50 protein-coding genes (2 of these 50 running past the window's edge) are annotated in these 56542 nt (G+C 67.1%); 28 read left to right on the forward strand and 22 right to left on the reverse strand.

The annotated features are described in order from the left end of the window. The 3 genes from QQZ18_RS20325 to QQZ18_RS20335 all read right to left on the reverse strand — a co-directional run. On the reverse strand, positions 1-454 hold the 5' portion of the coding sequence (locus QQZ18_RS20325) for a TRAP transporter small permease (RefSeq protein WP_284542807.1). 56 nt of this gene lie to the left of the window's left edge; 454 of the gene's 510 nt are visible here — the first part of the coding sequence; it begins with the start codon at positions 452-454; its stop codon lies beyond the left edge, outside the window. Positions 455-574: 120 nt separating this feature from the next. Next, on the reverse strand, positions 575-1564 hold the full coding sequence (locus QQZ18_RS20330) for a TRAP transporter substrate-binding protein (protein ID WP_284542808.1): 990 nt from the start codon (positions 1562-1564) through the stop codon (positions 575-577). 71 nt (positions 1565-1635) lie between these two features. Further along, positions 1636-2490 carry a GntR family transcriptional regulator gene (locus tag QQZ18_RS20335; protein WP_284542809.1) on the reverse strand — a complete coding sequence of 285 codons (855 nt, stop codon included), beginning with the start codon at positions 2488-2490 and terminating at the stop codon, positions 1636-1638. Between the two features lie 380 nt (positions 2491-2870). Between QQZ18_RS20335 and ypfJ the strand changes: the two genes are divergently transcribed. Further along, positions 2871-3782: a KPN_02809 family neutral zinc metallopeptidase gene (gene ypfJ, locus QQZ18_RS20340; protein WP_284542810.1), complete on the forward strand. Its 912-nt coding sequence runs from the start codon at positions 2871-2873 to the stop codon at positions 3780-3782. An 18-nt stretch (positions 3783-3800) separates the two neighbouring features. On the opposite strand, the gene QQZ18_RS20345 is transcribed toward ypfJ, so the two are convergent. Next, positions 3801-4670, reverse strand: a complete 870-nt coding sequence (locus tag QQZ18_RS20345; RefSeq protein WP_284542811.1) for a MurR/RpiR family transcriptional regulator — start codon at positions 4668-4670, stop codon at positions 3801-3803. Between the two features lie 155 nt (positions 4671-4825). Here QQZ18_RS20345 and QQZ18_RS20350 point away from each other — a divergent pair, with 155 nt between their 5' ends. The 10 genes from QQZ18_RS20350 to QQZ18_RS20395 all read left to right on the forward strand — a co-directional run bounded on the left by QQZ18_RS20350 (position 4826) and on the right by QQZ18_RS20395 (position 13898). Next, positions 4826-5764 (forward strand): ABC transporter substrate-binding protein, encoded by a 939-nt coding sequence (locus tag QQZ18_RS20350; RefSeq protein ID WP_284542812.1) that lies wholly within the window; start codon positions 4826-4828, stop codon positions 5762-5764. 227 nt (positions 5765-5991) lie between these two features. Beyond that, on the forward strand, positions 5992-6882 hold the full coding sequence (locus QQZ18_RS20355) for a class II fructose-bisphosphate aldolase (protein ID WP_284542813.1): 891 nt from the start codon (positions 5992-5994) through the stop codon (positions 6880-6882). Continuing rightward, complete coding sequence (locus QQZ18_RS20360) at positions 6879-8393, forward strand: FGGY-family carbohydrate kinase (protein WP_284542814.1); 1515 nt, start codon at positions 6879-6881, stop codon at positions 8391-8393. The genes QQZ18_RS20355 and QQZ18_RS20360 overlap by 4 nt, the downstream gene beginning before the upstream one ends. Next, positions 8393-9922, forward strand: a complete 1530-nt coding sequence (locus QQZ18_RS20365; protein ID WP_284542815.1) for a sugar ABC transporter ATP-binding protein — start codon at positions 8393-8395, stop codon at positions 9920-9922. The genes QQZ18_RS20360 and QQZ18_RS20365 overlap by 1 nt, the downstream gene beginning before the upstream one ends. Next, complete coding sequence (locus QQZ18_RS20370) at positions 9922-10929, forward strand: ABC transporter permease subunit (RefSeq protein ID WP_284542816.1); 1008 nt, start codon at positions 9922-9924, stop codon at positions 10927-10929. The genes QQZ18_RS20365 and QQZ18_RS20370 overlap by 1 nt, the downstream gene beginning before the upstream one ends. Positions 10930-11035: 106 nt before the next feature. Continuing rightward, a complete protein-coding gene (locus tag QQZ18_RS20375) occupies positions 11036-11320 on the forward strand; it encodes a hypothetical protein (RefSeq protein WP_284542961.1) in 285 nt (94 codons plus the stop codon). Further along, the gene (locus tag QQZ18_RS20380; protein ID WP_284542817.1) at positions 11313-12542 is read left to right on the forward strand and encodes a TCR/Tet family MFS transporter; all 1230 of its coding nucleotides are present in this window, start codon (positions 11313-11315) and stop codon (positions 12540-12542) included. The genes QQZ18_RS20375 and QQZ18_RS20380 overlap by 8 nt, the downstream gene beginning before the upstream one ends. A 44-nt stretch (positions 12543-12586) precedes the next feature. Beyond that, complete coding sequence (locus tag QQZ18_RS20385) at positions 12587-12943, forward strand: TA system antitoxin ParD family protein (protein ID WP_284542818.1); 357 nt, start codon at positions 12587-12589, stop codon at positions 12941-12943. Next, positions 12940-13527, forward strand: coding sequence for a zeta toxin family protein (locus QQZ18_RS20390; RefSeq protein WP_284542819.1), 588 nt, complete (start codon positions 12940-12942; stop codon positions 13525-13527). Before QQZ18_RS20385 ends, QQZ18_RS20390 begins: the two co-directional genes overlap by 4 nt. A 62-nt stretch (positions 13528-13589) precedes the next feature. Continuing rightward, on the forward strand, positions 13590-13898 hold the full coding sequence (locus tag QQZ18_RS20395) for a HigA family addiction module antitoxin (protein WP_284542820.1): 309 nt from the start codon (positions 13590-13592) through the stop codon (positions 13896-13898). 72 nt (positions 13899-13970) lie between these two features. Here the strand turns inward: QQZ18_RS20395 and carA are convergent, their stop codons facing one another. Both carA and QQZ18_RS20405 read right to left on the reverse strand, forming a co-directional pair. Next, positions 13971-15170, reverse strand: a complete 1200-nt coding sequence (carA, locus tag QQZ18_RS20400; RefSeq protein ID WP_284542821.1) for a glutamine-hydrolyzing carbamoyl-phosphate synthase small subunit — start codon at positions 15168-15170, stop codon at positions 13971-13973. 134 nt (positions 15171-15304) lie between these two features. Then, complete coding sequence (locus QQZ18_RS20405; RefSeq protein WP_284542822.1) at positions 15305-16744, reverse strand: MFS transporter; 1440 nt, start codon at positions 16742-16744, stop codon at positions 15305-15307. 117 nt (positions 16745-16861) lie between these two features. On the opposite strand from QQZ18_RS20405, the gene QQZ18_RS20410 reads away from it, so the two are divergent. Both QQZ18_RS20410 and QQZ18_RS20415 read left to right on the forward strand, forming a co-directional pair. Further along, positions 16862-17323, forward strand: coding sequence for an Rrf2 family transcriptional regulator (locus tag QQZ18_RS20410; protein ID WP_284542823.1), 462 nt, complete (start codon positions 16862-16864; stop codon positions 17321-17323). Between the two features lie 98 nt (positions 17324-17421). Then, positions 17422-17829 carry a GFA family protein gene (locus tag QQZ18_RS20415; protein WP_284542824.1) on the forward strand — a complete coding sequence of 136 codons (408 nt, stop codon included), beginning with the start codon at positions 17422-17424 and terminating at the stop codon, positions 17827-17829. A 36-nt stretch (positions 17830-17865) separates the two neighbouring features. Here the strand turns inward: QQZ18_RS20415 and QQZ18_RS20420 are convergent, their stop codons facing one another. The 5 genes from QQZ18_RS20420 to QQZ18_RS20440 all read right to left on the reverse strand — a co-directional run bounded on the left by QQZ18_RS20420 (position 17866) and on the right by QQZ18_RS20440 (position 22379). After that, positions 17866-18837 (reverse strand): glycerophosphodiester phosphodiesterase family protein, encoded by a 972-nt coding sequence (locus tag QQZ18_RS20420; RefSeq protein ID WP_284542825.1) that lies wholly within the window; start codon positions 18835-18837, stop codon positions 17866-17868. Positions 18838-18923: 86 nt separating this feature from the next. Beyond that, positions 18924-19265: a YciI family protein gene (locus tag QQZ18_RS20425; RefSeq protein WP_284542826.1), complete on the reverse strand. Its 342-nt coding sequence runs from the start codon at positions 19263-19265 to the stop codon at positions 18924-18926. Positions 19266-19330: 65 nt separating this feature from the next. Then, positions 19331-20113, reverse strand: coding sequence for an ArsR/SmtB family transcription factor (locus tag QQZ18_RS20430; protein WP_284542827.1), 783 nt, complete (start codon positions 20111-20113; stop codon positions 19331-19333). A gap of 21 nt (positions 20114-20134) precedes the next feature. Further along, on the reverse strand, positions 20135-20893 hold the full coding sequence (locus QQZ18_RS20435) for a sulfite exporter TauE/SafE family protein (RefSeq protein WP_284542828.1): 759 nt from the start codon (positions 20891-20893) through the stop codon (positions 20135-20137). Positions 20894-21053: 160 nt separating this feature from the next. Further along, positions 21054-22379: a PQQ-dependent sugar dehydrogenase gene (locus tag QQZ18_RS20440; protein ID WP_284542829.1), complete on the reverse strand. Its 1326-nt coding sequence runs from the start codon at positions 22377-22379 to the stop codon at positions 21054-21056. A gap of 191 nt (positions 22380-22570) precedes the next feature. Between QQZ18_RS20440 and QQZ18_RS20445 the strand changes: the two genes are divergently transcribed. After that, on the forward strand, positions 22571-23677 hold the full coding sequence (locus QQZ18_RS20445) for a helix-turn-helix domain-containing protein (RefSeq protein WP_284542830.1): 1107 nt from the start codon (positions 22571-22573) through the stop codon (positions 23675-23677). On the opposite strand, the gene QQZ18_RS20450 is transcribed toward QQZ18_RS20445, so the two are convergent. The 3 genes from QQZ18_RS20450 to QQZ18_RS20460 all read right to left on the reverse strand — a co-directional run bounded on the left by QQZ18_RS20450 (position 23640) and on the right by QQZ18_RS20460 (position 25774). Continuing rightward, entirely contained in the window at positions 23640-24677 is a 1038-nt protein-coding gene (locus QQZ18_RS20450; RefSeq protein WP_284542831.1) for an alpha/beta hydrolase family protein, read from the reverse strand. The two genes, QQZ18_RS20445 and QQZ18_RS20450, sit on opposite strands and share 38 nt — an antisense overlap. 151 nt (positions 24678-24828) lie before the next feature. After that, positions 24829-25374 (reverse strand): glutathione peroxidase, encoded by a 546-nt coding sequence (locus tag QQZ18_RS20455; RefSeq protein ID WP_284542832.1) that lies wholly within the window; start codon positions 25372-25374, stop codon positions 24829-24831. Between the two features lie 19 nt (positions 25375-25393). Further along, positions 25394-25774, reverse strand: coding sequence for a hypothetical protein (locus tag QQZ18_RS20460; protein ID WP_284542833.1), 381 nt, complete (start codon positions 25772-25774; stop codon positions 25394-25396). A gap of 300 nt (positions 25775-26074) precedes the next feature. Here QQZ18_RS20460 and QQZ18_RS20465 point away from each other — a divergent pair, with 300 nt between their 5' ends. The 3 genes from QQZ18_RS20465 to rpoD all read left to right on the forward strand — a co-directional run bounded on the left by QQZ18_RS20465 (position 26075) and on the right by rpoD (position 32541). Further along, complete coding sequence (locus tag QQZ18_RS20465; RefSeq protein ID WP_284542834.1) at positions 26075-27544, forward strand: mannitol dehydrogenase family protein; 1470 nt, start codon at positions 26075-26077, stop codon at positions 27542-27544. A 95-nt stretch (positions 27545-27639) separates the two neighbouring features. Next, a complete protein-coding gene (gene dnaG / locus QQZ18_RS20470) occupies positions 27640-29646 on the forward strand; it encodes a DNA primase (protein WP_284542835.1) in 2007 nt (668 codons plus the stop codon). A gap of 867 nt (positions 29647-30513) precedes the next feature. Further along, complete coding sequence (rpoD, locus tag QQZ18_RS20475) at positions 30514-32541, forward strand: RNA polymerase sigma factor RpoD (RefSeq protein WP_284542836.1); 2028 nt, start codon at positions 30514-30516, stop codon at positions 32539-32541. Between the two features lie 67 nt (positions 32542-32608). On the opposite strand, the gene QQZ18_RS20480 is transcribed toward rpoD, so the two are convergent. Next, positions 32609-33805 (reverse strand): MFS transporter, encoded by a 1197-nt coding sequence (locus tag QQZ18_RS20480; RefSeq protein WP_284542837.1) that lies wholly within the window; start codon positions 33803-33805, stop codon positions 32609-32611. 100 nt (positions 33806-33905) lie between these two features. On the opposite strand from QQZ18_RS20480, the gene QQZ18_RS20485 reads away from it, so the two are divergent. After that, on the forward strand, positions 33906-34469 hold the full coding sequence (locus tag QQZ18_RS20485) for a TetR/AcrR family transcriptional regulator (RefSeq protein ID WP_284542838.1): 564 nt from the start codon (positions 33906-33908) through the stop codon (positions 34467-34469). A 406-nt stretch (positions 34470-34875) separates the two neighbouring features. Beyond that, positions 34876-37326, forward strand: a complete 2451-nt coding sequence (locus tag QQZ18_RS20490) for a putative bifunctional diguanylate cyclase/phosphodiesterase (RefSeq protein ID WP_284542839.1) — start codon at positions 34876-34878, stop codon at positions 37324-37326. Positions 37327-37356: 30 nt separating this feature from the next. Here QQZ18_RS20490 and QQZ18_RS20495 read toward each other — a convergent pair whose 3' ends face one another. Then, the gene (locus QQZ18_RS20495; RefSeq protein WP_284542840.1) at positions 37357-38133 is read right to left on the reverse strand and encodes a helix-turn-helix domain-containing protein; all 777 of its coding nucleotides are present in this window, start codon (positions 38131-38133) and stop codon (positions 37357-37359) included. A 126-nt stretch (positions 38134-38259) separates the two neighbouring features. Here QQZ18_RS20495 and QQZ18_RS20500 point away from each other — a divergent pair, with 126 nt between their 5' ends. Next, positions 38260-38664 (forward strand): hypothetical protein, encoded by a 405-nt coding sequence (locus QQZ18_RS20500; RefSeq protein ID WP_284542841.1) that lies wholly within the window; start codon positions 38260-38262, stop codon positions 38662-38664. A 79-nt stretch (positions 38665-38743) separates the two neighbouring features. Here the strand turns inward: QQZ18_RS20500 and QQZ18_RS20505 are convergent, their stop codons facing one another. Beyond that, positions 38744-39622 (reverse strand): AraC family transcriptional regulator, encoded by an 879-nt coding sequence (locus QQZ18_RS20505; protein WP_284542842.1) that lies wholly within the window; start codon positions 39620-39622, stop codon positions 38744-38746. A gap of 43 nt (positions 39623-39665) precedes the next feature. After that, on the reverse strand, positions 39666-40580 hold the full coding sequence (locus tag QQZ18_RS20510; protein WP_284542843.1) for a LysR family transcriptional regulator: 915 nt from the start codon (positions 40578-40580) through the stop codon (positions 39666-39668). 91 nt (positions 40581-40671) lie between these two features. Between QQZ18_RS20510 and QQZ18_RS20515 the strand changes: the two genes are divergently transcribed. Then, positions 40672-41673 carry an SDR family oxidoreductase gene (locus QQZ18_RS20515; protein WP_284542844.1) on the forward strand — a complete coding sequence of 334 codons (1002 nt, stop codon included), beginning with the start codon at positions 40672-40674 and terminating at the stop codon, positions 41671-41673. A 118-nt stretch (positions 41674-41791) separates the two neighbouring features. On the opposite strand, the gene QQZ18_RS20520 is transcribed toward QQZ18_RS20515, so the two are convergent. Then, positions 41792-42439, reverse strand: a complete 648-nt coding sequence (locus QQZ18_RS20520; protein WP_284542845.1) for an L-fuculose-phosphate aldolase — start codon at positions 42437-42439, stop codon at positions 41792-41794. A 402-nt stretch (positions 42440-42841) separates the two neighbouring features. On the opposite strand from QQZ18_RS20520, the gene QQZ18_RS20525 reads away from it, so the two are divergent. The 6 genes from QQZ18_RS20525 (at position 42842) to QQZ18_RS20550 (ending at position 49946) form a co-directional block, all read left to right on the forward strand. Further along, on the forward strand, positions 42842-43603 hold the full coding sequence (locus QQZ18_RS20525; protein WP_284542846.1) for a DeoR/GlpR family DNA-binding transcription regulator: 762 nt from the start codon (positions 42842-42844) through the stop codon (positions 43601-43603). A gap of 31 nt (positions 43604-43634) precedes the next feature. Continuing rightward, positions 43635-45134 (forward strand): L-fuculokinase, encoded by a 1500-nt coding sequence (fucK, locus tag QQZ18_RS20530; RefSeq protein WP_284542847.1) that lies wholly within the window; start codon positions 43635-43637, stop codon positions 45132-45134. A 192-nt stretch (positions 45135-45326) separates the two neighbouring features. Then, positions 45327-46316: a substrate-binding domain-containing protein gene (locus tag QQZ18_RS20535; RefSeq protein WP_284542848.1), complete on the forward strand. Its 990-nt coding sequence runs from the start codon at positions 45327-45329 to the stop codon at positions 46314-46316. A 144-nt stretch (positions 46317-46460) separates the two neighbouring features. Then, entirely contained in the window at positions 46461-47966 is a 1506-nt protein-coding gene (locus QQZ18_RS20540) for a sugar ABC transporter ATP-binding protein (RefSeq protein ID WP_446728690.1), read from the forward strand. Then, on the forward strand, positions 47959-48954 hold the full coding sequence (locus tag QQZ18_RS20545) for an ABC transporter permease (protein WP_284542850.1): 996 nt from the start codon (positions 47959-47961) through the stop codon (positions 48952-48954). The genes QQZ18_RS20540 and QQZ18_RS20545 overlap by 8 nt, the downstream gene beginning before the upstream one ends. Next, complete coding sequence (locus QQZ18_RS20550; protein ID WP_446728691.1) at positions 48951-49946, forward strand: ABC transporter permease; 996 nt, start codon at positions 48951-48953, stop codon at positions 49944-49946. Before QQZ18_RS20545 ends, QQZ18_RS20550 begins: the two co-directional genes overlap by 4 nt. 108 nt (positions 49947-50054) lie before the next feature. Here QQZ18_RS20550 and QQZ18_RS20555 read toward each other — a convergent pair whose 3' ends face one another. Further along, positions 50055-50942, reverse strand: a complete 888-nt coding sequence (locus QQZ18_RS20555; RefSeq protein WP_284542851.1) for a helix-turn-helix domain-containing protein — start codon at positions 50940-50942, stop codon at positions 50055-50057. 49 nt (positions 50943-50991) lie between these two features. On the opposite strand from QQZ18_RS20555, the gene QQZ18_RS20560 reads away from it, so the two are divergent. Further along, positions 50992-52137 carry a DUF4118 domain-containing protein gene (locus QQZ18_RS20560; protein WP_284542852.1) on the forward strand — a complete coding sequence of 382 codons (1146 nt, stop codon included), beginning with the start codon at positions 50992-50994 and terminating at the stop codon, positions 52135-52137. A 30-nt stretch (positions 52138-52167) separates the two neighbouring features. On the opposite strand, the gene QQZ18_RS20565 is transcribed toward QQZ18_RS20560, so the two are convergent. Together QQZ18_RS20565 and QQZ18_RS20570 are read right to left on the reverse strand one after the other, a co-directional pair. Next, complete coding sequence (locus QQZ18_RS20565; RefSeq protein WP_284542853.1) at positions 52168-55263, reverse strand: efflux RND transporter permease subunit; 3096 nt, start codon at positions 55261-55263, stop codon at positions 52168-52170. Beyond that, positions 55260-56542: the 3' portion of an efflux RND transporter periplasmic adaptor subunit gene (locus QQZ18_RS20570; protein WP_284542854.1), read on the reverse strand. Its footprint extends 85 nt past the window's final position; only the last 1283 of its 1368 coding nucleotides appear in the window; its start codon lies beyond the right edge, outside the window — the gene reads right to left on this strand; its stop codon occupies positions 55260-55262. Before QQZ18_RS20570 ends, QQZ18_RS20565 begins: the two co-directional genes overlap by 4 nt.

The following is a 56542-nucleotide window of genomic DNA, read 5'->3' on the forward strand; positions in this document are numbered from 1 at the left end:
CGGTGACGATGTTGTAGATGCAGTAGAAACTGGAGAAGACGCCGCAGATCGGCAGCGCCAGATAGATCTGTCCGGTGCTGAGGTAGGGAATGGCGGCGTTGGTCTGGCGCATGGTTCTGACGACGGCGTCCCACCCGCCCACCACCAGAATGGCGAGGCAGAAGATCAGGATCAGCACGCTGGTCAGGACCTGGAGCGAGATGTTCCACCTGACAGGCAGGGAGTCGCAGAGCAGGCCGATGTTCATGTGGCCCTTCTCGCCGAACAGCAGCGCCGCCGAGAACAGCGTCAGCCAGACGAACATGATCTTGGCCAGTTCCTCCGACTGGGCGCCGGGGCTGTTGAGGAGATAGCGGGCGGCCACCTGCCAGGTCACGACGACGGTGAGAAGCCCGCATAGGAGAATGCAGCAGAAGGCAAGGATCTGGTCGACCCTTCGCTTGATCGTTTCCATTGGTTTCTACCCTTGTCGTGGGACCGGTGGCCGCCCGGGGCGCGGGCGGTCCTGAGCTTGCGGGCAGCCCCCGGCCGCCGTCCGCCGGGACGGGCGGGACGGCCGGGGCCTTTCACGGGATCAGCGCAGCGCTTCGATCTTCTGATAGATCGTCTTGGTGACGTCGGTGGTCAGCTTGCTGTCGACCAGCGGCTTGACCGCCGCGCGGAAGGCATCCATGTCGACATCCTCGCTGAACTTGCCGCCGGCCTTTTCGGCATCGGCACGGGCCTTGGCGGCATCGGCCGCGAAGGCGTCGAACTCGAAGTCGAAGGCCTTGGCCAGCTCTTCGGTGACGATCGTCTTGATGTCGTCCGGCAGGCCGTTGAACAGGTCGACGTTCATCACGAGATAGTCGGGGATCATCAGGTGGCGCGTGTACGAGTAGTACGGGGCAACTTCGACGTGCTTCAGCGAGGAATAGACGATCTCGTTGTTCTCGCCACCGTCGAGCACGCCGGTCTGGATGGCGGTGTAGACCTCACCCTGGCCCATGGCGATGCCGACGCCGCCCATGTACTTCAGCATCTGGACGTTGGTGTCCGACTGCATGACGCGGATCTTCTCGCCGGCGAGGTCGGCCGGGGTCTTGACGAAGCGGTCCTTCAGGTAGACCGACCGCGCGCCGGCGGTGAAGGAGCCGAGCACGACCACGCCCTGATCGGACACGGACTTGTAGAGGTCGCCGACGATCTCGGGATTGTTGAGGACCTTCTTCTGCTCGTCGATGCTGTTGAACAGGTAAGGCAGGTTGAACACCGAGAAGTCCGGGTTCCAGCTTTCCAGCAGGCTGGCGGCGGCGACCGACATGGCGAGCGTGCCGGTCTGGACCATCTCGACGGTTTCCTTCTGGGCGCCGAGCAACTCGTTCGGGAACACCTCGGCGGTGTACTCGCCGTTGGTGCGCGCCTTCAGGCCGTCGGCGAACATCTGCAACGCCTTGAACTGCGGATGCGTGTCGGTCTGGTTGAAGGCGATCTCGAAGTTCACGGGGGCGGCCGACGCGGCGGGAATGACGGCGGACAGAGCGATGGCTCCGGCGACGATGGACAGATAGGAAGCGTATTTCATCAGTTTCCTCCGTTTGGTTTCACTTTGTTCCAAGGTTCGTCTGCCGGCCCGCGAACAGGCCTGACGGCGGTTCAAGCGCCTTCACGGCTCTTGATGTCCATGTGCTCTGTTTGGGGAGCGAGTTTCGATGTGTCGAGGTGGGGCTTCTTCGGCGTTGCCACGATGATGGCGGGCGCCCTGCGGGCCCAGCGGGTGTGTGCGTCTTCCAGGTTGCCCGAGAAGTAGTCGGGGCCGATGTCGCGGATCTTGGCCAGGCTGGCCCCGAGCCAGTCGAGGTGATCGCCGATGACCGTCGCCGCCTTGTCCGCGTTGCCGGCGGCGATGGCGTCGACCAGTTCGGTGTGTTCGGCCAGCGCCCGCTCCATCCGGTTGGCCTGCGGCAGCGTGAGCCGGCGGAACCGGTCGAGCTGAACCTTGATGCCTTCGACGAAGCGCCAGATGCCCGGCTGGCCGGCGGCGGCCATGATGGAACGGTGCAGCGCCTCGTCCTCGACGTGAAAGCCGTCGATGTCGTTCGACTTCAGCGCTTCCTTCTGCCGCTCGACGATGGCGCGCAACTTGAGGACGTCGCTCTTGGCGGCGAGCTCGGCGGCCATGCGCGCCGTCATCTGCTCGATGGCCTTGCGGGCCAGGATCGCCTCGGGCAACTCGTCGGCGGGAATGCGCGACACGATGGTGCCGGATTTGGCGGCGATGTCGATCAGGCCTTCCTCGGACAGGCGCAGCAGCGCCTCGCGGACGGGCGTGCGGCTGACCCCGTAGGCCTGCGTGATGTCCTTCTCGGCGATCGGCTCGCCCGGGCGGCGGCGCATGGAGATGATGTCGTCGCGAAGGTGGAAGTGGATGAGCTGGGCGGAGTTCATCACACGGGTAGGGCTGGCAGGCCGGCCAACTTCCCAGACGCTGGTGAGCACCCCCTCCGACATGCGGCTTCTTTCCCCTCAATACCCGGCCGCGATCGGCCTCTTCGCTTCTTGCATATCTTATATATCAGATATTCTTGCCGTCCCATCCGGTAGACTCCGGGCACGACTTAAGTCGAAGTCCAGCGGCACGGGAGCAAGAAACGGGCGGATCTCCGGCGAATCTCGGCTTCATGCGCGGGGTCGCTTCGGCCCTCGGCTGGCGGCCGGCACCGTCACCCGATGCCGCCCGAGGGGAGGGCGGGGGCGGCCAAGGCAGCGAGCGGAGGGGGTGAAGTCGGGCGCATCCACATGTGCCGACGGGGCATCAGCCCACGCCCATCGACTGGCTGGAACTCACCGCACACTCTGCTGTTATACTGCTGATAGTCGGAGGGCCGTACATGCTGTGGAAGGGACGCCGCCAGAGCGGCAACGTCGAGGATATGAGGGGCAGCGGCGGCGGCTTCTCCGGTGGCGGCATGCGCTTTCCGGGCGGTGGCTTTCCTGGGGGAGGGCGGCGCGGCGGTGGTGGCCTGTCCATCGGCGGGCTGATCGTCGTCGGTCTCGTGCTGTGGTTCCTCGGTATCAACCCGCTGGTGCTGCTCGACGGCGGCATGGGCGCGACCGGCACCGGCGGCTCGGCGGCCATCGAGCGTCCGAGTGGCGGCAAGCCCGACGAGATGCGCGACTTCGTCGCCACCGTGCTCGCCGACACCGAGGACACCTGGGCGGAGGTGTTCAAGGCGGACGGCAAGCGCTACAAGGCGACGCCGCTGGTGCTGTTTTCCGGCCAGATCCGCTCGGCCTGCGGCTTTGCCAGCGCGGCCAGCGGGCCGTTCTACTGCCCCGGCGACGGCAAGATCTACATCGACCTCGCCTTCTACGACGAGCTGCGCCAGACCTTCGGCGCGCCCGGCGACTTCGCCCAGGCCTATGTGATCGCCCACGAGGTCGGCCACCACGTGCAGGACCTCGTCGGCCTTCTGCCGGCCTTCAACGAACGGCGCCAACGCCTCGACGAGGCCGGCGCCAATGCGCTGTCCGTGCGGGTGGAGCTCCAGGCCGATTGCTACGCCGGCATCTGGGGCCATTACGCCGAGAAGAAGGGCATCCTTGAACGCGGCGACCTTGAGGAGGCGCTCAACGCCGCCACCCAGATCGGCGACGACGCCATCCAGAAGCGGACGCAGGGCTACGTGGTGCCGGAGAGCTTCAACCATGGCTCCTCGGCCGATCGCAAGCGCTGGTTCAAGATCGGCTTCGACACCGGCGACGCGGAGTCCTGCAACACGTTCTCCAACGACCGGCTGTAGGCTGGCGCTTCCGACCCCTCAGAAGCGATCTTCGTTGAAGGCGTCGTCGATGCGCACCGACGCCGCCAGCATGTCGGGGCGCCGGGCCGTGAGGCACTCGAAGACCACCTGGGCGAGGCCGATGGCGACGATGCGGTCCAGCACCTCGGCGCTGCCGGGCAACGGGCCGGTCGGCAGTTGCAGGAACAGGTCGGCCTTGCGGGCCAGCGGCGAGTTGGCGATGCCGCCGATCACCGCCAGGCGCGCGCCGTTGCCCTTGGCGATGGTGGCGGCGCGCGCGGTCGACTTGGTGCCGCCGGAGTGCGAGATGGCGATCGCCACGTCCTGCGGCCCCATCAGCGAGGCGTGCGTCACCTGCGTATGGTACTCGGCCGTGAACATGATCGGCAGGCCGAGACGGACGAGCCTCGCCTCGAAGGCGGCGCAGACGACCGCCGATTCGCCGGCGCCGAACATGTGAATGGCCCGCGCGGTGGTCAGCCATTCGACCAACTGGTCGAAGGCGTGCGATGCGGCGATCAGGCTCACCATCACGTCGGCGCGCGTCGACAGCGCCGCCATGACGCGGCGGGCGATGTCCTCGGTGGTGTTGCTCCGGCCCTCGCCGGCCGGCTGCGGTCCGTCCCGGTCGGCCTGCTCGAGCAGCATGGACCGGCGCATGTCCTTGAGGCCCTGGTAGCCGAGCTTGCGCGACAGGCGGTCGATGCTCGACCGGCTGGCGCCCGACTTTTCCGATAGGTCGGAGGAGGTCATCGCCCCGAGTTCGTAACTGGGGATGGCCAGCAGCAGTTCGACGATCCGCCGCTCGGTCGGGAAGAGGTTGACCGTGGTCGCCCTCAGCCGCAACGGCCGATGATCCTCAGATGTGCCATCCAAGTCAGTCACCATGATACCCCCTGCTTCTCATGACACGAAACACGTCGCCGAAAAAACAGAATCTACCCGCTTGCGCGACATTATGTCTCGTAGTATGAGTTGTTCCGTCGACGAAATGGCCGTCACCACCATAAATAAGGCCACGACATATTGGAGGAAACATCACCATGAAACGTTTTGTGTCAAGCCTTTTGGCTTGCGGCGTCGCTTTGTCACTTGTTCCGGCCGTGGCCACCGCCAAGGATCTCAAGCTGGTCGGCGTCACCGTCGTCGACCTCGGCAATCCGTTCTTCGGCGCCATTGCCAAGAGCATCGAGGCAAAGGTCAAGGAAGCCGGCGGCGCCGACGCCAAGACCCTGGTGATGTCGGGCGACTACGACCTCGGCAAGCAGTCGACGCAGTTCGACAACTTCATCCAGGCCGGCGTGGATCTGATCGTCGTGTCGGCCGTCGACTCCAAGGCCGTGGGCGCCGCCGTCAAGCGGGCGCAGGCGGCGGGCATTCCGGTGGTCGCCATCGACAACACCGCCGACAACGCGCAGGCGACCATCACCACCGACAACGTCACCGCCGGCAAGCAGGCCTGCCAGTACATCGCCGACAAGCTCGGCGGCAAGGGCAACCTGATCATCGTCAACGGGCCGCCGGTCTCCGGCGTGATCGACCGCGTCAACGGCTGCAAGGAGGTGATGGCCGCTCATCCGGACATCAAGATCCTGTCCGACAACCAGAATGGCATCGGCACGCGCGAAGGCGGCCTCAACGTCACCACCGCGCTCCTGACCGCGCACGACCAGGTCGACGCCATCTTCACCATCAACGACCCGTCGGCCATCGGCGCCGATCTCGCCGCCAAGCAGCTGAAGCGGACCGGTATCGTCATCACCACGGTGGACGGCTCCCCCGACATCGAGGCCGCCCTCAAGGAAAAGACGCAGATCGAGGCGTCGTCCGCCCAGCTGCCGTCGGAACTGGCGAACGCCGCCGTCGATGCCGGCGTGAAGCTCCTCAACGGCGAAACGCTCGCCGAGCCTTCGATCCTCGTCGCCCCGTCGCTCATCACCCGCGAGAACGTCGGCAGCTACAAGGGTTGGAACGCCCAATAAGGGCCTGACCGCAAGCGACAACAAGAGCCAGCACCCGATCGCCCCGGCCCTCGCGCCGGGGCGATCCCCCGGCCGCTCGCGGATTCCGCACCCTCCCAGCGGTTCGTGCGACATGCCGACTGACGTATCTCCTCACGCAGCCGGCCTTCTTCCCCCGGGCACGAACCTTCCGCGAGTGGCCGCTTCCCCCCTTTCAGCCTTCAAATCTCCCACACAAGGAACGCGCCATGCCGATCGTCCCGGTATCGAAACTTCTCAAACACGCCTCTGACCATCACTACGCGGTTGGCGCCTTCCTCTCGATGAACATCGAAGTGATGCAGGCCACCATTGCCGCCGCCGAGGCCAAGCGTTCGCCGGTGGTCATCCGCATCCACCCGACCGTCAGGGGCGCCACTCGTTTCGATACGCTGGGCATCGTCGCCCGCCATCTCGCCGCCGAGGCGACGGTGCCGGTCGGGCTCAGCCTCGACCACGGCGAGACGCTGGGCGATACCGTCGACGCGATCCGCGCCGGCTGCACGGCGGTGATGCTCGATGGCGCGGAGATGTCGCTCGACGACAACATCCGCGCGGTGCGCGAGGTGGTGGCCGCCGCCGAGCCGCTCGGCGTGATGGTCGAGGCGGCGATCGGCCACATGGAACACGGCGCCGTGCAGACCGCCGACGATCTCGCCAACGTCGCCGACTCCGTTCGCCTCGTCCGCGAGAGCGGCGCCACCATCCTGGCGCCGGCCATCGGCAACGTGCACGGCGTCGCCCACGGCGGCGGCGCCAAGGCCAAGCCCAACCTCGCCATCGAGCGCATCGCCGAACTGCGCAAGGCCACCGGCGTGCCGATCTGCATGCACGGCGGCTCGGGCACCCCGCCCGAGCAGATGAAGGCGGCAACCCGGGCCGGCGTGGCCATGGTGATCATGTTCACCGACATCGTCACCGCCTTCAACCGGGCGCTCAAGGCGGTGCTCAACGCCAACGCCGACGGCATCGACATCATCAACGCGCTGGTGCCGGCGCAGAAGGCGGCCCAGACAGTGATCGAAGGCAAGATGGACGATCTCGGCTCGGCCGGGCAGTCTGATGCCTTCCTCGACTGGTACAACGGAAAGACGTCATGACATCTGCCTCCGGCCCGGTTCTGATCGGTGTTGACATCGGCACCACCAATCTGAAGGTCGTCGCCATCCGGCCCGACGGCGCGCCCCTCAACGTCGTCCGCCGCGGCATGCGGATCGATCACCCCGGGCCGGGCGCGGCGGAATTCGATCTCGGCCAGCTGGAGGGCGATCTCGTCGCCCTGCTGGGCGAGACGGTCGAACGGCTAGCCGTGGCCGGCCACGGCCCGGCCGACATTGCGGCGATCGGCATTTGCAGCATCGGAGAAAGCTTCGTCGGTCTCGACGAGGCGGGGCGGCGCGTCACGCCCTGTCCGACCTGGTTCGACCGGCGGACCGCCAATCTCCGGGCCGAGTGGGGCCTTACGCCACGCGACTGGTTCGACCGGACCGGCATGGTCGACGACGACATCTACACGGTGCATCGCCTGGGCCACGCACGGCGGACCGGGGCCGGCTGGTTCGGCCGGGCCCGGCGCTGGGCCATGGTGGCCGACTACGCCGTCTGGTGCCTTACCGGCACTCTCGCGGCCAACCCGTCGCTGGCCGCCCGCAGCGGTCTTGCCGACCGGCGAACCGGCGCCTGGGATGCCGACCTCGTGCGCACGACCGGTCTCGACGCGGCGGCTCTGCCCGATCTGCGGCCGCAGGGCGAAGGGCGCGGGGCGCTGACCGCCGCCATCGCCGCGCTGACCGGCCTCGCGGCGGGCACGCCGGTGGTCAACGCCGGCCACGACCACCCCTGCGCCGGACTGGCCTGCCGGATGACCGAGCCCGGACCGGTGATCGATTCCACCGGCACGTCGGAAGCGCTGAAGACGGTGGTCGACCGGCCCCTCGGCTACGACGAGGTCGGCGGCGGGCTCTACGATTGCTACCCCTACGTCATCCCCGGCCGCTTCATCCTGTCCGGGCATATTCCGGCCTCGGGCGCGCTGCTCGACTGGCTCGAACGGCTGCTGGCCGGCCCGGACGGCGGGCGCCCGGCCATCGACCGGCTGTGGCAGGCGGCCGAACAGGCGCCGGCCGGCACCGGCGGCGTGCGCGTGCTGCCCTATCTCAGAGGCACCGGCGCGCCCTGGAACCAGCGCGGACGGCGGGCCGAGATCGTCGGTCTCGGCGAGGAGGCGTCGGCCGGAACGGTGCTGCGCGCCGCCGTCGAGGGCCTGTCCTCCTGGCTGCTGCTCAACCTCGACCGCTTCGCCGCCATCACCGGAGAGCGGCCGGACGAGCTGATCCTGGCCGGTGGCGGCGCCCGCAATGCCTTCGTCGACGCCGTCAAGGCGGCGCTCATCGATCGGCCGCTGGTCATGCCGGACGTCGAGGAGGCGGCCGGCATCGGCGCGGCGCTGGTGGGCGGATTGGCCGTCGGCCTGTTCGCCAGCCCTGCCGAAGCCGTTCGTCTCGAAGCGATCGGCAGCACCCGGATCGACGTCGATCCCGCATTGGCCGCCGTCTACGCGCCGCTGGTGCCGGACCTCGTGGGCCGGCTGACAAGCATCGGAGAGCCATGATGAGCGAGGCCGCCCCCATCCTTGAAATGCGCGGCATCAGCAAGACCTTTGGCGCCGTACGGGCGCTCCGGGGCGTCGACCTGACGGTCTGGCCCGGCGAGATCCATGCGCTGATGGGCGAGAATGGCGCCGGCAAGTCGACGCTGATGAAGATCCTGTCCGGCGCCTATCACGCCGATCCCGGCGGCCGGATGCTGGTCGACGGCCGCGAGGTGGCCATCGTCTCGCCGCTCGATGCCCTGCGGCTCGGCGTCGCGGTCATCTATCAGGAGCTGTCGCTCGCCCCCAATCTTTCGGTCCAGCAGAACGTCTGCCTCGGCCGCGAGGCGGCGCGGGCCGGCATTCTCGACAAGGCGACCATGCGCCGGCAATGCGCCGACATCCTGAAGCGGCTCGGCGCCGACTTCCGGCCGGAGACGCGGGTGTCGCGCCTGTCGCTGGCGCAACAGCAGATGGTGGAGATCGCCCGGGCGCTGTCGGTCGATGCCCGCATCCTGGTGATGGACGAGCCGACCGCCTCGCTGTCGTCGCGCGAGACCGACAAGCTGTTCGACCTCATTCGCACGCTGCGCGCCGACGGCCTCGCCATCATCTACATCTCGCACCGGATGGCCGAGGTCTACGAGCTGGCCGACCGCTGCTCGGTGCTGCGCGACGGCGGCTATGTCGGCACGCTCAAGCGCGAGGAGCTCAGCGAGGCGCGGCTCATTCAGATGATGGTCGGCCGCGACCTGTCGGATTTCTACAAGAAGGACAAGCGCGAGGGGCGCAGCTTCGGGGGCTCGGTGCTGGAGGTCGAGGGACTGGCCGACGGCTGCCGCATCGGCCCGGCCAGCTTCGACGTGCGGGCCGGCGAAGTGGTCGGCCTCGCCGGTCTGGTCGGGGCCGGCCGTACCGAGCTGGCGCGGATGATCTTCGGCGCCGAGCCGGCGCGGAAGGGGCGCATCCTGCTGGAGGGAAAGCCGCTTGTCGCGCGCCATCCGTCCGAGGCGATCGCCGCCGGCATCGTCTACCTGTCGGAAGACCGCAAGGGGCTCGGCCTGTTCTTCGACATGTCGATCGAGGACAACGTCAATCTGGCGGTCGCCGCCCAGGACGCCCATCCCCTTGGCATCCGGCGGCTGGCCCTTGCCGCCCGGCGCGGCGCGGAAGCCCTGCGAAGCCTGTCGATCCGGGCCAAGTCGGCCCAGTCGACCGTCCGGTCGCTGTCGGGCGGAAACCAGCAGAAAGTGCTGTTCGCCCGGCTGCTGGCGACGGCGCCCAAGCTCCTGATCCTGGACGAGCCGACCCGCGGCGTCGACATCGGCGCCAAGTCGGACATCTACAAGCTGATCGACAAGCTGGCCGAGTCCGGGGCCGCCATCCTGATCATCTCCAGCGAGCTGCCGGAAGTGATCGGCATCGCCGATCGGGTGTTCGTCATGCGCGATGGCCGGATCGCCGGCGTTCTCGCCGGTGCCGACATCACTCAGGAGCGGGTCATGGCCATTGCCACCGCAAACAACGACAAGACGGGGGGAGAGGTTTGATGTCCGGTACACCCACGAATGCGTCGCAGGTCGACGATCTGGCCTTGAGCGTCGGCCGGGCCGAGGCGACGAAGTCGCTCATCCGGGCGCTCGGCATGCTGCCGGTGCTCCTGGTGCTGTGCATCGCCTTCTCGCTCGCCACCGGCAAGTTCGCCACCGTGCAGAACATGATCATCATCGTTCAGCAGGCGTCGATCAACCTGGTGCTGGCCAGCGGCATGACCTTCGTCATCCTGACCGGTGGCATCGACCTGTCGATCGGCTCGATACTGGCGGCGGCGGCCATGGCGGCGCTGATCATGTCGCTCGACCCGACCTGGGCCATCATGGCGATACCGATCGCGCTCTTGGTCGGCCTGATCTTCGGCACCCTCAACGGCAGCCTGATCGCCCTGGTGCCGCTGCCGCCGTTCATCGTCACCCTCGGCGCGCTGACGGCCATTCGCGGCAGCGCCCGCCTGCTCGGCAACGACACCACGGTGTTCAACTCCAGTCTCGGTTATGCCGTCATCGGCGAGGGGGACCTGTTCGGCATTCCCTGGCTGACGGTGATCGCCCTCGGCGTCGTGGTGCTCTCCTGGTTCGTCCTGACCAAGACGGTGCTCGGCCTCTACATCTACGCCATTGGCGGCAATCCGGACGCCGCCCGGCTCACCGGCATCAAGGTCAAGCGCGTGCTGATCTTCGTCTATGCGCTGTCCGGCTTGACGGCCGGCCTCGGCGGCGTCATGGCGTCGGCCCGCCTCTATGCCGCCAACGGCCTTCAGCTCGGTCAGGCCTACGAGCTCGACGCCATCGCGGCGGTCATCCTCGGCGGCACATCGTTTCTTGGCGGCATCGGGTCCGTCTGGGGGACCGTCGTCGGCGCGCTGATGATCGCCGTCCTGTCGAACGGCCTGATCCTGACCGGCGTGCCGGACGTCTGGCAGTCGATCGTCAAGGGTCTGATCATCATCGGCGCCGTCGCCCTCGATCGCTTCCGGACCAATACCGAAAAGACGGCCTGAGGCCGACGGATCGACGCCGACTGCATTGGCGAGGGGGATTGATGGTCCCCCTCGCTTGCGTTTGACGCCGCCACCTCCATTTAGTACATGAGTACATGTGTACCAAATGGAGGTGGCGATGGCCGGCATGGTGGTGGAGCGGGTGCAGACGGGAATCCGCATCGAGAAGCGCATTCTGAAGGTGCTGAAGGCGCTGGCCGAGCATGGCGACATCACGCTGGGCGACCTCGTCGAGGGCATCGTGCTGCATGCCTTCGAAGGCAAGACGCCGTTCTCGCCGGCGACGCTGGAGGTGATCGCCCAACTGAAGGCCATCTACGGCCTCGATCTCGACGCCGGCGCCAGCCACAAGCTGACCGAACGCGGCGAGGGGGAGGGCGGCCGTGGCTGACGCGACGCTTGCCGGTCGGAGGGGCGGCTTTCCGTTCGTGCTGGCCACCGCCTTTCTCGACGCGGCAGGCTTCGGCATGGTGCTGCCGGTGCTGCCGGCGCTGATCGCCTCGCTCACCGGTGACGGCATGGGCGCGGCGGCCGTCGAGGGCGGCCGGCTGACCTTCGCCTACGCGGCGATGCTGTTCCTGGTCTCGCCGTTGATCGGTGGCCTGTCCGACCGCTTCGGGCGGCGGCCGCTTCTCATCCTCGCCATTGCCAGCTTCGCGCTCGACAACCTGATCTGCGCCCTGGCGCCGTCGCTCGCCTGGCTCTATCTCGGCCGCCTCTTGTCGGGCATCTCCGGCAGCACCGGCCCGGTGATCGGCGCCTATGTCGCCGACACCACGGCGCCCGACGAGCGCGCCGGCCGGTTCGGCCGCGTCGGCATGGCCTTCGGCGCCGGTTTCATGCTGGGGCCGGCGCTGGGCGGTCTCGTCGGCGAGTTGTCGCCGCGCGCGCCCTTCCTGGCCGCCGCGCTGCTCGCCCTCGTCAACGCCTGCGTCGGCTGGGCTTTCCTGAAGGAGAGCCTGCCGGTGGAAAGGCGGCGCCCATTGGACATCAAGCGGTCCAATCCCTTCGGCGCGCTGCGGTTCATTGCCGGCGTTGCCGGCATCGGCCTGCCGATCTTGGTGCTGGTGCTGATGCAGGTGGCGCACGACTCGCTGCCCGCCGTCTGGACCTTCTCGCTGAAGGAGCGCTTCGGCTGGGGCGAACGGGAGATCGGCCTGTCGCTGACGCTGGTCGGCGTGGTGATGACGGCGGTGACCGGCTTCGTCGTGGGGCCATCGGTGAAACGCTTCGGCGAACAGGGCGCGGCGATGGTCGGGCTGGCGGTGGCCGGCGTCGGCTTCCTGGGCTTCGCCTTTGCGACCTCGGGCGCGACGATCACGCCGTTCATCGCCGGCTTCGCCTTCATCGGCCTCGTCGGGCCGTCGCTCACAGCGGTGATGAGCCGTCGCGTTTCCGCCGACCGACAAGGCGAATTGCAAGGGGCGATCGGCGCGGTAAAGGGCATCACCATGGCACTGGCGCCGATCCCGATGACCGAGCTGTTCGGCTACTTCACCTCCGACGCCGCGCCGGTGCACTTTGCCGGCGCGCCCTTCCTATTGTCGGCGGTTCTGATGGGGGTGGCGCTGGTGGTGATCGGAATGGATCGAAGAGTGCGGCAAGCATCTTGAAGAGTGGGTGGCATTTTGCTACCTTTCGACCATGGGAGGCGGTAATGGCCCAGTCCGTGAAGCTTGCTGACGACATCATGGCCCTTGTCCGGCGCGAGGCCGATCTTCACAGCCGCTCCGTTGCCGGCCAGCTGACACACTGGATCAAGATAGGCCGAGCCATCGAACGCTCCGGCAACTTCAACTATGCGCGGATTACCGCCGCGCTCGAAGCCGGGCTCGATACGACGGAGCTGGGCGAAGAAGAAGAGGCCGCCTGGCTCGACGAGTTCACCGCCAAGATGGCGGAGCCATCGACGGCCGAGGCTGCGTTTTTCGAAAAGCGCAAGATGCTGGGCAAAGGCGTCGGTCTCGATGCGGGCGGCAATCTCGTCTACCAGAAAGGTGACGCGGTCGAATGAGGCCGAGCCTCGTTCTGCTTGCCGGACCCAACGGCGCCGGCAAGTCCACGCTCTACGAGACGCGTGTCGCGCCGCGTTTTGCCGGGCCTTTCATCAATGCCGACGTCATCCAGCGCGATGAGCTCAAGGACGTTTCTGTCGAGGCGTCCTACAAGGCAGCCGAGATCGCGGCGGCTCGTCGGCTGGAGATGCTGGCCGAGGGCAGGAGCTTCGCGACCGAGACGGTCTTCTCCCATCCCTCGAAACTTGATGTCATCGAGGTTGCCCGGCAGCGGGGATACATCGTCATCGTCATGCACGTCGGCATCGACAGTCCCGACCTTTCGGTTGCTCGCATTCGGGAACGTGTCTCCGAAGGCGGTCATGACGTGCCCGAGGACAAGGTCCGCGCCCGGTTCGATCGTGGAGGCCCCCTGATCCGTCAGGCCGTGCTGCGCGCCGATCGTGGCTTGGTCTATGACAACTCAAGGCTCAACGAGCCGCCGCGACAGGTCCTCGCTTTTGCAGACGGACGCCTGAGCCAAGTCGCTCCCGACTTGCCGCAATGGGCACTGTCGATTTACGCCGACGACCTCGTGATCTAGGCTGTTGTTCATTTCAACAGCTGTCCGCGTCGATTTCGAGCAGTATCACTGAGAGGTTCGACATGACCGAGTATATCGCCAAGCGGGGCGCCGATCGGTGTCCGAACCATCCGGGTGCGCTGTTGGATGAAATCATCCCCGCGACCGGCAAGTCCAAGGTGGAGATTGCCTCCCTGCTCGGGATTTCCCGGCAGCAGCTCTACGACATCATTGGTGAGCGCAAGCCCGTTTCGCCGCAGATGGCCGCTCGTCTGGGCAAGCTGTTCGGCGATGGCGCCGGCGTCTGGCTGCGCATGCAGGCTGCCCACGATGCCTGGAAGGCCGAACATGAGGTCGATGTTTCGGCCATCCCGACGCTCAAGGTGGCGTGAGGGCGTCCGCAGTCAGGCTAAAAAAGAAAACCGGCCCCTTCGGGCCGGCTCGTCGTTCGTCTATCGCTCGGCTCAGGCCCGCTCGGGCACCGGTGCCTCGCCCTTCTTCTCGCGGATCAGGTTGACGAAGCGCTTGAAGAGATAGTGGCTGTCCTGCGGGCCGGGTGACGCCTCGGGGTGGTATTGCACCGAGAAGGCCGGCTTGTCTTTCACGCGCAGGCCGCAGTTGGAGCCGTCGAACAGCGACACGTGCGTCTGCTCGACGTTGTCCGGCAGGCTGTCGGGGTCGACGGCGAAGCCGTGGTTCATCGAGGTGATCTCGACCTTGCCGGTGGTGTAGTCCTTCACCGGATGGTTGGCGCCGTGGTGGCCCTGGTGCATCTTCTTGGTTTTGGCGCCGAGGGCGAGGCCCATCATCTGGTGGCCGAGACAGATGCCGAAGGTGGGCACGCCCGACTCGATCACCGCCTTGATGGTGGGAACGGCATAGTCGCCGGTGGCGGCCGGGTCGCCGGGGCCATTCGACAGGAACACGCCGTCCGGCTGGTGGGCGAACACGTCCTCAGCCGTGGCGGTGGCCGGCAGCACCACCACCTCGCAGCCCTCGTCGACCAGAAGGCGCAGGATGTTGCGCTTGATGCCGAAGTCGAGGGCGACGACCTTGTACTTCTTGTCGATCTGCTGGCCGTAGCCCTTGTTCCAGGCCCAGCTCGCCTCGGTCCAGTCGTAGCTCTGCGGGTTGGTGACCTCGATGGCGAGGTCGAGCCCTTCGAGACCCGACCACGCCTTGGCCTTGGCCTTCAGCGCCTCGAGGTCGAACTTGCCGTCGGGCGCGTGGGCGATGACGGCGTTGGGCATGCCCTTCTCGCGGATCAGCGCGGTGAGCGCGCGCGTGTCGACGCCGGTGATGCCGACGATGCCGCGCGCCGTCAGCCAGGTATCGAAGCCCTTGAGCGAGCGGTAGTTGGAGGGGTCGGTGACCTCGTCCCTCAGCACCACGCCGCGCACGCCGCTCTCGGCGGCCATGTTGACGGTCTCGATGTCCTCGTCGTTGACGCCGACATTGCCGATGTGCGGGAAGGTGAAGGTGACGATCTGGCCGGCGTAGGAGGGATCGGTGAGGATCTCCTCGTAACCGGTCATTGCCGTGTTGAAGCAGACCTCGGCCACCGCCTCGCCTCGCGCGCCGATGCCGAAGCCCTCGATGACGGTGCCGTCGGCGAGCACCAGAACGGCGGTGGGCGTGGGTTCCTGCCAGGCGGCGATGGTCATGGCGGACGCTCCTTTGGGCTGAAAAGGCATCGCGGATCGATGCTAAGGCGCACCGAAAGGCCGGCACGGCGGGCCGCCCGGCAGATCTGAGGCTACATAGGCGAGCCGGCCGGTGGCGTCAATGACGACGGCCGTCATTCGCCGCCGGTAGCCACCGGTTTTCGGGCGAGACGGTGGAAGAGGACGCCGACGATCATCACGGCGAAGACGGCGACCGGGTAGAGGCTGGCCTCGCGCCCGGCCGCCCTGAAGGCCTCGGCCGCGCCGGCACCGTCCGAGAGGGCGGCGAGGCGGGCGCTCTGGAAGACGAGGTCGACCATGGCGAAGCCGAGGGCGGCGCCCACCTGCTGGAAAGCCTGCTGCACGCCGGCCGCCGCGCCGTGATCGGCCGGGGGAGAGGCGGCCATCACCGCCCGGAACAGCGCGTTGACCAGCGTGCCCATGCCGAGACCACTGAGGTAGTGCGCCGCCGCGAAGGGGGCGGGCGTCGGTTCGACGGCGCCGAACAGGGCGCGGATCGCCAGCATGCCCAGGGCGAACAGCAGGGCGCCGAGAGCGAGCTGGCGGTCGATCGGCTGACGCCGCATGCGGCCGACGACCAGCGAGGCGGTGAGCACGCCGGCCGGGAAGGCGGCGAGGACGAGGCCTGTGCGGTCGGGCGTCAGGCCGACGCCGGCTTGCAGGGCAGTGGACATGGCCGCGAAGATGCCGGGGCTGGTGGTGAAGACGACGGCGGTCAGCGCCACGGCGCCGACCACCAGCGGCTGCTTGACCAGCGAGGCCGGCAGGATCTGCGGCTTGCCGAGGGCGGCGGCGCGGCCGAGATGGCGGCGGAGCAGGAGGGCGACCGGCAGGGCGGCGGCGATGGGAAGGGCGATCCAGACCGGCCAGCCGGCGAGGCGGCCGATGGCGAGCGGCACCACCACCAGGAGGATGGCGAGCGAGAACAGCAGCACGCCTGGGCCGTCGAAGCCGGCGCGGTTCCTGCCGGTGTCGGGCAGGGTGATGAGGCCGCCCGCGACGATCAGCAGGCCGGCCAAGCCCTCGTAGAGAAAGATCAGCCGCCAGCCGAAGCCGCCGGGGTCGAGCGTCAGCACGGCGCCGCCGAGAACCGGGCTGAGGATGGAACCGCAGGCGGTGGTGGCGATGAACAGGCCGATGCCGCTCATCCGCCCCTCGGACGGGCCGAGCCGGGCCGCCAGCGCCATGGCCTGCGGCAAGAGGGCGGCGGCGGCGAAGCCGGCCAGAAGGCGGCTCGCAAGCAGGACGACGATGGACGTCGCCAAGGCCATCGACAGGCTGGCGACGACCCAGACGGCGGCGCCGGCCAGCAGCACCTGCCGACGCCCCTTGAGATCGCCGAGCCGGCCGAACGGCAGCAGCCCCAGGGCGAAGGCCAGCGAGAAGGCCAGCGGCACCAGCGCCAGCGTCGCCGTGTCGGGGGCGAGGTCGCGGCCGATGGCCGGCAGCGAGATGATGAGCAGCGAGATGTCCATGATGGTCGTGGCGGCGGCGAACAGCACGACGACGAGCGCCAGACGCGGATGGCTGGAGTCGGACGGCGGGGCGGACATGGCGACCTCCGTGAGGGGATAATTCGAAACTTCATAAGTTACGAAATAGGGAGCGTCAACCACTCATGTAACTTCTGTTGTTTCGTGATAGGGTGCGCCCTGTTCAAGGAGACGACGATGAGACACGACGGCCGCCTGTCGCGCATGCTGCACGTGCTGCTTCACATGGAGGAGCAGCAGCGTCCGATGACCTCGGATGAGATCGCCGGCATGCTCGGCACCAACCCGGCCCTGGTGCGGCGGACGCTGGCCGGGCTGCGCGAGGGCGGCTATGTCGTGTCCGAGCGCGGCCATGGCGGCGGCTGGGTGTTGGGCAAGCCGCTCTCCGAGATGACATTGCGCGACGTCTACGACGCGGTGGGGGCGCCGGAGGTCTTCGCGCTGGGCCTTGCCGACGACCAGCCGCAATGCCTCGTCGAGCAGGCCGTCAACACGGCGCTGCGCCAGACGCTGGACGAGGCGCGGGCGCTGCTGCTCCGGCGCTTCTCCGAGATCCGCGTGTCGGACCTGCGCGACGACTTCGCCGCCCGCGCCGCCGCGCTGGGGATTGTCCCGGGGATGAGCTGCTCCGAAAGGTGATCCCGGCCTCTGGTTGGGATATCTCGTTTTCCGGCCGACAAGCTGGCAGACTGTGGGGCCGCTGCGATTCCGCGTCGGACGAACAGGAGTCTATCGCGATGCCCTCAACCACCTCCGGCTCCTGTCAGTGCGGCGCCGTCCAGTTTCAGGTCTCGGGTGAGTTCGAGGCCTTCTTTCTTTGCCATTGCCAGCGCTGCCGGAAGGACACGGGGTCCGCGCATGCGGCCAACCTGTTTTCGTCGTCGGCGAAGCTGAACTGGGTTTCCGGTCATGACAGCGTCCGGACCTACCGGGTTCCGGAGACCCGCCACCAAAAGAGCTTTTGCGTGACCTGCGGGGCCGCCGTTCCGAGCGTTCAGGCGAATGGGGCTTTGTTGGTGGTGCCTGCCGGCAGCCTGGACAGCGCCATCGACATCCGCCCCAATGCCCATATCTGCTGTTCAAGCGCGGCGGAGTGGGACGACAACCTGGAGACCATCCCGAAGCTGGATGGCCTGCCAGGTTAGGTTCGCCGCGATCCTCAGTCCCCGGCGTCGAAGCGCTCAGCCGCCCTTCAGGAGCGGCCCGATGGTCTCGACCTTGTTGGTCCAGACGTAGCCGTCGAAGCCCTTGGGGACCTTGGCGGCCAGCTCCTCTGTGTCGATGCCGGTGGAGAAATCGCCGGCATAGGGGCCGACCAGGATCACCGTGCTGCCGGCGTCGCGCATGCGCTTCAGGAAGCGGTGCGGCCAGCCCCAGGCGTAGGGTGCGTAGTCGACCGGCAGGGCGACGATGGTGTTGCGGCAGCCACTCGGCACGATGCCGGTCCAGCCGTAGGCCTCATAGGGCAGGAGGCAGCCCTTGATCATCGTCCGGTCGAAGCCCTTGAGGCCGGGCACCCCCTTGAGCGCCGCCTGCGTCGGCTCGGAGCCGCCATAGACGCCGAAGGTGGCGGCGCGCGCCGTCGGGTCGGCGTTGAGCATGGCGGCCAGCGCCTCGCCCTCCTCGACGCGCCGGCTCTTGAAGTTGACGAGGAAAGAGCCTTCCGGGAAGGCGGCGTAGACGTCTTCGAGGCGGGGCATCAGGCCGACGCCCTTGCCGCGCAGCGGAAAGGTCTTGCCGCCGTCGGCGGTGTAGCCATAGCCGACGTCCAGCGTCTTGAGCGTCGTCCACGGCGTTTCCTCGGTGACGCCATGGCCCTCGGTGCGGCAGTCGATCGTCCAGTCGTGCAGGACGGCGAACACCTTGTCGGGCGTCAGGTGGATGTCGAGCTCCACCACATCGGCGCCGGCGGCGAAGGCGGCGCGCATTGAGGGGATGGTGTTCTCCATGAACGGATGGCTGGGCGGGTCGATGCGGGCCGCCGTGCAGGTCTCGGCGTCGAGACCGACGCGCGAATAGGTCTGGTGGACGCCGCGATGGGCGAGGATGCGCGGCGTGCCGGGCGATGCCGGCTCGGCCAGCCAGGAGGCGTTCAAGAGATAGACGGCGCCGGCGACGAGGACGACGCCAGCCAGGATTTTCTTTCCGCGCATGTAGCTCTCCCTTGCTGCCCCGGCGAACGGATAGCGGTCAAATGCGGCGCCATCCAGCCATCGGGGCGGCGGGAATGGGCCGTATGTTACGCCGTCGCCCGCTCCATCCAGACCGGCCGGACCTCGATGGTCGCCGCCTTGGCCATCGGGTGCCGGCGCGCCAGCTCCAGCGCTTCGTCCTGGTCGCGGCAGTCCACCAGCTCGAAGGCACACATCTGCTCGGCCGCATCGGAGAACGGGCCGTCGACGATCTCAACCTTGCCGTCGCGGATCCTGACGGTCTGCGCCGTGTCGGCCGGCTGCAAGGGCTTGCCGGAAATGCGCTTGCCCCGCGCCGTGGTGTCCTCGATCCAGGCGAGGATGTCGCCGACGAGGCTTTCGGTCGGCTGGAAGTCGGCGTCGTGGCTGATGATGAGAAGATACTGCAAGGTCGTCTCCAATCTTGAAAAAGATGGGGTTGCAAGCGTTCGGGGAGTTTGAGGGTTCGCAGCGGTCAGGGGGTATCGTCGGCGTCCAGCCATCTCAGCGAGCCGGGCGTCGTCAGGATGTCGCCGGTCTCAAGCAGGGTCTTGAGGCCGGAGAGAACCATCGGCCATCCGCCGTAGAGCTGTGGGCTGGCTCCGCGCGGAAGGTCGTCGTGCGTCAACACCAGACGGCACGTGTCTTCGATCTTCTCGATGTCGATGACGACGCGAGAAGGGCCGTATTTCTCGACCTCCTCGCTCCAGTGGGCGGAGTAGGTCGTAACGAGGCGCCAGGGCGGATCGGCCTCCACGATCGTGCCCGAGACGACGAGCCGCCCCTGTCCGGTCGCGGTGTATTCGGAGCCGGGGCGATAGTCCGAAACCACCTTGAGGCCGAACTGATATTTCTCTCTCATCTCCGGGTCGGTCAGGGCTTGCCAAAGGGCCTGAGGCGACGCGCGGATGTAGCTTTCGTAGACGACGCTCATCATCTTGCCCTCGGTGTAGTCCCGAAGGCCGAAGGTCGCCTGCTCGGCGATGTATTTCTGCATCCATCGCGCATACATCTCGCGAACGGGCGCAGCGTTGAGGAAGTGGAGCTTCTCGCGCCCCACCTTGCGAACGACGACGAGGCCGGCGTCTTCAAGCAGCTTGAGGTGTTTGGCCACCCCGAACCGCGACATGCAGAACTTCGATTCGAGTGAACTCAGGCTTTGCCCGTCCTCGACGTTGAGGGCGTCGAGCAAGGCGCGGCGCGTGGGGTCGGAGAGTGCCCTGAACAGCTCATCCATGGCCTGACAATATGAGACCATATGGTCTCATGTCAAGAGGCGTCAGCGCAGCATGCCGTCGAGCAGCGGCAGGCCGATGACCACGGCGAGCGCGATCAGGCAGAGGCAGATGCGGCGGAAGGTGGCCTCGGAGGCGACGCCGAACAGGCGCGACCCGCCCCAGAGGCCGATGCCGTAGGCCGGCGCCGTCATCAGGCAGAGCGGCACCAGCGCCGACACGAACAGGCCGCCCCAGAGGTAGTTGAGCAGCGTCAGCGCCGTCGACACCTCGAAATAGAGCACGATATTGGCGCGCACGATGTTGGCTGGAATGGCGCCGCCCAGCCAGTAGGCGATCACCGGCGGCCCGCCCACCTGGCTCGCGCCCGAGAACAGGCCCGACAGCGCGCCGACGCCGACGGTGAGCGGCGGCTTGGGCCGGCCGTGGTAGCGCCAGCCCGACAGCAGCAGCGCCAGAAGCGCGGCGCAGATGCCGATGATCGCCCAGCGGATGGTCAGCGGATCGAGGTGGGTGAGGAGGTAGACGCCGGTGGGCACGCCGACCAGCGCCCCGAGCGACATCACCGCCACCTCGCGCCGGTCGGCACGGCGGAAGGCGTCGGGCACCAGGCCGAGGGTGGTGACGGCGTCGATGATCAGAATGACCGGCGCGGCAAGGCGCGGCCCGATCAGCGCGCTGGCCACCGGCATGAAAATCAGCGCCGCGCCGAAGCCGGAAAAGCCGCGCGCCAGCCCGGCGACGAAGGTGGTGACGATCAAGAGCGTCAGCGTGGCGGGGGTGAGATCGGCGGGAAGCGGCATGGACGGCGACTCGGAACGGCGCCGGGGCGGCGTCGATGTGTCCTAGCCTGGGGAGGGGCAACGCGTAAACGGGCCTTCCGTTACTTATGAGGAAATTTGTGCTGGCGTTGTCTTCCTGCAACGCCAGTGATTTCACGGTGCCAGGGGAAAATTATGCGGATCATTTGGCGGTCACGCGCCAGATGGCGTTGCCGACATCGTCGGCGACCAGCAGGCCGCCGCGCCCGTCGGGTGCCACGCCAACCGGCCGGCCCTTGGCCTCGCCCTCGGCATTGACGAAGCCGGTGAGAACGTCGCGCGGTGGGCCTGCCGGCTTGCCGCCCGCGAAGGGCACGAAGATCACCTTGTAGCCGGCGAGCGGCTTGCGGTTCCACGAGCCGTGCTGGCCGACGAAGGCGCCGGCCTTATACGGTGCGGGAAGGCCGCTGTTGCCGGTGATGGCAAGGCCGAGCGAGGCGGTGTGGGCGCCGAGTGCGTAGTCGGGCACGATGGCCCTGGCGACGAGGTCGGGTCGGGGCGGCTTGACGCGGACGTCGACGTGCTCTCCGAAGTAGCTGTAGGGCCAGCCGTAGAAGCCGCCGTCCTTCACCGAGGTCATGTAGTCGGGCACGAGATCGCTGCCGATCTCGTCGCGCTCGTTGACGGCGGTCCACAGCGTGGTGCCGGAGAAGGCGAGGCCGTTGGGGTTGCGGAGGCCGGTGGCATAGGGGCGATGGGCGCCGGTTCGCGCATCCACCTGCCAGATCTGCGCCCGGTCCGCCTCCACGTCCATGCCGTTCTCGCCGACGTTGCTGTTGGAGCCGATGCCGGCGTAGAGGAACCGGCCGTCGGGGCTGGCGACAAGGTTCTTGGTCCAGTGGTGGTTGATGGTGCCGCCGGGCAGCTCGGTCAGCCGGGCGCCGGGGCTGCTAATGGCCGTGTCGCCGCGTTTGTAGGGATAGCGCATGATGGCGTCGGTGTTGGCGACGTAGAGCGTGTCGCCGACGAGAGCCATGCCATAGGGCGAGTTCAGCCCGCCGAGGAAGGCGCTGCGATACTCGGCGACGCCGTCGCCATCGGCGTCGCGCAGAAGCGTGATGCGGTTGGCGCTGGGGCCGCCGGCACCGGCGCGGGCCATGACGCGCCGCATGACGAAGCCGACGAGGCCGGGGCTGTCGTCCGGCTTGGGCGGCGCGGCCGTCTCGGCCACCAGCACGTCGCCGTTGGGCAGCACCAGCACGTTGCGCGGGTGATCGAGCCCGGTGGCGAAGGCGGAGACGGCGAGGCCGGCTGCCGGCATCGGCGTCTCCCCGGCCGGCCAGCCGATGGCCGGCGCGATGTTGACGGTGGGAATGGTCCGGTTGACGGGCGGAACGATCCGGGGCGCCGGGCCGATGTCGGCCGCGGGCGGCAGGATGGAATGGTCGCCGCAGCCGGCCAGGACGAGCGCCAGAAGCAGCGGCAGACCCGGCGCGGCACCGCGCCTTGCAAAATCGGATACGCGCATGCCCAGGTCTCCTCTAAGGGAAACTACGCTGGGCGCATCGTGTCGGGGTGTCAAGCAGGGAAGGGACGGCCCGTCGTCCTGGCCTTTCCAAGGGAGCGGCCATGTTTCTAGCGCGTGGGCGATGCGCTATGAACCCCTTGCAACGCCGGACCTGAAGCCGGCCCCCGTTCGCAGGACCGAGTGCGCCCGTGATGCCGGCCATACCTCTTCCCTTCGTCGTTTCGCTGCTGCTGGTGCTGCTCCTGGCGCGGCTCGTCGCCCAGCGCGAACCGACGCTGCGTCCGGCCGTGGTGTTCGTCGGCGCCTGCGCCGCGCTGACGGTGATCGTCGGGCTGCGCTGGAGCTTCGATGCGCGGGTCTTGCGCTTCCTGCAGCCGATCGTTGCCTCGACGCTGCCGCCCATCGCCTGGGCTTGCTTCTCCGAGCTGTCGGGGGGCGGACGCGCCGGGCGGCGCTGGATGCACGCCGTTCCGGTCGGCGTCGTCGTCGCCCTCTCGGCAAGCTGGCCGCTGTGGCAGCCGCCGATCGATCTGGTGCTGGCGGCGGTGTTCTTCGGATATGGCTTTGCGTTGCTGCGGATCGGATCGGCCGGTGCCGACGGGCTGCCGGCCGCGCGCCTCTCCGACACGCCGAGGGCGCAGAGGGCCACCCTCGTCGCCGGGGCGATGCTGGTCGGGTCCGGGGCGGTCGACGTGCTGGTGGCCGGCGACTTCGGCCTCTATCAGGGCGCCCACGCCGCGACCATCGTCGGCCTGACCAACCTGTTGGCGCTGCCGCTGATCGCCTACGCGGTGGTGATCGCCGGCAGGAGCGTGGCGGCGCCGGAGGTCCTGATGCCGCTTCCGGATGGGGCTGCCGGGGCCGCCGAGATCGCGGCTCCAGGCCCGCCGCAACCGGAGACCCGGACGTCCGATGACGCCGAGATCGTCGCCGCCGTCGACGCCCTGATGCGGACGAAGCGCCTCTACCGCGATCCCGACCTCAGCCTCGATCGGCTGGCCCGCCGCGCCGGCATTCCGGCGCGCCAGATCTCTACGGCGATCAACCGCGTCTTCGGCCGCAACGTGTCGCAGGTGCTCAACGAGTATCGCATCGAGGAGGCCAAGCGGCTGCTGGCCTCGTCCGACTTGCCGGTGACCGCCATCCTGTTCGACGTCGGTTTCCAGACCAAGTCGAACTTCAATCGCGAGTTCCTGCGCGTAACGGGCATGACCCCGAGCGACTACCGCCGGTCGGGCGCGCGGCCGTCCGCCGACGGGCCTAGCGCGGTGGAAGCGCCTTCGCCAGAAACGCGGTGACCCTGTCGGCGACCTCTCGGTGAAGCGCCTGCCGGCTCCGCGCCCCGCCGTCGCGGCAGACGATGCCGTCGCCCGGTGTCTCCGCCTCGATCAAGTCGGCCGCCCCCGGCTTGCAGATCTGCATGAAGCTGAAATGCATGGCGTCGGGTATCTCGACATAGGTGGAGGTCGCCTTCGGCAGGTGGGCGGCGAGATAGCCGGACTCGAGCCGGGCGGGCAGGTCGCCGATATCGACGCCCGCGCCGATGACCAGCGCCGGCACCGGATAGGCGGCAAGGCTGTCGGGCGTGAAGCCACGGGCAAGCCCGAGGTCAAGCGACACGATGGCGCCGACCCGGGCATCGCGCAGGTCCGCTTGCAGCATGGGTTCCGCGCCCGGTTCGAGCCCCAGCTCGGCGGCGAGGCCGCAGGTTCGCGGGTTCGGCTGGCTCACGCAGTCGCTTGCGAAGCGATCCGCGTCAAAGCGCGCGCCGCCGAGGGCGGCCACCGTACATCCGCCGAGGGAGTGGCCGATGGCGGCGATGCGCCGGGCGTCGATCGCGCCCGCCAGCGAGGGAGCTTCGGTCAGCGCGTCGATCACGCGGCCAAGGTCGCGCGGGCGCTGCCAGAGCCGGGCCGCCTGGCGCGGCGACCGGTCGAAGGTGGTGGTTCCCGGATGATCGGGCGCGGCGACGACGTAGCCGTTCTGGACCAGTTCCCCGGCCAGCCAGTTGAGGTTCCGCCAGCTGCCGCCGTAGCCGTGGGAGAGGACGACGAGCGGGTGCGTTTCGCCGGTCGGCTTGGCGTCCGTGATCGCGAGCAGGCCGACGAAGGCGAGGTTGGCGCCGACCTCCGCGACCGGGCCGGTGTCGCCGGTCGGATACCAGATGCTGACGTGGAGCGGACGGTCGCCGTGGGCATCGGCCAGTTCGGTCTGCCGGAAGCCGATGGAGTCGGCGGCTTGGGCGGCCGGCATGGCAAGGGCGGCGAGCAGGACGGCGTAGGGGATGGGGTTCGGCATGGACGTCTCCGGCAAGGTGGGGCGGCTGTTCCTTGCCGTGCATCCACCGCCATGGAGACCTGAAACGCGATCGAGGACGTGCCGGTCGGCGCTTTCTCGCGGTTGGCGACCCGCCCCGGCGCTGAGCCGAGGCGGAACGCCGGGGTCGATGTCAGAGCGCCTTTTCGATCGCCGCGACGATGATGTCGGCGTCGGGGGCGGTGTCGGGCGAGAAGCGGTCGATGACTTTGCCGTCGCGGCCGATCAGGAACTTCTCGAAGTTCCACAGCACTTCCGGCGCCTCGGTGGGCGTGATGCCGTGGCCGCGCAGCGCGGCGCGGAAGTCGGTGCCCGGCAGCGTGCGCGCCTCGGGCTTCTCGGCGATCAGCGTCTTGTAGAGCGGGTGCTTGTCCGGGCCGGTGACGGCGATCTTGGCGAACATCGGGAAGTCGACGCCGAAGGTGGTCGAGCAGAAGGTGGCGATTTCCTCGTTGCTGCCCGGCTCCTGCCCGGCGAAGTCGTTGGCCGGGAAGCCCAGCACCTCGAAGCCGCGATCCTTGAAGCGCTGGTAGAGGTTGACGAGCACTTCGTACTGGGGCGTCAGGCCGCACTTGGAGGCGGTGTTGACGACAAGCAGCACCTTGCCGAGCCAGGGCTTCAGCGTGGTGGGCACGCCGTCGAGCGTGGCAAGCGGCGTATCGAACAGGGTCGTGGTCATTTGCACTATCCTTGGCGGTTCAGAAGGGTTTGACGGTCATCAGGCCATAGATGGCGATCAGCGTGACGATCTGGATGATCAGCGCGGTGGCGAGCCTGCCGCTGGCGCCGGCGGCCAGCGCCTTGCGGCCGCGCACGCCGGCGACGCCGTGCAGCGCCACGGCGACAAGGCCGAGCCAGGGGAAGACGAAGGTCAGCCAGTTGCCCATCCAGAGGACGACGAGGCCGGTGACGCCGGAGAGGCCCGTGGTGGCCATGGCGGCGATGTAGGTGGGACGCCACAGGCGTGGCGCGGCCTGCCCGCGCAGCGTCGGAATGAGGGCGAGAAGCGCCCAGACGACGGTGGCAAGGCAGCCGAGCATGGCAAATCCGCGATGGGCTTCGTAGAATGCAGTGTACATCGGGGCTCCCGAACGATGCTTGCGCGCAAACCCCTCGGATTCGTCGCGCGCCGATAGTGGTATTATCTGTTCAGGATGCCGTCGTCTTCGCAAGATGCCGTGAGCGGAATGGGCGGGCGTGAGGCGCCCGGCGGTGGAACAATGTGTTGATCCCATGCCTTTTCAACGCGTGCGGCGTCGCGCCGGCGGCCCTCCCGTGCGAAGGCTATCCGCAAAGGGGATGCCGCGCCCTCGGCAGCCGACGCCCGTCGTCCGGGGCTGCCGTGGCGCTCGCGTGGCGCCGTTCTGGATAGGTTGGACATGATCAAGCTCTCGAATGCCAATTTGGCCGCCCTGCCGGCCGACGTCGCCCGCCCCGCCTATGACCGAAGCAAGGTGACGGTCGGCATCGTCCACTTCGGCGTCGGCGGCTTTCACCGCGCCCATCAGGCCATGTATCTCGATCGGCTGATGAACGACGGCGAGGCGCTCGACTGGGGCATCTGCGGCGTCGGCGTCATGCCGTCCGACCGGCGCATGCGCGACGCCCTCACGTCGCAGGATGGCCTCTACACGCTGATGGTGAAGCCGGCGAGCGGCCACTATGAAGCGGCCGTCATCGGCTCCATCGTCGACTTTCTCTATGCGCCCGACGACCCCGAGGCCGTTCTCGAGATGATGGCGGCGCCGTCGACCCGCATCGTGTCGCTGACGATCACCGAGGGCGGCTACAACTTCCATCAGGTGACCGGCGAATTCGATCTCGGCAATGCCGACGTGGCGCACGATCTTGCCGCCGGCGCCGTGCCGAAGACGGTGTTCGGTCTGGTCGCCGAGGCGGTGCGCCGCCGCAGGGCGCGGGGCATCGCGCCCTTCACGGTGATGAGCTGCGACAACATCCAGAGCAACGGCGACGTGGCGAGGAAGATGTTCTGCGCCTTTGCCTACGCTAGGGATGCCGAACTCGGCGCCTTCATGGAGAGCCGCGTCGCCTTCCCCAACGCCATGGTCGATCGCATCACGCCGGTCACCACCGGCGACGACATCGCCGAAGTGGCCGGACGTTTCGGCATCGACGACGCCTGGCCCGTGGTGTGCGAGCCGTTCGCCCAATGGGTGATCGAGGACCATTTCCCGCTTGGCCGGCCCGCCTATGAAAAGGTCGGCGCGCAGATGGTGGCCGATGTGGTGCCCTACGAGCTGATGAAGCTGCGCCTGCTCAACGCCAGCCATCAAGCGCTCGCCTATCTCGGCTATCTGGCCGGCTACCGCTATGCGCACGAGGCGGCCGGCGATCCGCTGTTCGCCGAGTTCCTGCTCAACTACATGACGCTGGAGGCGACGCCGACGCTGTTGCCCGTCCCCGGCGTCGATCTCGATGCCTATCGCCGGACGCTGATCGAGCGCTTCTCCAATCCGGAGGTGCGCGACACGCTGGCCCGCCTCTGCGCCGAGAGTTCCGACCGCATTCCGAAGTTCCTGTTGCCGGTGGTGCATGCCCAGCTCAGATCGGGCGGCGATGTTTCCCGCTCGGCGGCGGTGGTGGCGAGCTGGGCTCGCTATGCCGAGGGCATCGACGAGCAGGGGCAGCCCATCGAGGTGGTGGACCGGCTGAAAGACAAGCTGATGGCGACCGCCTCGGGCAATCGCGCCAACCCCACGGCGTTCATCGAGAACCGCGAGCTGTTCGGCGATCTCGCCGACGACGCCCGCTTCGTCGCCGCCTATCGCGAGGCCCTTGCCTCGCTGCACGCGGTCGGCGCCTTGGAGACGGTTCGTCGCTATCGCTGACGCCCGTGCCGGCACAGCCCGTCGCCCTGTGATGAGCGGTGACAGGCTGTGCCGAGCCTTTGCAATGGGCCCATGCCAATGCGTATATGGCGGCCATGCGCTTTGAACCGTCTCTTCTCGACCAGATCCGGGCCCGGCTGCCGATCAGCCAGGTGGTGGGGCGGCGCGTCACCTATGACAAGCGCAAGAGCCAGCCGGCGCGCGGCGATTTCTGGGCCTGCTGCCCGTTTCATAAAGAGAAGACGTCGTCCTTCCACTGCGACGACCGGCGCGGCATCTACCATTGCTTCGGCTGCGGGGCGACGGGCGATCACTTCAAGTTCCTGACCGAGACGGAAGGGCTGACCTTCCCGGAGGCCGTCGAGCGGCTGGCCGAGGAGGCCGGCGTGCCGCTGCCCAAGGCCGACCCGCGCGACCGCGAGCGCGAGGCGGTGCGCGTCGACCTTGCCGGCGCCTGCGAGATCGCCGCCAAGTTCTTCGAGCAGAAGCTGCGCTCGCCGGAGGGCAAGCCGGCGCGCGACTACATGCTGAGGCGCGGCATTCTGGAGAAGACCTCCATCGAGTTCCGCTTCGGCTACGCGCCCGATGAGCGCGACGCCTTGAAGCGCCACCTGATCCAGAACGACGTCAAGGAGGAGACCGGCATCGCCGCCGGCCTGTTGATCAAGCCCGAGGACGGACGCGCCTCCTACGACCGCTTCCGTGGCCGGCTGATGATCCCCATCCACGACGAGCGTGGCCGCGTCGTCGCCTTCGGCGGCCGCACGCTCGACCCGGAGGGGCAGCCGAAATACCTCAATTCGCCGGAGACGCCGCTGTTCCACAAGGGGACGATGCTGTTCAACGTCCACCGGGCGCGCGAGGCGGCGCACAAGTCCGGCACGATCATCGTCACCGAAGGCTACATGGACGCCATCTCGGTCTATCAGGCCGGCATCCGCAACGTCACCGCCGCCCTGGGCACCGCCTTCACCGAGGATCATATCGCCCGTCTCTGGCGCTTCGCCGCCGAGCCGGTGATCTGCTTCGATGGCGACAAGGCCGGCGTCTCCGCTGCCCATCGGGCGATCGATCGCATCCTGCCGGCGCTCCGCAGCGGCTACTCGTTCAACTTCTGCTTCCTGCCGGGCGGCCAGGACCCCGACGACATCGTGCGGGCCGGCGGCGCTGACGCCTTCCTCGCCGAGGTGGCCAAGGCCCGGCCGCTTTCGGAAGTGCTGTGGGACCGCGAGGCGGCCGACGCCCGCGTCGACACGCCCGAGCGCAAGGCGGCGCTGGAGGCGCGCATCGACGAGCTGGTCCGCCAGATCAAGGACGACCGGGTGGCGCGGCGTTACCGCCTCGCCCTGCGCGTCAACATGTCCGAGCTGTTCTGGAGCCACGACCGGAAGGGGCGTGGCGAGGGGCGCGGAGAGTACAGGGGCGAAGGGCGCGGCGAGGGCAGGGGCGAGTTTCGCGGGGGCGAACGGCGCGAGAAGCAAGGTCTTGCCGTCGAGGCCGAACTCAAGCAGCCGAACGAGCCGGATCTTGCCAACATCGAGCGGGTGCTGCTCGGCCTCGCCGTCGAATATCCCGACCTCTACGAGGCCAACATGGAGCGGCTCGCCCGGCTGGACTTCCACGTGGCGGCGCTGGAGGATTTCAAGCGGGCGCTCTACCGCATCGCCGTCGATTTCGACGCCGACTCCGTCAGCGATTTCTACGAAGGCCTCGATGCCCGCTTCTATTTCGTGCTCAACGAGGTGCACGGCGACGAGATGAAACGCGAGGACGGTGTCAGCATCGGCCGTGGCCACAAGCTGCGCGAACGGCTGCCGATCCTGCGCTTCCACCCGCCGGAGAGCTTCGTCGAGACCTGCCTCGACCTTCTCATCGAGCGGCTGTGTCTCCGGGCGCTCTCCGCCGACATCGAACGCGACATGAAGACGGTGACGGCCGACACCGACGAGAGCTTCGCCGCCTACATCTACGAGCTGACGCGCGACCTCAACCGCCGCCGCGAGGAGCTGTTCCGCCGCGAACAGGAACTGGCCGAGGAAGCCAAGGCCATCCGCGACGCGACCACCGGCGGCGGCTCATCGCAATCCGCCCTGTGGAAGTGACCGAAATTCTACTGGGGCGGGCATCCCTGGGCATCCGCTTGGCCCGAAAAGTCTGCAACTTTTCGGGCGGATGCCCTTGGCTTAGAGCTCTGCGCTTCCGGTGCTCACGAACCTTAAGTTCGCTCCGCTCCGGTTCTCGAACTCGTCGCCATCTGCCGCACCCCAGCGAATTTCGGGCGATGCGCCCTTTGACTATGGCGACCTATATGGGCCGATCGCTCTATCCTGCCCGAGGTCCTCGCCTTCGCAAGGATGACAGCATTATATATAGGGATGACAATCGGTTAGGTGGGAGCTCTTTCATCGCGCTGTCATTTGCGACGCGTGCCGCTCATGCGGCATCAAGCTGTATGGCGCACACTCCAGCTGTTTCCCCTTTCTATCAAGTTGTCATCCTTGCGAAGGCGAGGACCTCAGGCCGGAAGGGGTGCAACGCTGATATAGCGCGCCCATGGATGCAGCGCGCAAAGATAGCGACGCAAGAAAGGCGGATCAGGCAGAAAGAGGCACGGGGTGTATATCGGGCTTCGGCAAGGGCGCGCCAATCCCTGCGCCCCGCCACCGAATCACCCTTTGATTCTACGAATCATCGCCGAATCAAAGATTCTCTTTCGAATCACCCTTGCGGAATCCGTTTGCGCCGCTAAATACACCTTTCCGGGGATTTTCGGCGGGTCGGCAACGGCCCGCCTGTTTGGCTATGGCCGCAGCGATGCCATGCGTTTTCAAGAGCGTCAGGGTTAAGTTGCGCTTAAGGCCTCGCCCGTATTGGTAGCGCGAGCCTCTTGACGGGACCTTTTGGCCCCGTGGCGAGTTGAGCGGATAGTGACGCGAGGCGTAACGGCCCGGCGGACGGCGGAGATGACTATGGCAACCAAGGCCACCGAAAACGACGAAGTCCAGGATACCGGCAACGAAGGTCCGGACGGTCCTCTTCTCGACCTCAGCGATGCCGCCGTCAAGCGGATGATCAAGCTCGCCAAGAAGCGCGGCTATGTGACCTATGACGAACTGAACGAAGTGCTGCCGTCGGACCAGAACTCGTCCGACCAGATCGAAGACATCTACGCCATGCTCTCGGACATGGGCATCAACGTCGTCGACTCCGAGGAGGCCGAGGAGGCCCCCGCCGTCGACGACAGTGCCTCCGAGGAAGAGGGCGAGGTCGCCGAGTCCACCGGCACCGCCGTCGCCAAGACCACCACGACGCGCGAGCCGACCGACCGCACCGACGATCCCGTGCGCATGTACCTGCGCGAAATGGGCTCGGTGGAACTGCTATCGCGCGAGGGCGAGATCGCCATCGCCAAGCGCATCGAGGCCGGCCGCGAGGCGATGATCGCCGGTCTCTGCGAGAGCCCCTTGACCTTCCAGGCCATCATCTTCTGGCGTGACGAGCTCAACGAGGGCAAGATCCTCCTGCGCGACATCATCGACCTCGAGGCGACCTATGCCGGCCCGGACGGCAAGGCCGGCGCGCTGCCGTTCGAAGCCGCCGAGGAAGGTGCGGAAGAGGGCGCCGAGCCCTCCGAGCAGCCCGCCCGCCCGCGTGGCGAGGACGGCGAGGAGCGCCCCGAGGGCGAACTGCCCGAAGGCGAGATGTCCGATGAAGACGATCTCGAGAACAACGTGTCGCTGTCGGCCATGGAAGCCGAGCTGAAGCCGAAGGTTCTCGAAACCTTCGACCGCATCGCCGAGAACTTCAAGAAGCTGCGCCGGCTGCAGGAGCAGCACGTCGAGAACCGGCTGAAGAACACCACGCTCAGCCCGTCGCAGGAGCGCCGCTACAAGAAGCTCGAGGAAGAGATCCAGGAAGACGTCAAGTCGCTCTCCCTCAACGCCGCCCGCATCGAGGCGCTGGTCGAGCAGCTCTACGACATCAACAAGAAGCTGATGGGCTACGAAGGCAAGCTCCTCCGCCTCGCCGAGAGCTATGGCGTCGGCCGCGAGGACTTCCTGCGCCAGTACCAGGCCTCCGAGCTCGACCCCAACTGGATCCGCCGCGTCGCGTCCCTGGCCTCCAAGGGCTGGAAGGAATTCGTGGCGCGCGAGAAGGAAGACATCCGCGAGCTGCGCCAGACCATCCAGACGCTGTCGTCGGAAACCGGCCTTGAGCCCGGCGAGTTCCGCCGCATCGTCCATCTCGTCCAGAAGGGCGAGAAGGAAGCGCGCATCGCCAAGAAGGAGATGGTGGAGGCCAACCTGCGCCTCGTCATCTCCATCGCCAAGAAGTACACCAACCGCGGCCTGCAGTTCCTCGACCTGATCCAGGAAGGCAACATCGGCCTGATGAAGGCGGTCGACAAGTTCGAGTACCGCCGTGGTTACAAGTTCTCGACCTACGCCACATGGTGGATCCGGCAGGCGATCACCCGTTCGATCGCCGATCAGGCCCGCACCATCCGCATTCCGGTGCACATGATCGAGACGATCAACAAGATCGTCCGCACGTCGCGCCAGATGCTGCACGAGATCGGCCGCGAGCCGACGCCGGAAGAGCTGGCTGAGAAGCTGGCGATGCCGCTCGAAAAGGTGCGCAAGGTCCTGAAGATCGCCAAGGAGCCGATCTCCCTCGAAACGCCGATCGGCGACGAGGAAGACAGCCACCTCGGCGACTTCATCGAGGACAAGAACGCCATCCTGCCGATCGACGCGGCCATCCAGTCGAACCTGCGCGAGACGACGACGCGGGTGCTCGCCTCGCTGACGCCGCGCGAGGAGCGCGTCCTGCGCATGCGCTTCGGCATCGGCATGAACACCGACCACACGCTGGAAGAAGTCGGCCAGCAGTTCTCGGTGACGCGCGAACGTATCCGCCAGATCGAGGCGAAGGCGCTCCGCAAGCTCAAGCACCCGAGCCGCAGCCGCAAGCTCCGCAGCTTCCTCGACAACTGAGAAAGCCGGCAGACAAGATCGGGACGGCGGGTCGAAAGGCCCGCCGTTTTCGTTTGTCGCGCGGCGCTTAGGGGGTGGCGGCGACGGCTGGGCGCTTCTGGCCGTCCAGCGCCGACGACAGCACGGCGGCGAGGAGAACGAAGGCGAGCACCACCAGCATGGCGCTGCGGAGGCCGAGGGTGTCGCCCAGGAAGCCCAGCATCGGCGGGCCGACGAGGAAGGCCACGTAGCCGACGATGGCGACGATCTTGACGCGGGCGTCGGCGTTTTCGCCGGAATCGCCGGCCGCCGACAGGGCGACGGGGAAGCCGAGCGAGGCGCCGATGCCCCAGAGAATCACGGCAAGGCCGGCCACCCACGGGTTGTCGACGAAGATCACCAAGGCGAGGCCGATGGCGCCGGCAATGGCGCTGCCGCGCATCACCGCCTTGCGGCCCCATTTGCGCAAGGGCACGCCGCCGCCGAACCGGCCGGCCGTCATGGCCAGCGCGAAGCCGAGGTAGACCAGCGTGCCCTGGGCCGGATCGAGGCCGTGCTCGTCGACCATCAAGAGCGGCAGCCAGTCGTTGGCGGCGCCCTCGGCGAAAGCCATGCCGAGCACGATCAGGCCGATGAACAGCACCGTCTTGTCGCGGTAGAGCGCGGCGCCGGCCGTCTTTCCCGCGCCCGGCGCGCCGGCCGACGGGGCATGGCGGCCGAGGTCGGGCGACAGCTTGGTGATGAAGTAGAACACCAGCGGGAAGCAGATCAGCGACACCAGCGCCATGTGCCAGGCGACGGGAAAGTCGATCGCCGTCAGGACGATGCCGATGGAGGCGCCGACGACGGTGCCGAGGCTGAAGCAGCCGTGCAGGGCGTGGAGAACCGGTTGCCGCATGACCGCTTCGACGTCGGCGCCCTCCATGTTGATGGCGATTTCCGACAGGCCGGCGCCGATACCGAACAGGAACAGGCCGGAGGAGACGATGGCGGCCAGCGAGGACACGACGCCGATGGCGACGAAGAACAGGGACGAGGAGATCAGCATCATGCCGATCAACCCCATGGTCTTGGTGCCGAAGCGGCTGACGGCGCCGCCGGCCAGGAGAATGCCGACCATGGAGCCCAGCGACAGGCCGAAGATGATCAGGCCCATTTCGGCGATCGAGGCGCCGAGGCCGTCGCGGATGGCCGGGGTTCGGGTGACCCACGATGACAGCGCCAGACCGGTCAGGAAGAAAAAGACGAAGAGAGCCAGTCGGCGTTGCCCAACTTGGGAAGCCATCTTAGTGTCCTGGGATGTGAGGACCCCCGCCGGGGGGAGACGATGTGTACATCCTTACATATCGCTTTCGGGACTGTAAACATCGAGCTGGGAACGGCGCATGAAACAACCGTCACGGCGGAGATATGATCCGGACCGCCGCAACCGGATCATCGAGGCCGCGCTCGACGTGATCGAAGTTCACGGCGTGGCCGGGGCCACCCATCGTCGGATCGCCGAGGCCGCCAACGTGCCGCTCGGCTCGATGTCCTATCATTTCAATGGGCTGGACGAGGTATTCGTCGCCGCCTTCGGTCTGCTGGCCGAGACCGTCTCGGCCAAGTTCGTGGAGTTGCTCGACGCCGCCAAGACCAGGGACGAGGCGCGGGAGGCGGTGGTCGAGCTGATCTGCGGCGACGTCTGGGCCACCGAGCGAACCATGCGGCTGAGCTACGAGCTCTACGCTTACTCGATGCGCAACGAGGCGATCCGGGCGGTGTTCATCGACTGGATGGCGCGCAGCCGGCGGGCGCTGGAAAAGCATTTCAGCCGCCGCACCGCCGATGCGCTCGACACCATCATCGAGGGCGCCACCATCCACAACACCGCCCAGCCCGACACGGTGACGCGGGAGGTGGTGCGCTGGATGGTGCTGAACCTGACGCGCGAGGACGATGGCGGTTAGGGCGCCTCAGCGGGGCGGCAGGCAGGACAAGGGGCCGAAACCCCGCCGTTTCCGGCAGAAACCCGACGTTCGGGGCTCTCTACCGTGGTGCATGGCGGCGCGAGGCGCCACCTGCGATAGACGTCGTCTCGTATTCGTTTTGCTGCATATTAGGCCGTGCAGGCTGAGCACATGGTATCGTTTCGGAAAGTCTACGCACGGTTGAGTTCTTTTTGTAGATCCAACAGTTTACGCTATCTTCATGTAATGGGGACACTGTTGACCCACCTAAAGGCGAAGGTCGAGGCCGCTGGTGAAGTCTGCCGCAGATGAACGTTCCTGCCTGAATGACGAGTTGTTAGCCGACTCCGAAGGATGGTTTTACTCGCCGGCATTTCCTGCGATCTGCCTGGATGAGACCGGTCTGGTGCTCGACGTCAATGACATCTTCGCCCAAACCCTTGAGGTTGACGCGGCAACGGTGATCGGCTGTCGGCTGGACGGTCTGGTGCCCGCCGAGGGCCGCGCCGCGCTGTCCGTCACCTTCGCCGCTCTTCGCGTTTCTCCCCTGGTCCGGCGGCAGCTCGATATCTGCCTGTGCCTGCCCGGGTGCCGCTCCCGTTGGTTCCGCGTCGCTCTCCGTGGCCTCAGCCGGCCGGGCGCGCCGACCGGTCGGCCGCTGATCGCCGCCCAGCTGTGCGATATCGACGACCTGACGACGCGCGCCCAGGATCTGGCCGATCTCGCCCGAAGCTGGGACGAAGCGATGACCGCGGCCAAGATCGGCATCTGGGATGTCGATCTCATCCAGGGCGTTACCACCTTTTCCGACATGTGGTACCAGATCCGGGGCCTGAGGCGGGGCGATGCGGCCCCGACCGATCATTCCGAGATCCTCGAACTCATTCATCCGAGCGACCGCGAGCACGTGATCGAAGAGTTCAACCGCCAGCGCCGGCCCGATTTCACGGAGTGCCGCTACGAGTATCGCTACAAGCACGCCGACGGCCGCTGGATCTGGATCGAGTGTCGCGGCTCCTGCGCGCAACGGGTCGACGGCAAGGCCTCCCGCATCATCGGCAGCGATATCGACATCACCGAGCACAAGCTGGCCGAGGAGCGGCTGTCGCTGGCGACCAGCCGCCTGCAACTGGCCATGGAAGCGTCGCGCATCGGCGTGTTCGATGCCGATTTCAGCACCGGCTACACCAACTGGGACGCCCCGACGCGGGCGATCTATGGCGTCGGCGCCGACGAAGAGATCAAGTTCGGCGGTCTTTGGGAGAGCATGTTGCATCCCGAGGACCGCGATCGGGTGATCCAGGCCATCAACGACCACATCGCCAGGCTCAAGCCCTACGACAACCAGTTCCGCATCATCCGGCCCGACGGCAGCATTCGCCACATCCGGACGCGCACGCTGCCCTTCATCGAGGTCGACGGCAGCAAGCGGATGATCGGCGTCAACTGGGACGAGACCGACGACATCCTGCTGCGCCACGACCTCGAACGGGCCAAGACGCTGGCCGAGGCGCGCAACCGCGAGCTGGAGGTCGCCAAGGCGGAAATCGAGCGCATCGCCATGCTCGACCCGCTCACCGAGCTGCCGAACCGCCGCTTTCTCGATCAGCGGATGGCGGTCCTCATCGCCCAGGGCTTCGACCGCGAGCACGGTCTGGCGATCCTGCACATCGACCTCGACCGCTTCAAGCAGATCAACGACACCTTCGGCCACAGCGTCGGCGATGCCGTGCTCCAGCATGTCGGCCGGCTGTTGCAGGCCGAGGCGGGCGAGGACGGCCAGGTCTTCCGCATCGGCGGCGACGAGTTCGTGATGGTCCGCCCCTACGATGGCGATCACGTCTCGCTCGAAGTCCTGGCGACGCGCCTTGTCGAGGCCTTGCGGCGGCCGGTGTCCGTGCATGAATACGAGTGCCGCTTCGGCGCCAGCATCGGCATCGCCGTCGGCGTCGGCAAGGACATCGACCCGCAGCAGCTGCTGCTCAACGCCGACATCGGCCTCTACAGCGCCAAGAGCGGTGGCAAGAACCGCTGGGCCTACTTCCGGCGCGAGTCGCACGCCCGCATGATCATGACCAAGCAGGTGTCCGACGACATCCTGCGCGGCTTCGAATGCGACGAGTTCGAGCCCCACTACCAGCTGCAGTTCAGGGCCGGCTCGCTCGACATCATCGGCATCGAGGCCCTGGCGCGCTGGCAGCATCCCGAGCGCGGGCTCCTGTCGCCGGACCATTTCATCGCGATCGCCGACGAACTCGGCATCCTGAGCGAGATCGACGGCGTCATGCTCAGGAAGACGCTCGCCGATTGCCAGCGGCTCAAGCTGGCCGGCATCGACATTCCCAAGTGCTCGGTCAACATCTCGGCCGGCCGGTTGCGCGATCCCCACCTTCTGGACATGCTGAGCAACCTGCCCGTCTCGCGATGCCCGCTGTCCTTCGAACTGCTCGAATCGATCTTTCTCGACGAACTGGAAGATCAGGTCGCCGCCAACCTCGCGCATATCCGCAAAGCCGGCATCGGCATCGAGATCGACGATTTCGGCAGCGGCCACGCGTCGATCACCAGCCTGCTGCATCTGAGGCCGGACGTCATCAAGATCGACCGCCAGCTGGTCAGCACCATTCCGACGTCCGCCGAGCGACGGTCGCTGATCGGCGCCATCATCGAGATGGGCCATTCGCTGGGCGTGACGGTGATCGGCGAAGGCGTCGAAACCATGGATCACGCCTACTGGCTGCACAAGCTGAAGTGCGACTTCCTGCAAGGCTTCGGGCTGGCCCATCCCATGTCGGCCGACCGTTTGGTCGACTTCATCCGAAGCGAGTCCTGGCGAGGCGACGGCTCGGCCGGTTGATCGGCGCCGGCCGGCGGTTATCTCCGATGCTCACGCGCCCTCGAAATGCGCCCTGGTCTCATCGTCGGCCGGGAAGAAGGACTCGATCAGCACGCCCTCGGCCAGCGCATCCTGCACCGAACCGAAGGTGGTGAGCGTGGTGATGAAGTTCAGCATCCGGCCGCCGACGCGCATGGAAATCGGCAGGATGGGAAGACGGGCGCTCTGGGGATGCTCGTCGAGCGCCGCCCGGACGTCCGGCAGGGCGGCCAGTCGTTCGATGCGGCGCGACAAAGGCGAGCGCGGGCCTTGCAGCCACGCCTCGCCCCGGATGCGGTGCACGAGATCGGCCGCCGTCTCGGGCCAGTTGGCGATGAGGTCCCGCAGCGGCGACGGCCCGAGGTAGGCGTCGAGGAAGTTGATGCCCGGTTTGGCCTCGATGCCGGCGGCGCCGGCCAGCGCCGCGAAGGGGCGGTTGGCGGCGAGAATGTTGTACTCGTGATCGAAGACCACGCCGGGGTAGGGATCGTGGCGGCCGAGGATCAGGCCGATCGCCTCCGCTATGGCCGGCGGCAGGCCGTCGAGCGCCTGGGCCGGCCGGGTGCCGAAGTGCGGTCGGAAGCCGGCAGCCGAAAACATCATGCCCTGGTCGCGGGCGGGTATGTCGAGCACGCTGGACAGCCGGAGGATCATGCCCTCGGTCGGCCGCGAGCGGCCGGTTTCGAGGAAGGACAGGTGGCGCGCCGAAATGCCGGCTTCCGTCGCCAGATCGAGCTGGCTCATGCGCCTGTGGCTGCGCCACTCCCTCAACTGCTCGCCGAACTGCATGGATGTCTCCGAACTCTTCGCCGCATTTGACGGCAAGCGCCGCCACAAATCCATTACCTCGGAGGTAATTGGTTTCCTTCCTTTCGGCGGCGAGGATCGGTCCCGTCAGAACGAAAGGAACAAGCCATGCTCGATGTCATCAAGCGCAACTTTCTGAAATCCGTCCTGTTCGCCGACGGCATCCTGTCGGCCGTTGCCGGCGCCGCCTTCCTCGGGTTCTCCGGCCTCATCGCCGAGCTGATCGGGCCGGTCTTCACGGCCGGAGCGATCTCGGGCCTCGGCGCCGTTCTGGTCGCCTGGGGGCTGTTCCATCTTGCTCTCAGCCGCCGGACGTCGATCGGCGGCGTGTGGGGCGGCATCGCGGGCGATGCGCTCTGGGTGTTAGCCAGCATCGCGGTGCTGGTGTCCCAGTGGGATGCGCTGACCTCGCTCGGCGCGGCTTTCATCGTCATCGCCACCGTGGCGGTGGTCGATTTCATGCTGCTGAAAATGAAGGGCCTCAGCGACCGGCGGCGGTTCGCCACGGCCTGACGGCGGCGGCCGGGCGAGCCCGACGATGGCGCTTGCGGAGCGTTCCGCCGGCGCCATCGTCGCGGGCGGTTGTCGGGGGTTACCGCAACGGCAGGAACAGGTCGGCCGCCGCCTCGCTCTCCGGCACCTCCGGATAGAGCGTCAGGCGCTGGCAGTAGATGGGGAAGTCGCGGGCCTCCTCGCCGCTCTCCGGCAGCCAGTCGCGGTAGAGGAAGAGGGCGGCCGGCTCCAGATTGTGGGTGTCGCCGGTGACGCGCAGCACGGCGCAGCGGCCGCCCGGAATCTCGCCGGCCTTGACGCCGTCGGTCTCGTCGACCGGCCGGTCGGTGCCGACGCAGAGGTCGACGCTGTAGTCGGCGGGATCGGCGGGGCGGCGCTCGGAGCGCCAGACCGTGAAGGTCGGGCTGGTGGCGGGGGAGAGGCCGGCCGCCTTGCGCCAGGCGATGAAGCGCTGGATGGAGGCGCCGAGCATCGCCGGGTCGCCCCGATGCTCGATGATCGCCACCTTGGTGGTCGGCACGTCGCGGATGGTCACGTCGTCGGCGGTGAATGTCTTTCGCATGAGCTTGCTCCTCGCATCGTCGAGAGCCCCGAAGGCCGCAAGCCACGGCTCCCAGTCGGGGGATTTCTGGAAGGACGAGGGCGACTGCCCCAGCCGTTGCCGGAAGGCGCGGGCGAAGGCATCGGGCGCCTCGTAGCCGGCGTCCATGGCGACATCCGTGATGCTCCGCTCATCCCTGTAGGCCAGCCGGAACGAGGCCCGCTTCATGCGGGCGAGCTGGACGTAGCGATGCACCGAGAGACCGAAGGTCGCCGTGAACTGCCGGTGGAAGTGATACTTCGAGTAGGCGGCGACGCCGCTCAGCGTGTCGAGATCCAGATCCTCGTCGAGGTGCCGGTCTATGTGGTCCAGCACCCGCTGCATCCGGGCATGGTAGGCCTGAAGCGCCGCCTTCATCGTCCTGTCCTCCGTGGCGAGGCCAGCTAGCCTTGCGTGCGTCTCAAGCGCTCGACCGATCTTGCGCTTTTGGCCTGACCAGCGCGGTCAGCTCGGCGACCAGCGCGTCGAACACGGCGCGGCAGCGGGTGTTGGCGCCGAGGTCCTCGTGCATCGCCACCCATGTCTCCATATCCTCGTGGAAGGCGTCGGGCAGCACGCGCACGAGGTCGGGTTCGGCCTCGGCGACGATCGTCTGGCAGACGCCGATGCCGAAACCGGCGCGGATGGCGGCGAGGTGGGCGATGTTGCTGTCGACCCGCAGGGCGAACGAGGCGCGGTCGAGCCCCGGATGGCGCTGGGCGAAGGCGCGGATGGCTGGCGTCTCCACGTCGTAGCCGATGATGTCGTGGTGGCCGAGATCATCCATGCTTTCGGGCATGCCGCGTCGGGCGAGGTAGTCCCTGTGGGCGTGAAGGCCGACCGGAAAGACGCCGACGCGCCGCGCCAGCAGCGCCTGCTGCTCGGGCCGGACCATGCGGATGGCGATGTCGGCCTGCCGCTTCAGGAGGTCGTCGACGGCGTTCGACAGCGACAATTCGATGGTGAGCCGGGGGTAGCGCCGGCGCAGCCGCGTCAGGATGGCCGGCAGGTGGACGATGCCGACCACCTCGCTGGCGGCGATGCGCACCGTGCCGTCCACCTCGCCGGTGCGGCCCTCGGCAGTGCGCATGAAGGCGGCGGAGGTGGAGGCCATCAGCTCGGCGAAGGGCCTCAGCTCCAGCGCCGCGTCGGTGGGCGACAGGCCGCGCGCGGTGCGCAGGAACAGCGGCGCGCCCACCGCCGCCTCAAGGGCGTCGACGTGGCGGGCGACGCTCGGCTGCGTCAGGCCGAGCGCCCGCGCCGCGCCGGAGAGGGAGCCCTCGGCGAGCACGGCGTTGAAGGTACGGTAGAGATCCCAGCTCGGCTCGTGGCTCATCTATTTTCGTATAGCACAGGTAAGATAACGGGCAATTCCGTTTATCCGTGATCGGGGCCATCTTCAGTCCATCAACAGATGGAGATGGACGATGAACACCAGGATCGCACTCGTTCTCGGCGCCACCGGCGGTATCGGCGGCGAAGTGGCTTCCAGGCTGGCCGCCGGCGGCTGGCAGGTGCGGGCGCTCCACCGGGCGCCCGGGCAGGCCGGCAGGGATGGCCGCTTCCAATGGATCAAGGGCGACGCCATGGTCGCCGCCGATGTGGCGAAGGCGGCCGAGGGCGCGGCGCTGATCGTTCATGCCGTCAACCCGCCCGGCTATCGCGACTGGGACAAGCTGGTGCTGCCGATGCTCGACAACACCATCGCCGCCGCCGAGGCCAACGGCGCCCGCATCGTCCTGCCCGGCACCGTCTACAACTACGGCCCCGACGCCTTCCCGGTGATCACCGAGGCGGCGCCGCAGAACGCCCTGACCCGCAAGGGCAAGATCCGGGTGGAGATGGAGCGGCGGCTGAAGGCGGCGGCCTTGCGCGGCAAGGCGCGGGTGCTGATCGTTCGGGCCGGCGACTTCTTCGGCCCGGGGGCGGCCAACAACTGGTTCAGCCAGGGGCTGGTGAAGGCCGGCAGCCGGCCGCGCTCGCTCAGCTATCCTGGGCGGCGCGGCGTCGGCCACCAGTGGGCCTACCTGCCGGATATGGCGGAGGCGATGGTGCGGCTCGCCGAGCACGCCGACCTCGACGATTTCGCCGCGTTCAACTTCGGCGGCCACTGGGATGGCGACGGCACGGCGATGACCCAGGCGATCCGCCACGCCCTCGACGAGCCGTTCCTGCCGGTGAAGGGCATGCCCTGGTGGCTGATGCGGCTCGCCTCGCCCTTCGTGCCCTTCCTCAGGGAGGTGATGGAGATGCGCTATCTGTGGAAGGTGCCGGTACGGCTCGACAATGCCAAGCTGGTGGCGACGCTCGGCGCCGAGCCGCACACCTCGCTCGACGAGGCTGTCTGGGCGACGCTCGTGGGGGTGGGGTGCCTGGGAAGCGAGGAGGCCCCGTCGGGCGCCGGCCGGGCCCGGTTGTCCAAGGCCTGAGCGGGCGGATCATCGTAAAGGGGAGGGCGGCACGGGGGGGAGAGAGCCCCGTGCCGTCGCGTCCGCCGGCGGGCCGGGGGGAGATGAGCCCACCGCGCGGCCGGAGCGTGCGGGTCGCTTACTTCTCCCGCAGGCCGTAGTGCTCGATCTTCTCCAGAACCTTGTGGACTTCCGCGTCGCTGAGGCAGGGCGGATTGTCCGTCACCTGGAGAAGGCCGAGGTACATTTTCGCCAGCGTCTCGACCTCGACGGCCAGCCACATGGCCTTGGCGAGCGTCGCGCCGGTGGCGATCATGCCGTGGTGGCGCAGCAGGATGGCCTTGCGCGTCCTGAGGCCGGCCTCGACGTAGTCCGAAAGCTCCTGGGTGCCGTAGGTCGCGTATTCGACGACCGGGATGTCGGTGCCCCCGGCGGTGGCGATCATGTAGTGGATGGCCGGAATCGGCTTGTTGAGAATGGAGATGATGGCCGAGTTGAGCGCGTGATTGTGGACGACGGCGTTGGCGTCGGCGCGCGCCCGGTAGGAGGCGAGGTGGAAGCGCCACTCGCTCGACGGCACCTTTTCATGGTCGTACTTGCCGTCGTTGCTGACGAACACCAGCTCGTCGGGTTGCATCTGGTCGTAGTCGACGCCCGACGGGGTGATCAGCATGCCGCCGTCGACGCGCACGCTGATGTTGCCGGAGGTGCCCTGGTTGAGCCCCTTGGCGTTCATCTCCTGACAGGCCCGTATCACGCTCTTTCGCAATGCGACGTTGGCATCCATTTTTGTCTTCTCCAGTCCAGTTCGTTGTCTGCCGGCTCACGTGTTGTCGGGGGCGGTTGGGCTGTTCGGGTCTTATGCCCGTTTGTGCCCGTTTACTTCCGTATATGCCCCATTTAGCACGCGACCTTTCGGTCTACAATAGGCAGTCCGGTCGGCCTTTGCCGGGGAGGGGTTCACGTCGCTGCAAGACGTATCCATCCGGGAAAGCGTGTAGTCTCGTTTATAAATCGCTGATTTTATGGTGTTTTCTATATCGGAATCATTGATGGGTCGGCTTGGTCGCGACGAAAGTCTCATCACGGGGAGAAAAAAAGAAGTGCGCTCCCGGGACTCTTGGCCTACAAGGATACGACCGAATATGACTGTTTATGTTTGGTTTTGCTGGATTGAAGGGTTCGCACCGTGCTCTTTGGCCGTCTGAGGGAAATCGTCAATCGCGTCGACCATCTGGGGTCGGTGGTCGTCACCGACCTTGCCGAGCAGTTCGACGTGTCGGTGGAGACCATCCGCCGCGATTTGCGGACGCTGGAGGACTCCGGCTATCTGCGCCGCACCCACGGGGGCGCCGTGTCGCTGCTGGAGACCGGGGTCGAGGCGCTGGCCTTCGGATCGCGCAAACAGGAAAATCTGGGCGCCAAGAAGGTCATCGCCCAGTCGGCGGTCCGGCTGATCCGCGACGGCGACGTTCTGATGATGGATCAGAGCTCGAGCGCCTGGTATCTGGCGCAGTCTCTCCCCGACATCAATCTGACCATCATCACCAATTCCGTGCGGATCGTCTTCGATTTCGTCCAGCGTCCGAAGATCAAGGTCATCTCGGTCGGCGGCGAGTATTTCGAGCGCTACGGCGCCTTTCTCGGCGCGATCACCATCAGCAACATTCTCGGCTTCCACGCCGACATCTGCTTCCACTCCTGCGCCGCCTTCCAGGAGGGCGAGGGAGCCTGGGACAACAACGAGCTCAACGCCGCGGTCAAGAAGGCGATGCTCCGTCGCAGCAAGAGCAACGTGCTGCTCTGCGACAAGAGCAAGTTCAACCACACCGGCTTCGCCCTGGTGAACCCGGTCGACCGCATCGATTGCATGATTACCGAGGAGGGGGTGACGGGCGAGGTTCGCCGCGGCGCCGACTCCCAGCGCAAGGAACCACGGCGCGGGCTCTAGGGCCCCTGCCGATCGAGTTGAAACAAGGTCGGTGACGGAGCGCCATGGTGGCGGTCCGGTCGCCGGCTCGCTGACGGCACGTGCTGCCGTGGGTGCCGCCAGCGTCAGACCCGGTGAGATCATGTCGCAGGATGTCGTTATCGTTCTGGATTGCGGAAGCACCAACCTGCGGGCCATGGCGGTCGACGGGCATGGCCGCATCGTCGCCCGGTCCAGCGAGAAGAGCGGCACCGAGCCCGATCCGGATCACAAGGACTGGCACTACTGGCCCTTCGAGGGGCTCTACGACAAGCTGTGCCGCTGCTCGCGCGACGTCGCCTCGCAGATCGACGTCCGATCGGTGCGCGCCCTCACCGTCACCACCTTCGGCGGCGACGGCAGCTTCCTCGACGCCGACGGGCGCATGCTGTTTCCGGTGATCAGCTGGAAATGCACGCGGACGCTGGAATCGCAGCGGCACATGAGCCGCTACATCGATCCGGACCGCGTCGTGCAGATCAGCGGCGTCGGCCATTTCTCCTTCAACACGCTGAACAAGTTCATCTGGTTCCGCGAGCACCGGCCCGACCTGTTCGACACGGCGAAGCACTTCGTCTTCGTCAGCTCGCTGTTCACCCATCGGCTGACCGGGCGGCTCACCAACGACGCCACGCTGGTCGGCACCTCCCAGATGACCGACCTGAAGACGCAGGATTTCAGCGACGCCATCCTGTCCGCCGTCGGCGTGGACCGGTCGCTGTTCCCCGAGCTGATCTTCCCCGGCGAGGTCGTCGGTCCGCTCCTGGCGGGCGCCGCCGACGCGCTGGGCCTGCCGGCGGGCATTCCGGTGGTCTCGGCCGGGCACGACACGCAGTTCGCCATCTTCGGCGCCGGCGCGGCGCCCAACCGGCCGGTGCTGTCGTCGGGCACCTGGGAGATCTTGATGGCCCGGTGCGCCAGCATCGACATTCCGCCGCCGGACGCCATCGACGACGCCTTCACCTGCGAGTGGGACGTGCTGAGGGGCCACTACAATCCGGGCTTCCAGTATGTCGCCTCGGCGGTGATCGAGTGGATCGGCCGCAACATGTACGGGGAGCTCGCCGGCAGCGCCAAATACGAGGCGATGATCGCCGAGGCCAAGGCCGCGCCGGCCGACTGCCGTGGCGTCACCGTCGATCCGAACATGCTGGTCGGCAAGGGCGCCATCGCCAACCTGTCGCTGGATGTCGACCGGGGAACCTTGTTCCGGGCGACCCTGGTGGGGCTGGCGGGGCGGCTCAAGCACGGGCTCGGGGTGCTGGAGACGGTCGGCGGTTTCAAGGCGGACGAGCTGACGCTGGTTGGCGGCGGAACGCGCAACCAGCTCTGGACCCAGATCAAGGCCGACACGCTCGGCATTCCCGTCCGCACGCTCGAAGAGCCGGAGATCACCGTGCTCGGCGCCGCCATGTTCGCCCTGAAGGGCGCCGGCATCTACGCGTCGGCGGAAGAGGCGCGCGAGGCGTTCCGGCTCGACTGCCGATACACGCAGCCAGGCGTGCCGGCATAAAACGTCGGTGGCGGGGAGGGATTGGAGCAACCCGCCACCGACTTCAAGATGTGTTTGCCCGCCGGTCGGGTCGTTATCGGGAGGTTCCTGTATTCGTTCGCATATCTATCCGGCCGGTGGGGAAAATGAAGCGTTGCGTTTCGCTTCTGTGGGTCTGGAACAGGCTGATAAACATAAAAGATGGAGGAAAACATGAAAAAGAGTTTTCTGCTTCTTGCCGCCAGCGCCATCGCTACTCTTGGCATGACGTTCACGGTCAGCGCCGCGGGCACGACGATCGGCGTCGTCGTCAAGATCGGCGGCATTCCCTGGTTCAATGCCATGGAGGATGGCATCAAGAAGCGGGCGGCCGAGCTCGGCGTCGAAGCCGAGATGATCGGTCCGGTCTCGGCCGATCCTGCCTTGCAGGTGCAGGCCATCGAAGATCTCATCGCCAAGGGGGTGAAGGTCATCGGCGTGGTGCCGAATGACGAGTCCGCGCTCGAACCCGTGCTGAAGAAGGCGCGCGACGCCGGCATCAAGGTGATCGCCCACGAAGGGCCGAATCTTGCCAACGTCGACTGGGACTTCGAGCTCGCGTCGACCAAGGGTCTCGGCGAGGCTCATGCCAAGCTGCTGGCCAAGACGATCGGCGATAACGGCAAGTATGCCGTCTACGTCGGTTCGCTGACGGTGCCGCTGCACAACGCCTGGGCCGATGCCGCCATCGCTTGGCTGAAGGCTGAAAAGCCCGGAATCCAGATGATCGGCGAACGCTACGGCGTTGGCGAGAACGTCGATGCCGCCCGGTCGACGGCGCTCGACCTGATCGCCGCCAATCCGGACCTGAAGGGCTTCCTGGCGTTCGGTAGCCAGGGCCCGATCGGCGCCGCCCGCGCCGTCGAGGAGCGTCGCAAGATCGGCGACGTCTCCGTGGTCGGCATCTTCTCGCCCGGCCAGGGCCAGAAGCTGGTCCACGAGGGCGCCCTCACCGGCGGCTACATGTGGAGCCCGGCGCAGGCCGGCGAGGTGTTCGTGACGCTCGGCAAGATGTTGGCCGAGGGTGAAGAGGTGAAGGACGGCGCGGACATTCCGGGCCTGGGCGTCGTGCATCCCAACTTCGAGACGCACGACATCATCACCGACAACATCCTGGAGATCAACAAGGACTCCGTCGACGCACTGGCCGATCAGGGTCTCTGATCTCCCCTGCACGTGCCTGACCGAAACGTCGCCGGGGCGAGGATCCTTCTTCGACCCCCGCCCCGGCGAGTTCCACTCAGGTTTTAGGCCAAGGCGCGCGGGCGGCCCGAGGGCACTCGCGCGCCGGTCATGAGGCTCATCACGATGACGGATGCCAACACGGAGCGCTTTGCGCTGCGCCTCAAGGGCATATCGAAGACCTTTGGCGGCTTGCAGGCGCTCGACGACGTGGACTTCGAGGTTCGCGCCGGCGAGGTCCATTGCCTTGCCGGGGAGAACGGCTCGGGCAAGTCGACGCTGATCAAGATCATCACCGGCGTCTACCAGCCGCAGAAGGCGGAGCTGTTCGAGCTGTTCGGCGAGACGGTCCGGTCGATCTCGCCCACCGGGGCGCGCAATCGTGGCGTTTCGGTGATCTGGCAGGACCTGGCGCTGTTCAGCCACATGAGCGTCCGGGAGAACATCTGCTTCGACGACATGGTCGGCCTGAGGCCGAAGGCCGTCCATTACGGCGAGATGGACAGGAAGGCGCGCGCCGTGCTCGAACGGCTTGGCGTTCCCCTCGAGCTCGACATGCCGCTCGAGGCGCTGTCGATCGCCCGGCGGCAGATCGTCGCCATCGCCCGGGCGCTGATGAACGACGCCCGGCTCATTTTCATGGACGAGCCGACGGCCTCGCTGTCGAGGTCGGAAACCGACCATCTGCTCGACATCGTGCGCAAGCTCTCCGCCGACGGCGTCGCCGTGGTGTTCGTCAGCCACCGACTGGCCGAAGTCCTGGAAATCGCCTCGCGGGTGACCGTGCTGCGCGATGGCCGGCTGGTCGGCGTCTACGATTGCGCCGGCATGACGCAGGCGCGGCTCGGCGAGCTGATGACCGGCCAGCTGATCGAGAACAAGGTGGTGGCGCGCGACCGCGTCGACGCCCCGAAGGTCATGGAGGTGCGGGGACTGAGCCGCGCCGGGGAGTTCGACAACGTCTCCTTCGACCTGCACGCCGGCGAGGTGCTCGGCCTGATCGGCCTGATCGGCTCCGGGCGGACCGAGCTGGCGCACGTGCTGATGGGCATGCACGCTCCGACGGCCGGCGACATGCGCGTCGAGGGGCGCCCGTTCCGTCCCGCCTCGATCCGCGACGCCATCCGGGAGGGTCTGGCCTACGTGTCCGAGGACCGGCTGTCGCTGGGGCTCCTGCAGAAGCAGCCCATCGAGGACAACGCCGTCATCTCGGTGCTTCACAAGCTCCTGACGCGGCTGCCGCTGCTGTCGATGCGCAAGCGCGACGCCCTGGTTCAGAGCTGGGTCGAGAAGCTGGGCGTCAAGATCGGCCGCCCGAGCGACCTGATCTCGACGCTGTCGGGCGGAAACCAGCAGAAGATCGTGCTGGCCAAGTGGCTGGCGACCGAACCGAAGCTCCTGATCCTCGACAGCCCGACGGTCGGCGTCGACATCGGCGCGCGCGCCGGCATCTTCCGCATCGTGCGCAGCCTTGCCGACAGCGGGCTGGCCATCCTGCTGATTTCCGACGAGGCCACCGAGGCGATGTTCAACTCCGACCGCATCCTCCACATGGCCGAAGGCCGGATCATCGCCGAGTACGATCCGCGCAAGATGACGGTTCCGGAGCTCGAGGAGCGGGTCTATGCATAACCTTCTCACCAACAGGAAGACCGAGGTCCGCCTCGGCATCGTGCTTCTGGCGATGATCGTCGGCCTGTCGCTGACGTCGGACTCGTTCTTCACCCTCAACAACCTGACGTCCCTGCTCAACAACAACGCCATCAACCTGATCTGGGCGGTCGGCTTGCTGGTGGTGCTGATCGCCGGCGGCATCGACATCTCGTTCGCCGTCGTCTCGTCGGTGGTTCAGTATCTTGCCGTGCAGGTTCTTCGTCAGATCGGCGGCGGCGACTGGGTGACCGGCATCCTGGTCTGCGGCGTGATCGGCATCGCGCTCGGCCTCGTCAACATGTTCTTCATCCACCGGTTCCGCATCGTCTCGATCGTCGTCACCATCGCCACCTACAACGCCTACTTCGGCCTGTTGATGTTCTTCTCCAAGGGACGGAACATCTACAATCTGCCCGACTGGCTGACCGACCGCGTCGTGATGTTCGAATACGAGGCGGCCGATGGCACGTGGTCGGAACTCACGCTGGCGGTGGGGGCGATGGTGGTCTGCGTGGTCGCCACCTGGCTTCTCATCCAGCGCACCAACCTCGGCCGCCAGCTCTATGCCTTCGGCGACAATCCCGAGGGCGCCCGCCGCGCTGGCGTCAACGTCGCGGCCATGCAGGCGCTGGCCTTCGGCTGGATGGGGCTGATGGCCGGCATCGCCGGGCTCATGCAGGCCAACATCGTCAAGGAGGTGGTTCCGAACGCGCTGATCGGGCGCGAGATGGACGTGCTCGCCGCCATCGTGCTTGGCGGCGCCCGCCTCGGCGGCGGCAAGGGCACGGTGCTCGGCTGCGTCCTGGGCGTCATGTTCGTCGCCGTCACCCAGAATGGCCTCAACCTGCTCGGCGTTTCGCCCTTCGCGTTCAAGATGATCATCGGCGGCGCGATCCTGGTGGCCATCTCGACATCCAACATCGATTTCGCCGATCTCTTCCGTCGTCGGCAGGAGGCTGAAAAGTGAAGACTAGCCTGGGCACCATCCGGTCGGGGCTCGGCACCGACACGTCGAGCCTGATCGCCCTGCTGATCGTCGTCGTTCTGGGCTTCAGCATCGCCAGCCCGCAGTTCATGACGGCGGCCAACCTCGGCTCGATGGGCTTCCAGATGCCGCTGCTCGGCCTGTTGACGCTGGCCATGCTGGCGCCGATCATCTCCGGCGGCTTCAACCTCGCCGTCACCTACACCGCCAACATGTCGGGGCTGACGCTCGCCTGGATCCTGCTGCAGTTCGGCGGAAAGGATGCCGGCCTCGGCGCGCTGGTTCTCGGCTGCCTCGCCGCCATCGCCGTCGGCATGCTGGCCGGGGCGATCATCGGTTTCGTCGTCGCCTATGTCGGCGCCCACCCCATCCTGGTGTCGCTGGCGATGATGATCTTCCTGCGCGGGCTCGGCGAGTTCCTGACCCGGGGCGGCGACATCTCCGGCGTGCCCGACTACATGCACGTGCTCGGCCACGAGTCCCTGATCGGCATCCCGATCCCGCTGCTGCTGTTCGGCGTGGTCGCCATCGTCTGGCACATCCTGCTCCGGCGGACGCAGCACGGCTTCTCCGTCACCATGACCGGGTCGAACCAGATGGCGGCCGAGTATTCGGGCCTGCACACCAAGCGGACGCTGGTGCTGCTCTACACCCTGTCGGGTCTCCTGTGCGCCATCGCCGGCATCCTGATGCTGGCGCGGTTCAACTCGGTGCGCGTCGGCCACGGCGAGGCGCTGCTGTTGGTCACCGTGCTCGCCTGCTTCCTCGGCGGCGTCGATCCGTTCGGCGGCTACGGCCGCGTCATCCCGGTCGTCGTCTCGCTGGTCATCCTGCAGATCCTGTCGTCGGGCCTCAACCTGGTCGGCGCCAACCAGCACATGGCGACGGCGGTGTGGGGCATGTTCCTGATCGCCGTCATGGTGCTGCGGTCCGAGCAGGTGAAGATGGTGCTGGGCTTCTTCCGGAAAGGCTGAGGGGCGGCGGGGATGGTCGCTGCGGTGGGTCGAGTGCGACGCCAGGGCCGCGGCCGGCATTTCCGCAGGCCGACCGAGTGTTCCGCGCCGTGGTCGCTTGTCGGGCTGCTACCGCAGCCCCTGTCGGAACGCCAGGGGATTGTGCCCCTCCCGAGCCTTGAAAGCCTTTTGAAGGTGTGCGGCGTCGTGGAACCCGGCGGTGGCAGCTATTTCGTCCATTGTCAGGCTGGTGTTTGCCAGAAGAAGTTTCACCCGCTCGATCCGCCGCCCCAGGACGAACTGATAGGGCGTTTCCCCGGTTGTCGCCTTGAAGGCCCGGCTGAAATGAAACCGGCTAAGCGCTGCGACCTGTGCAAGATCGGCCAGACTGATGGGTCCGCTCAGGTTGGCGTCTATGAACTCCAGAACCCTTGCCAAAGCCGATCGTGACAACGGTGCTTTTTTCGCCGCTTCAGCGAGGGGTGTTGCGTTGCTTATGCTGAGGGCAGTGAGCAGGCCAAGCGTTTCGGCGTACAGCTCGTCGACGCTGCCTTCGCCGGCAAGGCGGGCGCACTGTCTCATGAGGTGCGAAAGCGAGTTGTCGTAGAAGTATATTTTGGGATCGACGACATCCTCAAGACGATGGTCGAGCTCTTCGTGCAGAACGGCCGGGTCGAAGTAGATCGCCGTGTAGCCGTTTCTCCGTCGCGTCAGCTCGGACCAGCCAGTCACGGTCGCCTGCTTTGGGATGTAGGTCAGGGTGTTGCGCAGGTCCTTTTGGGTGAACTCCGCCGAGTCGCCTGCGCGGATACTGCCATCTTCCAGCACGATATCGTGGAGGGCGCAGAAATGCAGATCGCTCGTCCACTCGTAGCGGAACCTGTCGCCGGGGACGGGGGCTACGTATTCTACCTTGAAGCCGGCCCAGGACCTCGCCCGATACACGGTCTTGGCAGACGAGTGTCGCAGTTCGAACCGTTGATAATCGGAGTTGCCAACAAAAGACGATGTTGCCATTTCAGGTAAATTATTGCTTTATGGGGCGTCTGTTTTTTGGAACCGTAGCATGTGGGACGCCGCTCAACCAGAGCACGCCGCTCGGAATTCGCTGAGCTCGAAAACAGAAGCAAACAAGGCAACGCGTACCGACGTATCGTATTTTCTACAGGCGCTACTCAGGCTTCCGGCTTTTCAAAGTACAGGTAAGGACCGACGAATCCGCTTAGTCATCATTGGACAGCTGGCAGCGGTCGCCATCACTGCAGTGGCGACCGCTGCCCGTTTCCAGCTTGATCCGTTCCTGCCGCCCGGCTTCCCATATCTCACGTTCTTTCCTTGCGTCGTCATAACCGGCTTCATCTGGGGCCTGTCCCCGGCTCTGACCTGTGCGATCCTTAGCGGACTCGCTGCGTGGTACTGGTTCATTCCTCCCTTTGGCGGGTTCACGCTGACGTCCCAGTCCGTCGTCGCGCTTCTGTTCTATTTCGTCGTGGTCGGCATCGACCTGATTCTACTTCAGCTCGCGCTCTATACCGTGCGGTCGCAGGTGAGAACCCAGATGGCCTTGCGCCAGGCCCTGGATTTCCAGGAGATGGTGTCGGGAGAAGCGGATCACCGGCTGAAGAACCTCTTTGCCACCGTCAACGGCCTTATCGCGCTGTCGCAAAAGTATGCGGCCACGCCCGCGGAGCTTGCCAGTCAGCTTCGCGAGAGGATCGGCGCCATGGCGCATTCCGTTGCCCTCATCAGGGGGGCGGCCCATGGCACAAATCCGAGCCTGAGCACGGTCGTTACGGCATCGCTGCGTGCTCTGGGCACGGACGAGGGCGAGCGGATTACGTTTGACGGTGGCGATACCATCATCGATGGGCGCGCGATCGTTCCACTCAATCTCATATTCCACGAACTCGGCACAAACTCCCTCAAATACGGTGCTTTATCCTCTGACGCCGGAACGGTCGGGATCGCATGGAATGTCTTGGCGTCCGCCTCGTCCGGCGACATACTGAGACTCGTCTGGACGGAACGGAACGGCCCGGCGGCGGTTGAGCCGACGCGTTCGGGCTTCGGGACCGTCCTCATCAACCGCATGTCGCAATCCCTCGGCGGCGGGTGCGATTTCAGTTACCTGGAAACAGGACTCGTGGTCACCATCGTGATGGACAGCGCGGGCGTGCTGGCTGGCAAGGAAGCGCCCGACCAGTCCATTTGACGCCGCCACGCCGCACGTCATGTCACGTCCTCACTCTGCCGGCATTCCGGCCGGTTCTCTTTGGCGCCGAGACGCCATGGTGCGCAGCTTTTCGCAGCCGATGAAGATCACCGGGGTGATGTAGAGGGTCAGCAGTTGGCTGACGATCAGGCCGCCGACCACGGCGACGCCGAGCGGCTGGCGCAGTTCGGCGCTGGCGCCGTGGCCGATGGCGATGGGCAGCGTGCCGAGCAGGGCGCAGAAGGTGGTCATCATGATCGGGCGGAAGCGGCGGGTGGCCGCCTCGTGGATGGCGTCCCTGGCCTTGGCGCCGTCCTCCCGCATCAGCTGGAGCGCCACGTCGACCATCATGATGGCGTTCTTCTTGACGATGCCGATCAGCATCAGGATGCCGATCAGCGCGATGATCGAGAGGTCCATGCCGGTGAGCTTCAGGGCCAGGAGGGCGCCGAGCGCCGCCGACGGCAGGCCCGACAGGATGGTCAGCGGGTGGATGAAGCTCTCGTAGAGCACGCCGAGCACCACGTAGATGGTGAGGATGGCGGCGAGGATCAGAAGCGGCGTGTTGGCCGTCGACTGGGCGAACACCTGCGCCGTGCCGGCAAACGACGTGAACACCGTCGACGGCAGCCCGACCTCCTGCTTGATGGTGTCGATGCGGGCGGTGGCGGTGCCGAGCGACACGCCCTGCGGCAGGTTGAAGGAAACGGTGATCGAGGTCAGCTGCCCCGTCTGGTTGAGCGTGACCGGGCCGGATTTCCGCTCCACCGAGGCGAAGGCGGTGAGCGGCACCAGCGAGCCGGTGGTGGCGGAGCGGACGCGCAGCTCGGACAGGCGGTCGTTGCTCCAGGCGAGGTTGGGATCGTATTCGAGGATCACCGAGTAGCTGTCGCCGGTCGACTGGATGTCGGCGACCGTCTGCTCGCCGAAGCCTTCGCCCAGCGTCTTGCGCAGGGTGGCGGCGGTGATGCCGAGGTGCTCGGCCCGGTCGCGGTCGATGACGATGCGGGCCTGCAGCGCGTTGTTCTGCAAGTCGGTGGCAACGTCGGTGAAGGTGGCTGGCTCGGCGGCCATGGCGTCGCGCAGGCGGCCGGCCCAGTCGCCGAGCTCGGTGGCGTCGAGCGACTGCACCACGAGCTGATACTGGCTCTGGCTGGAGCGGCCGCCGAGGCGCAGGCTCTGCGAGGGGGTGACGAAGCTCTGGAGGCCGACGATGTGGCCGAGCGACTGGCGCAGCCGGCCGACCACCGCGTCCATGGCGTCGCGTTCGGCCGCCGGCTTCAGCTGCACGTTCATGTTGGCCGAGTTGAGCTGCGACGAGCCGACCTGGGCGTTGACGTGGGCGACGGCCGGGTCGCGGGCGACGAGGTCGGCCGCCTCTTTCTGCAGCTTGGCCATGGCGTCGTAGGAAATGTCCTGCCGGGCCTGGGTGGAGATGGAGAGCTGGCCGATGTCCTCCTGAGGCAGGAAGCTCTTGGGCAGGTCGGCGAACAGCCAGGCGGAACCGGCGAAGGTGGCGAGGAACACCAGCGCCATCGGCAGCGGGTGGCGCAGCGTCCAGCCGACGCTTCTGCCGTAGCCGGCGAGCACCCTTGAGAAGCCGGCGTCGAACAGGCCGGCGAGGCTGTAGCGGGCCGGCGGCTTGCCGATGCCGGCCGGCAGGCGGGCGGCCAGCGTCGGCGTCACGGTGAGCGACACCAGCGCCGAGGCGGTGATGGCGAGCGACACCACCATGCCGAACTCGGTGAACAGGCGGCCGACCACGCCGCCCATCAGGAGGATGGGCAGGAAGACGGCGATCAGCGACAGCGACATGGAAATGATGGTGGAGGTGACCTCGGCGGCGCCCTTGAAGGCGGCGGCCATCGGTTTCTCGCCCTGTTCGATGTGGTGGACGATATTCTCCAGCATGACGATGGCGTCGTCGACGACGAGGCCGACCGACAGCGTCAGCGCCAGCAGCGACATGTTGTCGATGGAATAGCCGAGCACGTACATCGCCCCGAAGGCGATCAGGATGGACAGCGGCACGGCGATGGCCGGAATGGCGGTGGTGGTGAGCTTGCCGAGGAACAGGTAGATCACCAGGATGACCAGGCCGATGGTCAGCAGCAGCGTGAACTGCACGTCGGCGACGGCGGCGCGGATCGGCGCCGAGTTGTCGTTCATCAGCGACACGTTGACCGACGGCGGCAACTGGGCAGTGATGGCCGGCAGGGCCGCCTTGATGGCGTCGACCACCTCGACGGTGTTGGCGTCGGGCTGGCGCTGGACGGCCAGCGTGATGGCGCGCGTGCCGTCGTACCAACTGGCGGAGTTGCGGTTCTCGACGCTGTCGACGACGGTGGCGACGTCGCCGAGCCGCACCGGGCCGGCCGCGCTGGAGGAGACGATCAGCGAGCGGAAGCCGTCGGCCGAGGTCAGCTGGGTCGGCGCGTCGAGGGTGATGGTCTGCGCGGCATTGTCCATGCTGCCGACCGGCGACTGGTTGTTGGCGCTGGCGATGGCGGTGGACAGCTGGTCGAGGCCGATGCCGCGGGCGGCGAGGCGGTCGGGGTCGGCCTCGACGCGGACGGCGTATTTCTGCGAGCCGAAGATCTGCGCCTGGGCGACGCCGCTGATGGTGGAGATGGCCGGCGACAGTACGTTCTGGGCCAGCGAGTCGAGATCGGTCAGCGGCACCGTCGGCGAGGTGATCGACAGGAGCAGGATCGGCATGTCGGCCGGGTTGACCTTCCGGTAGCTCGGGTCGGAGGTCATGTTGTCGGGCAGGCGGCGGCGGGCGACGTCGATGGCCGACTGCACGTCGGCGGCGGCGCTGTCGATGTTGCGCGTGAGCTCGAATTGCAGCGTGATGGAGGTGGAGCCGAGCGACGACCGGGCCGAGATGGTGTCGATGCCGGAAATCGTCTGGAACTGCTTGATCAGCGGCGTCGCCACCGCCGTCGCCATGGTTTCCGGCGAGGCGCCGGAGAGCTGGGCCGACACGGTGATCGTCGGGAAGTCGACGCGCGGCAGGGCGGCCACTGGCAACAGGCGATAGGCGAAGAAGCCGGCGAGCGACAGGCCGAGCGCCAGCAGGATGGCGGCGACCGGCCGGCGGATGAACAGGGCCGGAAGGCTCATGGCCGGGCCTCCGCCGTGTCGGTCGGCTGGCCGGCGCCGGACCTGTGGCCCCCCGCCTTACCGCCCGGCTTGCCCGCGTCGGGAGTGGCGCCGGCCGCCTCGGTCGAGGCGTCGATCACCTTCATGCCGTCGGCAAGGCGCACCTGTCCTTCCACCACCACCCGCTCGCCGGCTGCGACGCCCGAGGAGAGGCCGGAGCGGTCGCCGGCCGACAGCGCCACCGTCACCGGCTTCGCGGCCACCGTTCCATCGGCGCCGACGACGTAGACGACGTTGCCCTGCTGCGTCGCCTGCAAGGCCACCGTCGGCACGGCCACCACCGGCATCGAGCCGATGGCCGCCTCGACGGCGATCGACTGGCCGGGCACCAGCCTGTCGGCGACGCCGTGAAGCGTCGCCCTGGCGATGAAGGTGCCGGATGTGGCGTCGACGGCGTCGTCGACGAAATCGACGGTGCCGGTGAAGGTGTCGGTGGCGCCGAGCGGGGTGACGGACACCTTGATCGGCTTGCCGGCGGCGCGCGCGGTGCGGACCAGGGCGGCGTCGCTCTCCGACAGGGCGAAGCTGGCGTAGAGCGGGTCGAGACGGGTCAGGCGGACGATGGCCGTGCCGGGCTGGACGAGGCTGCCGACCGCCGGGGCGACGGCGCCGAGGCGGCCGTCGAACGGGGCGCGGATGGTCTTCTGGTCGAGGGTGACGAGGTCGGACTTCAGCGTCGCCTGATCGACGGCCACCGTCGCCTCGGCGGTCTTGACGGCGGCGTTGGCGTCTTCCAGCGACTGCTGCGACACCGCCTCGTTGCTGAGCAGCCTTTGCTGCCGGGCAGCGGTTTCCCGGGCGTGGTCGAGCGTCGCCTGATCGCGGGCGAGCGCCGCCTTGTCCTTCTCGACGACGGCCTCGGCGATGCGGCTGTCGAGGCGGACCAGCACGTCGCCGGTCTTCACGTCGGCGCCGTCGGCGACCAGGATATCGGTGACGATGCCCGAGGTCTCGGTGGTCACCGTCAGGTTGGCCGGCGAGGCGATGGCGCCGATGGTGCGCCGCTCGACCGGCATGTCCTCGGCGCCGGCGGCCACGGTGGAAACGCGCGTCGGCGCGCCGGAGCCGCGACGACCGCCGCCCTGTCCGGAGGGTTTGCCGGCGCCATTGGCGGCCGAAGCGTCGCCGTTCGCGTGCTGGCGGTGGGTGCCAACGCCCGTGGCGGCGGGGTCCTTGACGTCGGCCGGCGCGGCGGGCGCCGCACCCGGCGACACGGCGGCGAGCGCCTGGGATACATAGG

The sequence above is a fragment of the Pleomorphomonas sp. T1.2MG-36 genome, assembly GCF_950100655.1.
Taxonomy (GTDB): Bacteria; Pseudomonadota; Alphaproteobacteria; order Rhizobiales; family Pleomorphomonadaceae; genus Pleomorphomonas.

Excerpts from the sequence above, each read along its gene's own strand:
- QQZ18_RS20430 (WP_284542827.1), bottom strand. The coding sequence starts at position 20,113 with ATGGTCTCATATTGTCAGGCCATGGATGAGCTGTTCAGGGCACTCTCC.
- QQZ18_RS20450 (WP_284542831.1), bottom strand. The coding sequence starts at position 24,677 with ATGCCGAACCCCATCCCCTACGCCGTCCTGCTCGCCGCCCTTGCCATG.
- QQZ18_RS20485 (WP_284542838.1), top strand. The coding sequence starts at position 33,906 with ATGAAACAACCGTCACGGCGGAGATATGATCCGGACCGCCGCAACCGG.
- QQZ18_RS20560 (WP_284542852.1), top strand. The coding sequence starts at position 50,992 with ATGTGGGACGCCGCTCAACCAGAGCACGCCGCTCGGAATTCGCTGAGC.
- dnaG (WP_284542835.1), top strand. The coding sequence starts at position 27,640 with ATGCGCTTTGAACCGTCTCTTCTCGACCAGATCCGGGCCCGGCTGCCG.
- QQZ18_RS20375 (WP_284542961.1), top strand. The coding sequence starts at position 11,036 with ATGGAGGTGGCGATGGCCGGCATGGTGGTGGAGCGGGTGCAGACGGGA.
- carA (WP_284542821.1), bottom strand. The coding sequence starts at position 15,170 with ATGACCATCGCCGCCTGGCAGGAACCCACGCCCACCGCCGTTCTGGTG.
- QQZ18_RS20505 (WP_284542842.1), bottom strand. The coding sequence starts at position 39,622 with ATGAAGGCGGCGCTTCAGGCCTACCATGCCCGGATGCAGCGGGTGCTG.
- QQZ18_RS20535 (WP_284542848.1), top strand. The coding sequence starts at position 45,327 with ATGAAAAAGAGTTTTCTGCTTCTTGCCGCCAGCGCCATCGCTACTCTT.
- QQZ18_RS20365 (WP_284542815.1), top strand. The coding sequence starts at position 8,393 with ATGAGCGAGGCCGCCCCCATCCTTGAAATGCGCGGCATCAGCAAGACC.
- QQZ18_RS20410 (WP_284542823.1), top strand. The coding sequence starts at position 16,862 with ATGAGACACGACGGCCGCCTGTCGCGCATGCTGCACGTGCTGCTTCAC.
- QQZ18_RS20565 (WP_284542853.1), bottom strand. The coding sequence starts at position 55,263 with ATGAGCCTTCCGGCCCTGTTCATCCGCCGGCCGGTCGCCGCCATCCTG.
- QQZ18_RS20465 (WP_284542834.1), top strand. The coding sequence starts at position 26,075 with ATGATCAAGCTCTCGAATGCCAATTTGGCCGCCCTGCCGGCCGACGTC.
- QQZ18_RS20330 (WP_284542808.1), bottom strand. The coding sequence starts at position 1,564 with ATGAAATACGCTTCCTATCTGTCCATCGTCGCCGGAGCCATCGCTCTG.
- QQZ18_RS20455 (WP_284542832.1), bottom strand. The coding sequence starts at position 25,374 with ATGACCACGACCCTGTTCGATACGCCGCTTGCCACGCTCGACGGCGTG.
- QQZ18_RS20555 (WP_284542851.1), bottom strand. The coding sequence starts at position 50,942 with ATGGCAACATCGTCTTTTGTTGGCAACTCCGATTATCAACGGTTCGAA.
- QQZ18_RS20440 (WP_284542829.1), bottom strand. The coding sequence starts at position 22,379 with ATGCGCGTATCCGATTTTGCAAGGCGCGGTGCCGCGCCGGGTCTGCCG.
- QQZ18_RS20405 (WP_284542822.1), bottom strand. The coding sequence starts at position 16,744 with ATGTCCGCCCCGCCGTCCGACTCCAGCCATCCGCGTCTGGCGCTCGTC.
- QQZ18_RS20350 (WP_284542812.1), top strand. The coding sequence starts at position 4,826 with ATGAAACGTTTTGTGTCAAGCCTTTTGGCTTGCGGCGTCGCTTTGTCA.
- rpoD (WP_284542836.1), top strand. The coding sequence starts at position 30,514 with ATGGCAACCAAGGCCACCGAAAACGACGAAGTCCAGGATACCGGCAAC.
- QQZ18_RS20445 (WP_284542830.1), top strand. The coding sequence starts at position 22,571 with ATGCCGGCCATACCTCTTCCCTTCGTCGTTTCGCTGCTGCTGGTGCTG.
- QQZ18_RS20395 (WP_284542820.1), top strand. The coding sequence starts at position 13,590 with ATGACCGAGTATATCGCCAAGCGGGGCGCCGATCGGTGTCCGAACCAT.
- QQZ18_RS20360 (WP_284542814.1), top strand. The coding sequence starts at position 6,879 with ATGACATCTGCCTCCGGCCCGGTTCTGATCGGTGTTGACATCGGCACC.
- QQZ18_RS20370 (WP_284542816.1), top strand. The coding sequence starts at position 9,922 with ATGTCCGGTACACCCACGAATGCGTCGCAGGTCGACGATCTGGCCTTG.
- QQZ18_RS20460 (WP_284542833.1), bottom strand. The coding sequence starts at position 25,774 with ATGTACACTGCATTCTACGAAGCCCATCGCGGATTTGCCATGCTCGGC.
- QQZ18_RS20500 (WP_284542841.1), top strand. The coding sequence starts at position 38,260 with ATGCTCGATGTCATCAAGCGCAACTTTCTGAAATCCGTCCTGTTCGCC.
- QQZ18_RS20520 (WP_284542845.1), bottom strand. The coding sequence starts at position 42,439 with ATGGATGCCAACGTCGCATTGCGAAAGAGCGTGATACGGGCCTGTCAG.
- QQZ18_RS20545 (WP_284542850.1), top strand. The coding sequence starts at position 47,959 with ATGCATAACCTTCTCACCAACAGGAAGACCGAGGTCCGCCTCGGCATC.
- QQZ18_RS20355 (WP_284542813.1), top strand. The coding sequence starts at position 5,992 with ATGCCGATCGTCCCGGTATCGAAACTTCTCAAACACGCCTCTGACCAT.
- QQZ18_RS20435 (WP_284542828.1), bottom strand. The coding sequence starts at position 20,893 with ATGCCGCTTCCCGCCGATCTCACCCCCGCCACGCTGACGCTCTTGATC.
- QQZ18_RS20345 (WP_284542811.1), bottom strand. The coding sequence starts at position 4,670 with ATGGTGACTGACTTGGATGGCACATCTGAGGATCATCGGCCGTTGCGG.
- QQZ18_RS20480 (WP_284542837.1), bottom strand. The coding sequence starts at position 33,805 with ATGGCTTCCCAAGTTGGGCAACGCCGACTGGCTCTCTTCGTCTTTTTC.
- QQZ18_RS20515 (WP_284542844.1), top strand. The coding sequence starts at position 40,672 with ATGAACACCAGGATCGCACTCGTTCTCGGCGCCACCGGCGGTATCGGC.
- ypfJ (WP_284542810.1), top strand. The coding sequence starts at position 2,871 with ATGCTGTGGAAGGGACGCCGCCAGAGCGGCAACGTCGAGGATATGAGG.
- QQZ18_RS20420 (WP_284542825.1), bottom strand. The coding sequence starts at position 18,837 with ATGCGCGGAAAGAAAATCCTGGCTGGCGTCGTCCTCGTCGCCGGCGCC.
- QQZ18_RS20390 (WP_284542819.1), top strand. The coding sequence starts at position 12,940 with ATGAGGCCGAGCCTCGTTCTGCTTGCCGGACCCAACGGCGCCGGCAAG.
- QQZ18_RS20385 (WP_284542818.1), top strand. The coding sequence starts at position 12,587 with ATGGCCCAGTCCGTGAAGCTTGCTGACGACATCATGGCCCTTGTCCGG.
- QQZ18_RS20415 (WP_284542824.1), top strand. The coding sequence starts at position 17,422 with ATGCCCTCAACCACCTCCGGCTCCTGTCAGTGCGGCGCCGTCCAGTTT.
- QQZ18_RS20510 (WP_284542843.1), bottom strand. The coding sequence starts at position 40,580 with ATGAGCCACGAGCCGAGCTGGGATCTCTACCGTACCTTCAACGCCGTG.
- QQZ18_RS20495 (WP_284542840.1), bottom strand. The coding sequence starts at position 38,133 with ATGCAGTTCGGCGAGCAGTTGAGGGAGTGGCGCAGCCACAGGCGCATG.
- QQZ18_RS20335 (WP_284542809.1), bottom strand. The coding sequence starts at position 2,490 with ATGTCGGAGGGGGTGCTCACCAGCGTCTGGGAAGTTGGCCGGCCTGCC.
- QQZ18_RS20540 (WP_446728690.1), top strand. The coding sequence starts at position 46,461 with ATGACGGATGCCAACACGGAGCGCTTTGCGCTGCGCCTCAAGGGCATA.